Source organism: Bacillota bacterium, assembly GCA_013178045.1.
Lineage (GTDB): Bacteria > Bacillota > Ch66 > Ch66 > Ch66 > Ch66.
The window spans coordinates 1-57671 of the sequence record JABLXP010000005.1 but is presented as its reverse complement, the minus strand read 5'-3'; the positions used below and the strand labels follow the sequence as shown (position 1 = coordinate 57671).

Here is a 57671-nt window from a genome sequence, read left to right as displayed (position 1 = left end):
GGGGTTCGCTTTGGGGGTCTGCATGAACTTCTATCCCACCTTCGGATTTGGGCTCGCCCTTGCCGTGGTTTTAGCGGGTGTGATGCGAGCGAATATTGCGGCAAGTCTCCTCGGTGATACCCTGTTCAAGTGGTTATTCCCGGTTTTCTTCTATTTAAACTATGTGGTCGGCGAATTTCTGATCGACCACCCGGCCGGTGGCCTGGCTGGCACATCTTCTAGCGTTTGGGAGTGGTCCAGACACAATTTGACGCAGATCAGTCAGGCCTTTTTCCTGGGGATGGTGCTTAATACCCTGATCCTGGGGACAACCCTCTACTTTCTGACCCACTGGCTCATTCTCAACCACCGACGTCAATTACTCCGGTTCTTACTGCGCAGGCGAAGACCTGTTTAGCCCTCGATTTTGAGAGGAGGAAATTTGTTTGAATATCACTGACCTCGAGTCCAAAACTGTCGCGGAGCTCTATCAGATCGCCAAGGAACTCGACGTATCTGGCTATTCCAGGCTACGAAAGCGGGAATTGATTTTTGAAATCCTCAAGGCCCAGGCCGAAAAGGACGGCTTGCTTTTTGCGCAGGGTGTGCTGGAAATCCTGCCCGATGGATACGGGTTCTTACGCCCATTTGCTTATGTGCCAAGTCAGGACGATATTTACGTCTCGCCGTCCCAGATCCGCCGCTTTGATCTCCGAACGGGTGACAAGGTGGCTGGGCAGGTTCGTCCACCGAAAGAAAACGAGCGTTTCTTTGCTCTTTTAAGGGTGGAAACCGTTAATGGCCTCTCACCAGACCTCTCTCCTGAGCGACTTGGCTTCGAGGCCCTGACCCCGATCTTCCCCATTGAGCGAGTTAGCCTGGAAACTGTCTCAGAAGAATATTCCACCCGGGTGATTGACCTGATCGCGCCGGTCGGCAAGGGCCAGCGCGGGTTGATCGTGACCCCACCCAAGGCGGGAAAAACCATTCTGTTGAAAAAGATTGCCAACGCCATTACCGTGAATCACCCGGAAATCGAATTGATGGTCCTCCTGATTGACGAGCGCCCGGAAGAAGTAACCGACATGCAGCGTTCGGTGGAAGGAGAAGTGATCGCTTCCACCTTTGATGAACCGCCGGAAAACCACGTTAAGGTTTCGGATATAGTGCTAGAACGAGCGAAGCGCCTGGTCGAACATAAAAAAGATGTCGTTATCCTCTTGGATAGCATCACCCGACTGGCCCGGGCGCATAACCTGGTCGTACCGCCCAGCGGCCGCACCCTGTCCGGCGGTGTCGACCCGGCAGCCCTGCACAAGCCCAAGCGGTTTTTTGGGGCGGCCCGGAAAGTCGAGGAGGGCGGCAGCCTGACGATTCTGGCGACAGCCCTGGTCGAGACGGGAAGCCGCATGGATGACGTCATTTTTGAGGAATTCAAGGGCACGGGCAATATGGAACTGGTGCTGGACCGCCGGCTGGCAGAGCGCAGAATTTTTCCCGCTATCGACGTGAAGCGATCTGGCACCCGCCGGGAAGATTTGTTGATGACCAAGGAGGAATTAGAAGCCATCTGGCATTTCCGCAAGGTGTTCAATAATTATGGGACGGCGGAGGTCATGGAAACACTGCTTGATGCCTTGAGTAAGACGAAAGCCAATAAGGATCTGGTGCGGGCGATGCCCAAACTGTTTGAAGATTAATATTTGAAGATGAAAAAAAGGGGACAGGCTGCTTTTTTCAAAGAAAAAGCAGCCTGTCCCCTTTTTTCCCCGATGTATATAATGCACCGTTTATTGACAAAATAGATAGTGGATGGAAGTAAGTGTGAGAATTTTGAGGTTGAGGTGATAACAAAACAAAATGAATTCTGCTAAAAGGCAGAGCGTGCTGGTGGCCGTGTTCATGCTGGCCCTTCTCTGGGGGTTGGCGAATGTGAATGACACAGACGCACGCCTGTGGGAAGACAATTTTATCCCGGTGCAGCAGTTTGAGCCTTCGGCTATTGAATCAGATACCACCGGGCTTGAGTATGAGGTGAAGCGGGGTGACAGTCTGTGGCGAATCGCTCAAATATACAAGGTCGATATGCAGGCTCTCGCGGCAGCGAATAATCTCAATTTGAACAGCATCTTGAAGATCGGGCAGGTGCTCCAGATCCCGGTCGAAAGCGGACCGAGCCCGCCAGGCCCGTGCCTGCATTTGGTGCAACCCGGTCAAACCATCTGGCGGATTGCTCAACTTTACGGGGTAAGTATCGAGACGATTCTCCAGGCCAACGGGATGAACGATCCAAGCAGTATGCGGCTTGGTCAGCACCTGGTCATCCCCGGTGGGGGGAAGGCGACTAACCGGGTGGCGAGCAATGCTGTGGCGACGGAAAGCCGGCGACAGCTGGCTAGAATGAGCTGGCCGATCATGGGTGTCATCACCTCGCGCTACGGGAGTCGTCGTGGCCGAGATACGCACCACGGGATTGATATTGCCGCCAATCTAGGGGACCCGATCCGGGCCGCCCGGGGCGGGCGCGTTGTCTTCGCCGGCTGGCGGCCGGTCTATGGCCGCACCGTGATTATTGACCACGGGGATGGAATATGTACTCTATACGCCCACGCTTCCAAACTCCTGGTTACTCAGGATGACTGGGTCAAGGCGGGCGAAGTCATCGCCAATGTAGGTACATCGGGCTATACGACCGGTCCACACCTCCATTTTGAGGTGTATGAAGGAGAGCGAACCGTTAATCCATTAAGCTGGCTACAGAGATAGGAGGGGCAAAACCCCTCCTAAAAAATTGGCCCTGCGGAAATATTTCAGCTTGAGTCCAATACCGTCTAAGTGATACGATCCGGAGGGACAAGGGTAAAGAATTTAACGCCGGCAAGTTAGGAGTGAACTAATGTTTAACCTGGTATTCGCTGATGAAAAGGGACGAGTCTTTGACCATCCTGACCTGCAGCTGGTTGGCCGTCTGGGGAATCAGCTGGTTGAAGCAGTCAGCGAGGAGATGATACCTCTGCCTGACGGTGCCTCATTAACCCTGCTCCCGGACCGTTATCCTGTAGGATTTGCCGCTGATACGGGTGAATTCACCGTCCTGACCAGCAATCCTTTCAACAGGCAGACCAGTAAGGTCAGCGCAGTGGCCGCCCTCCTACCCCAGGGCTATACGCGAACATTGTTGCCGGGATTTGTCCGTCCCCGGGGCGCGGGTCCTCTTCCCTTATTTGGCTATGCCGCTGTGGGCTGGCGGGACGGTGGGTTCTATGTTGCCGCCCAACCTACCGATGAGGACCACCAGTGGAACCCTCGCCACTATAACGGTGCGGAACTTGCCCAACTGGTGGCGGCGAAGCGCGAGCAGCATCCCCATAACCGGATTTTGCGTCAGCTGTCCCGGTGTGCGCTTGAATACAGTTGCTACACCGCGCAGAACATCTTCTACGGCCGCTGGGAAGGGGGCATCCCGGTTTCCCCCGGCTGCAACGCCCAATGTCTCGGCTGTATTTCCGAGCAGCCCGCGGAGTGTTGTCCGGCCCCCCAGAGTCGCATCGACTTTACCCCGACGGTGGAAGAGATCGTGGAGGTCGCGGTGGATCATCTCATGTATGCACCCGCGGGGATCGTCAGCTTTGGCCAGGGTTGTGAAGGCGAGCCCGCCCTGCGGGCCAGAGATCTCGGGCCAGCGATCCGGCGGATCAGAGAGCTTGTCTCCCGTGGAACGATTAATATGAACACCAATGGCGGCTACACGGAGGGAATCCGGGCGATCTGCACGGCCGGGCTGGAGGCCATCCGGGTCAGTCTGATCAGCACTGACCCGCAAATATACGCCAGCTACTATCGGCCGCGCGGCTATACCCTGGAGAACGTGGTTGAATCCCTGCGGGTGGCGGTGGCAAATGGGGTCTACACCTCCCTGAATCTGCTGGTGTTTCCCGGTGTGACCGACCGTGAAGAAGAGGTTGAGGGGTTGATTAACCTGGTGGAGCAGACGGGCGTGCACCTGATCCAGCTGCGCAACCTGAACATTGACCCCGATGTCTACCTCGCTACCATCCCGCCGGCCCGTGGGGAAACGCTGGGGATCCCGGGCTTCCTGCAGGCCCTGCGGGAGAACCTGCCCCGGGTGGCCATTGGCAGTTTCAGCCGGCCGGTGCGCTAAAGTCGTGCGGTTACGTCGAACGGTGCAAAATTGCTTGCTGTCAGGTAAGCCATGTGCTATAATATCAACTGTTGACATATTCGCAGGAAACGCAAATGCCGATTCGGCACAGGATAACTGTTGTGGAAAGAGGTGAGCCGATTGAAACCGAATATTCATCCGAAATATGAGCAGACCACGATTACGTGTGCGTGCGGGAATAAGTTTACCACGGGTTCTACCCGGAAAGACATGCGGGTTGAGGTTTGTTCTCAATGCCACCCGTTCTATACCGGTAGCAAACAGCGGATCGTTGAAGCCGGCGGTCGGGTTGACAAGTTCAAGAAAAAATACGGGATTTCTTAAGATCATTGTCTGAAGCGAAATAAACTGAATTTTTCTTGCCCAAAATATCATCGGACCTTGTCCGATGCTATTTTTTAACCAAAGGATTCCAATTTGCCAGAGAGGGGGCGGAGGGTTGCCTACCAATTTTCAGTACGGCGGCCAGGCGGTGATCGAAGGTGTGCTGATGCGTGGTGCCCGGGATCTGGCCATCGCCGTCCGACGGCCGGACGAAACGGTGATTGTGGAGCGGCACCAGGTGAGCCCTCTTGGCGATCGGCTGTTTTTGTTGCGCTGGCCGCTGATTCGTGGTTCCGTGGTCTTGCTGGATTCCTTGCTCTGGGGCATTCGCGCCCTGACGTTTTCCGCTAATCTGGCGGCAGAAGCGGAGGACGAACAAATCAAGGGGAGTGAAATGGCGGCCGCGCTTCTGATTGCGCTCGTGGTCACGATCCTGATGTTCGTAGTGATTCCCACGGGAGCCGTGCATTTTTTACACAGCCATATCGAAAGTGTGTTTTGCCAGAATCTCGTCGAAGGGATCATCCGGATCGCGATTTTCCTGGGTTACGTGGTGGCCATCTCCCGCATTAACGATATTGCCCGTGTTTTTCAGTACCACGGAGCCGAGCACAAAGTGATCCATACCTATGAGGCCAATGAACCTTTGACCGTAGCGAACGCGCGGAAGTACTCGATCCTCCATCCCCGGTGTGGGACCAGTTTTTTACTGATCGTGATGGTGGTCAGTATCCTGGTCTTCTCGTTGCTCGGTGACTATAACCTGTTTTGGCGGATCACCTCACGAATTTTACTGCTTCCCGTGGTCGCCGGCCTGGGCTATGAACTGATTAAGTTCTCCGGCCGGCACAAAGAAGCGCGCTGGCTGCGGGGCTTAATTCTGCCCGGGCTCTGGTTGCAGAAACTGACGACGCGCGAGCCCGACGACCAGCAGATCGCCGTGGCCATCCGGGCCCTCGAGGCTGTCCTGGAGGCAGAGTCGTCTAGAAAAAAATAAATTTTGGTATAATTTAACTGGGGGTGAAGGGAAGACCATGTTTAGTAAACTCGATAGTTTGGAGCAGCGTTACGAAGAACTGGCTGGCCTGATGAGTGATCCCGCAGTTATTGCCAATCAGACTGAATTTCAAAAGTATGCCAAGGCTCACGCCGGGTTGACGGAGATTATTTCGACATATCGGGCCTATAAGGAAACGGTCAAGGGAATTAATGAGGCGAAGGCCTTGCTGGAAGATAAATTGGAACCCGACTTTCGGGAACTGGTAGAAACAGAGCTCGAGGAACTGAAGGAAAAAAAGGCGCAACTGGAACACCAGCTCAAAATCCTCCTGTTGCCGAAGGACCCGAATGATGAGAAGAACGTCTTCATGGAGATCCGGGCGGGCACCGGGGGAGAAGAGGCGGCTTTGTTCGCGGGCGATCTGTTCCGTATGTACTCCCGCTACGCGGAAAAACGCGGCTGGCGGATGGAACTCGTCAGCGCGAACTACACCGACATCGGGGGTTTCAAAGAGGTAATCTGCCTGATCGAAGGAAACGGAGTTTACAGCCGGCTCAAATATGAGAGCGGGGTGCACCGCGTCCAACGCATCCCGGTGACCGAGTCCGGGGGACGGATCCACACCTCGGCGGCCACGGTGGCGGTTTTGCCAGAGGCGGAGGAAGTGGAAGTGGAGATCAACCCTAATGATCTTCGGATTGATGTCTTCTGCTCGAGTGGGCCGGGTGGACAATCAGTGAACACCACCCAGTCGGCGGTACGGATCACCCATATTCCAACGGGGATTGTGGTGTCCTGCCAGGATGAGAAGTCGCAGCATAAAAACAAAGACAAGGCCATGCGCGTCCTCCGGGCCAGACTGAAGGAAAAATACGAGGAAGAACAGCGCGGCGAGTTAGCCAGTGCCCGGCGCAGCATGGTGGGCACCGGTGACCGCAGCGAGCGGATCAGGACGTATAACTTCCCGCAGGGGCGGGTGACTGACCACCGGATTGGGTTGACATTGCATAAGCTCGATCTGGTGCTGGAAGGCGAGTTGGATGAAATCATCGATGCCCTGATTACTACAGACCAGAGTGAGCAACTGAAAAAGGCGGAGTAGAGATGAAGAAAACCAACTGGACCGTCCGCGAAGTACTGGCGTGGACGGCTCAATATTTTTTCCAGCAGGGAGTCGAACACCCGCGGCTGGAGGCGGAGCTTCTGTTGGCGCATGTCCTGGGGCAGACGCGGGTTAAACTTTACATCAACTTTGACCAACCACTGCAGCCCAACGAACTCGCTGCGTATCGGGAACTGATCAAGCGCCGGGTCCAGGGCTATCCTTTGGCTTATTTGACCGGCCAGCGGGAATTCATGTCGCTGACTTTTGAGGTCAACCCGGCTGTTTTGATCCCGCGCCCCGAAACGGAGACTCTGGTGGAAACCGCGGTAGAACTGGTCAGAGATGCGGTGCGGCGGTACCTGGCGACAGACGGGCCGGTGGAACTGCCCCCGATCCGCATCGCCGAAGCGGGGACGGGCAGCGGGGCCATCGCGGTCAGCCTGGCCAGGTTTCTTCCCGCGGCGCAGGTTTGGGCGACCGATATTTCTCCGGCCGCGCTGGCGGTGGCCCAGCGCAACGCGGAACGGCACGGCGTGGCTGACCGGGTGCGGTTTTATGAAGGAGATTTGCTGGAGCCATTGCTTGAACCAACCAGCTGCGGCCAATTTGCGTTGGTAGTAGCTAACTTACCTTACATCCCGACGCCGGAAATTCCCAGATTGGCCAGGGAGGTCCGCTGTGAACCGGTGCTGGCTCTGGATGGGGGAGCGGACGGGTTGGACCTTTACCGCCGGCTGGTGCCGCAGGCGGCCCGCCTCTTGAAGTCCGGCGGTTATCTGGTGATGGAGATCGGCTTCGACCAGGGAAAAGCGGCGGCGGCCCTCCTGGCCGGGGAGGATTGGCACCCACCGCGCATCAAACCGGATCTGGCCGGCCGCGACCGCGTCGTGGTTGTTCAGAAGAAGTAGGGGATAAGCGTCTCACCCTGACGCGCCAAGAGCGAGCGGCCGACTGTCGTGAACCTATAAATGTGGTAGCGACCATGTTAATGCCTGGGATTTGTGGTATACTAATCGTATCTTAAGGAGGCAGTAAGGGTGACCACTGTGCACAATCACACAATTTCCACGCAATACCTGAAAGTTCATCCAGACCAACCAGAACCAGAATTAATCGCCATCGCGGCCGAGATCATCCACCGGGGAGGCTTGGTTGGCTTTCCGACCGAAACAGTTTACGGCCTGGGTGCGAACGCGTGGGATCAAGCGGCGGTAGCCAGAATTTTTCAGGCCAAGGGTCGCCCGGGCGACAATCCCCTGATTGTTCACGTGGCGGAGCCGGCCATGGTCAGGACTCTGGTCAGCGAACTTCCACCGCTGGCTGAACAGTTGATTACGCAGTTCTGGCCGGGGCCTTTGACCCTGGTTTTACCCAGGAGTGCGCAGGTGCCGGACGAAGTGACGGCTGGTCTGGAGACAGTGGCGGTGAGAATGCCGGCGCACCCGGTCGCGCTGGCTTTAATAAGTGCGGCCCAGGTACCCATCGCTGCCCCCAGCGCGAATCGCTCTGGGCGCCCCAGCCCGACGACGGCAGAACACGTCCTGGCTGACCTGGGCGGTAAAATTGAGGCCATCCTCGATGGGGGGCCGACCGGTATCGGGGTGGAATCAACCGTCTTGGACCTTACGGCTGGTGTGCCTACCATCCTGCGCCCGGGTGGAGTAACCCGGGAGGAACTGGCCGTTGTGCTTGGCCAGGTGGCAATAGATCCTCATGTGGAAGGAAAAGGGGTTTTGTCGGCAGGCGGAGGTCTGCTTGCAGCCCCCCGATCGCCGGGCATGAAATACACCCACTACGCACCCAATGCCCCATTAATTCTGGTGGAAGGAGAAGAATCCCGCGTCGTGGAGCATATCTTGACATTAAGGGCTCGCTACCGACAGTCGGGTAAACGGGTGGCGGTTCTGGCCCGGGCAGAAACAGCCGGTTATTACCGTCAGCACCACCCCCCTGAATTTCTGGCGGTGCTGGGGGGGCGGGACGAGCTGGCCGTAGTAGCGGCAAGGCTGTACCGGACGCTGCGGGCGTGTGATGAAGCCGGTGTGGATGTTATCCTGGCGGAAGGATTCCCGACGCAGGGACTGGGAGCGGCGGTGATGAATCGGCTCCGGCGCGCAGCCGGTCAGAACATTGTTCTGGTTTGAGGAGGCGCAAGACAATGAACTTAAGCACCCTCCTCCTAGTTGCCATAGCTTTGGGAACCGATGCCCTGTCGGTCGCGATTGGTATTGGGATAAGCGGAATCAGACGCCGGGACATTGCCCTTCTGTCGGGAGTTATTAGCTTTTTCCACGTTCTCATGCCCTTGATTGGCCTCTTCCTTGGTTCTGTCTTAGGAGTCATGATCGGCCAGTATGCTGCGCTGATCGGCGCAGGGGGCCTGGTGCTCATCGGCTTGCAGATGGTTTGGCACCACCTTCCCGAACAGGCCCCGACGGTTGTTTCGTGGCAAGAATGGCGGGAGCGGTCGGGGCGGGTGGCCGTAACGGCAACGCGCTGCTATGCCCCCACTTTAGGCGGGATGGTGGTATTGGCGGGAAGTGTCAGCCTGGATGCTCTCAGTGTTGGCTTCAGCCTGGGCACCATCCGGGTGAATTTACCATTCGCGGTCATGACGATGGGAGTGGTCGCGGGTTTAATGACGGTCGTCGGGTTGGTTTTTGGCCGCCGCCTGGGGGGTTGGCTGGGTGAGAAAGCGGGTGTTGTAGGAGGAGCAATTTTGGTGCTGATCGGAGTCAGGATGCTTTTACTGTAAAGGGGTGGTCAGATGCGCACAATCCTTTTTGTCTGCACGGGAAACACCTGCCGTAGCAGTATGGCCGAGGCACTGGCGCGGGAGATCTGGGTAAAAAAAGGCGGTTCACCAGAGGAACTGCGGATAATCTCGGCTGGTACCGCGGCTATCCCAGCAGCGCCGGCTTCACGGGAGGCCATCGCGGTGATGAAGGAGGAGGGGATCGACCTTGGCTCTCATCGGGCTCAGCAGCTTACCCCGGCTATGATCCACGAAGCGGACCTGATCCTGACCATGAGTGCCAGTCATCGACGGCAGGTGCTGGAGATGGTCCCCAGTGCCAGAGATAAGGTCTTTCTGCTCAAGGAATTTGCCTGTGGGCAGGAAGAATTGCCGCACCTGGAACAGCAAATGGCGGAATTACAGGAGAGAATCAGACAGAAAGAAGAGCGTTTTTACACCACTCATCGCCAGGAGATTGAGCAGCTGCGCCAGGAACGCACCCGGCTGATGGCGGAACTGCACCGTGTCGAGGATAGGCTGAATGAGTGGCAGGTGCGTTACCAGGAGGAGCTGGCCGATGAAATCAGGGAGATGCGCCAATTAGAAAGCCAAATGCGGGCGCTGGACATCCCCGATCCCTTTGGACAACCTTTGCCGGCTTACCAGGAATGTGCACGCGAACTGCGGGCGGCCATTGAGCGGGCGCTGGATCGGTTGCGGTGTTAATGTACTAAGTATCCCAGATCCAAAATAATCATGATATGTTTTTTTGCGCCCTAAAAGAGGAAAATTATCCTTGATGTAGAAATCTGTTATAACCTTTTTTATCATCAAGGCAGACGGACATCAGACAGTACAAGAGGTGGAACCAATGCGGATCGCGATCGGCAGCGACCATGGCGGCTTTGAATTGAAGGAAAATATCAAGCAGTGGCTGTCGGAAAAAGGGTATCAATTTGTGGACATGGGCTGTCACTCGCTGGAGGCAGTGGATTATCCTGACTACGCTCTGAAAGTCGCCGAAGTGGTGAGCCGGGGAGAATTTGAGCGGGGGATCTTGATCTGCGGCACGGGGATCGGTATTTCCATCGCCGCCAATAAAGTTCCCGGTATCCGGGCCGCTCTTTGCCACGAAACATTTTCGGCTGTTGCCTCGCGGGAGCATAATGACGCGAACATTCTGGTCATGGGCGGGCGAGTAATCGGGCCAGGTCTGGCGAGGCAAATCACTGAGTTCTGGCTGCAGACCGAATTCGCCGGCGGCCGGCACGCGTGCCGGGTGGCCAAGATCGCCGCGCTGGAGAAAAAATATTGTGGTAGATAAATTTTAAGAAAGGGACAAGCCATGGATTACATTAAACAGTATGTTATGCCGGTTGACCCGGAACTGGCCGAAGCCATCGAGCGGGAAGAGAAGCGCCAGTCGAGCAAACTTGAACTGATTGCGTCGGAGAACTTTGTCAGCCGGGCGGTGATGGCGGCCCAGGGCTGTGTGATGACCAATAAGTACGCCGAGGGGTATCCCGGCAAACGGTACTACGGTGGATGTGAATGTGTTGATATCGCCGAAGAACTGGCCCGCGAGCGGGTGAAAAAGATTTTTGGCGCGGAGCACGCCAACGTGCAGCCGCACTCGGGAGCCCAGGCAAACACCGCGGTCTACTTTGCGGTGCTGAAACCGGGTGACACCGTCCTGGGGATGAACCTCTCCCACGGCGGTCACTTGACCCACGGCAGCCCAGTCAACCTGTCCGGGATGTATTTCAATTTTGTGGCCTACGGGGTTGACCCGAAAACAGAGCAGATCGACTACGACGAACTGCGGCGGATTGCCCGCGCGAACAAACCGAAGCTGATCGTGGCCGGGGCAAGTGCCTATCCCCGGACGATTGATTTTGCCCGTTTTAAAGAAATTGCCGATGAGGTCGGGGCAATGCTGATGGTGGACATGGCCCACATCGCCGGCCTGGTGGCGGCTGGCCTGCACCCGAACCCGGTACCATACGCCGATATTGTCACCAGTACCACCCACAAAACCCTGCGGGGACCGCGTGGTGGTCTGATCCTGTGCAAGGAGGCCTACGCGGCCAGGATCGATAAGGCTGTTTTTCCCGGTATCCAGGGAGGGCCCCTGATGCACGTAATCGCGGCGAAGGCGGTCTGCTTTAAGGAAGCGATGACGGAGGAGTTCCGAGAGTACCAGCGGCAAATCATTCGCAACGCCAGCGCGCTGGCCCAAAAACTGCAAGAATTAAATTTCCGGCTGGTTTCGGGAGGGACCGACAACCACCTGATGCTGGTAGATGTGCGCGCCCAGCAGTTGACCGGCAAAGAAGCCGAAAAACTCCTTGACGAAGTGGGCATCACCGTCAACAAGAACACCATTCCCTACGACCCGCAGGGACCGATGGTTACCAGCGGGATCCGGATTGGTACCCCGGCGGTGACAACGCGGGGATTAAAGGAAGAGGATATGGCGCAGATCGCTTATGCCATTGCCCTGGTCCTCAACGACCCGCAAAGCGATGAAGCCCAAAACAAAGCCAGACAGATCGTGGCCGACCTGTGCGCCCGGTATCCGCTGTACCAGTCATAAGGTTGACGATGAAACATACCACATCCAGAGAATCCACGTTAGCTAAGAAAGCGTGATGCCTTTTGACGAGCGAAAAAAAATCTCAGCCAAAGCGCCAGCGCCCTGGCTGGGACGAATACTTCATGGATCTGGCTGAGCTGGTCGCCCGCCGTTCCACCTGTCTCCGCCGTCAGGTCGGCGCGGTCCTGGTGGATGGTGAGCATATCATCTCCACTGGCTATAACGGTGCGCCCACCGGCCTGCCCCATTGTTTTGATACCGGTTGTTTAAGAGAGCAACTGCAGGTTCCCCCGGGCGAGCGCCACGAACTCTGCGTCTCTGTCCATGCGGAGCAAAACGTGATTATTCAGGCGGCCCTGCACGGCAGTTCGACAAAGGGGGCAACCCTCTACTGCACCCACCAGCCCTGTAGTCTGTGCGCCAAGATGATCATTAACGCCCAAATCCGCAAAATCGTCTTTAAAGGAGATTATCCAGACACCCTGGCCCAACAGCTCCTGGAGGCGGCCGGTGTCGAACTGGTGAGAATGTCGCACCAAAATGGAGAGAAAGACCATGAAGACTAAAATCATTGCCCTGCCGCGGCTGAACAACCTGTCTCCCACCTTGGAATCAACCGCGCTCAAACTGATGGAGGAAACGGGCGAGCTGGCGCAGGCCATTGGCAAATTCCGGGGGCTGAACGGCGAGCGGGTTGAACGCGATGAGGCGGAGATCATGAAACTGATCAGCCGGGAATTGTTGGACGTGGCCCAAACGGCTGTTTCGATGATGTTTGTCTTAGAAGAACAGTACGGGGTCAACATAAAAGAAGCGATCAACGAGCACCTGGAAAAACTCTACCGGAAGGGTTACCTGTCCCACCAATAGACCCATCAAGCACTGCACTTTCTGTCATAACCACGCGAAAACTGTCTAAAAAAAGCTCCTGCCAAAAGGAGGATTTTTCAGGGGCTTGCCGAAAAATAAAATTAACTGTAAACCCTGTAAAATAATAGTAAAGCGTCATAATAAGTAAAAAATCATGGTAAATTAATAATTGTCTGAATAATTATTACTTAAGTGATAATTAGTACTTTCACCGTTCCGACGAAAAATCACAAAGAGGCTATTGTTTTTTGCTTTTTTTCTCGAATTAAGACGAAGGATGTGAGGAAGTGGCGAAGAAAGACCCGTGGGGTGGCAAAGCGCTGGGGATGGCGCTGTCGATGGCCACGAATATGGCGGCTGCCGTTGCGGTGGGATATTTCTTTGGCGTATTCCTCGATAAGACGTTTGGCACTAAACCGTGGCTGACCCTCCTCATGTTCCTGCTCGGGGTAGCGACCGGGCTTAAGATGATGTATGAAACCGCGTTTCCCCGGGGAAGCGACGAATCCAAGCCAGGAAAGGACAATGCTAAGAAGGATACAGATAGTAAATGAGTATAGCGATAATTGGCGGGCTTCTCTTTGGCTACCTGGTTTTTGACCTGAATGCTCGCCTGTTGCTGGTCACCCTTGAGCGGGCCAAAGACAAAGCACCAGGTCAAGCTGTGAAGTATATTGTCAGTCGTTATTACCTGCGGTTCGCGATTGAGGGGACCATTATTTGCCTGGCGGTTTGGTGGGCAGGACGGTTTTTTGGCATCGCTACCCTGGGTGGAATGCTGCTGGCTAAAGCGGTCTTTCTACTCCGGGTGAGAAAATTAAATATAAATTATAAAGATTAGAAAGACAAATTTTTGGGGGAAAGGGGGTATGAGGTTGCATTCAGATGTATTGTTTTACCTGGGATCAGTACCGGTCTACAGCCTGACAGTGACTTCCTGGGCGATTATCGCTTTGTTGGGATTACTGTTCTACTTCGGGACCAGAAACATGCAGCGTTTCCCGCGCGGTCTACAAAACGTGATGGAAGCGATTGTGGAGGGCCTGTTTAACTTCTTTGCCGGGATCATGGGTGAAGAGAGAGCCAGAAGATACATGCCCTTGCTGGGGACATTCTTTCTCTTTATTCTGGTGTCGAACTATTCGGGTTTATTACCCGGATCCGGTGAAATTCCCGGGTTCAAGGCGCCAACTAGTGATTGGAACGTAACTGGTGCGCTGGCCATTATCGTCTTCTTCTCTGTCCAGTACTTTGGTATTAAAGTCCACGGTCTCCATTATTTTAAGCACTTTGTTACTCCGCACTGGTTATTCTTGCCGCTGAACATTCTTGAACAATTTGCCCGGCCATTGTCTCTCACCCTCCGTCTATTCGGCAACATCTTTGGTGAGGAGATGATCATCGCCTTCCTGCTGGGGATGGCACCATTCCTGGTGCCGCTGCCGATGATGGCGCTGGGCCTGTTGACGGGATTAATCCAGGCTTTCGTGTTTACTATTCTGGCCACCAGCTACATCACTGAAGCCACAGAAGTTGAGCACCATTAACCTCAACTAAAATTAGAGAAAAACATTAACTGGCAACGAGTAGTTGCAGTGAAAGGGGGGAAAGAGAATAATGGAACAATCTGGACTGATCGCTCTGGGCGCTGCTCTAGCGGTAGGTATCGCGGCGACTGGCGCGGGTGTTGGTCAAGGTATTGCCTCTGGTAAAGCCTTTGAAAGTATCGCCCGTCAACCTGAAACCGTAGGCACAGTCAGAACACTGCTCTTTATTGCCTTAGCATTCATGGAAACCCTGACGATTTATGGTTTGCTCATCGCATTCATGCTAATCGGTAAAATGGCGTAACAGGTTTGCAGCAACCGAAAGGGCGATAGAGTTCAAGAGCAACATCTTGGCTCTTATCGCCCAAATAGCTATTATGCGTGAAGATTGGAGGTTACTGGCCGAATGAGGAATACAGTACGGTTGGCCCAAACGGGCTGGCTGATCGGCGGAATAGTTCTCACCGGAATGCTGATCCTGGTGACAGCCGGCTCGGCCGCGGCGTCAGCAGAGGGTGGTGTACCATCGCCGGCCCCATACAAGATGATGTGGGCAGCTATTAACTTTTTTATTCTCTTGGCAATTTTATACAAGTTTGCTTATAATCCCATTCTTCAGATGCTCGATGACCGGCGTAATACCATTGAGAGTTCATTACGACATGCGGAAGAAGTTCGGGCAGATGTGGAACGGATGATGAACGAAGCCGAGGCTAGTTTGATGAACGCCAGAAAAGAAGCGCAGGAAATTGTGGCTCGCGCCAGCAAGCTAGGGGAAGAAACCCGGGAAGAAATCGTAGCCAAAGCGAAGGAAGAAGCCAATGCTGAACGGGCTCGCGCGATCGCCGAGATCCAGAGCGAGAAAGAAAAAGCCCTGGCCGAATTGCGCGATACCGCTGCTACTCTGGCCATCATGGCTGCAGAGAAGGTTTTGGGTAAGGCCATTACCGTTGAGGATCATCAGAGGATGGTAAAAGAGTTTGTAAACGAGGTAGGGGATAGATTATGCTAAACGAAAGCGTCGCCCGCCGTTACGCCGCAGCGTTCTTTGCCATTGCTCAGGAGAGAAACGAGCTGGGACGGCTTGAGCACGAACTGGAGCTGGTCGTGGGAACGCTCAAGTCCGATCCGCAGTTGGTGCGGCTCTTTACCCATAAGCTGATCTCGCCGTCCGATAAAAAGGCAATGCTTAAGGAATTGTTTGCGGGCCAAGTGTCCCCGATCACGATGAATTTTCTTAACTTGTTGATCGATAAGAAGCGGGAAGGCCACCTGGAAAACATTTTGAAGCAGTTTGTGGAAATGGCGAACGAGGCCCGCAACATTACTGATGCCAGTGTGGTTTCCGCCATCGAACTGTCCTATGAGGACCAAAAAGATTTGCAAGAACGGTTATCGAAGCTCACGGGCAAGAATATTCGCTTGAAGACTTCCGTCGATCCGAAGCTGATCGGCGGGATCGTGATTCGTGTCGGTGACCGCGTCCTTGACGGTAGCCTTATTAAGCGGCTCCATGTATTGAAGAACAACCTGATGAAAGCCCAGTTAAAGTCAGTTTAAAAAGGTAGGGGTGAGCGACTAAATGAGTATTAGACCTGAAGAAATCAGTTCGATCCTGAAACAGCAGATCGAGCGCTACCAGGCCCAGGTTGATATCAGCAGCGTCGGCACCGTTATTCAGGTCGGTGATGGTATCGCCCGGGTTTACGGACTGCAGAATGCGATGGCCGGCGAACTCCTCGAGTTTCCCGGCGGCGTGATGGGCATGGTGCTAAACCTGGAAGAAGACAACATCGGGGCGGTGCTCCTTGGCCCATATCAACAGATCAAAGAAGGTGATACCGTTAAGTCAACCGGCCGGATCATGGAAGTGCCGGTCGGTAAAGCCCTGATCGGGCGGGTCGTGAACGCGATTGGCCAGCCGATTGACGGCAAGGGGCCAATTGTCACCGATAAATTCCGTCCCATCGAGAAAATTGCCTGGGGCGTGGTTTACCGGAAATCCGTGCATCAACCAATGCAGACTGGTCTGAAGGCCATTGACTCGATGGTGCCGATCGGCCGTGGTCAACGGGAACTGATCATCGGTGACCGGCAAACTGGTAAAACAGCCCTGGCGGTTGACGCGATCATCAACCAGAAGGGCCAGAACATGCTTTGTATTTATGTGGCCATCGGCCAAAAGCTGTCTACTGTTGCTGGCGTAGTGCAGAAGCTGGAAGAACACGGGGCCATGGATTATACAACGGTGGTCGCGGCGACCGCTTCTGAGCCCGCTCCGCTGCTGTACGTTGCGCCGTATGCCGGCGTGGCCATGGCCGAAGAGTTCATGGAAAACGACCACGCGCACGTCCTGATTATTTACGATGACCTGTCCAAACACGCGGTGGCGTACCGCGAACTGTCACTGCTCTTGCGCCGGCCGCCGGGACGCGAGGCTTACCCGGGCGACGTTTTCTACCTGCACTCGCGCCTGTTGGAGCGGGCTTGTAAGTTGAATGACGCTCTGGGAGCCGGTTCGATTACCGCCTTGCCGATCATCGAGACCCAGGCGGGCGACGTGTCGGCCTACATCCCCACGAACGTTATTTCCATTACTGACGGCCAGATCTACTTAGAGACTGACCTCTTCTTCGCCGGTCAGCGTCCGGCCATCAACGTTGGCTTGTCCGTATCCCGGGTTGGTGGTGCGGCGCAGATCAAGGCCATGAAGCAGGTCGCCGGCCGTCTCCGCCTTGACCTGGCCCAATACCGTGAGTTGGCCGCGTTTGCTCAGTTCGGCTCAGACCTGGATAAGGCCACCCAGGCGCGTCTGGCGCGTGGTGAGCGGACGATGGAAATCCTGAAGCAAGGCCAGTACGAACCGATGCCGGTTGAGGAGCAGGTGGTGGTGATTTACACCGCAGTCAACGGTTTCCTGGATGATATTGAAGTCGAGAAAGTCAAGGCCTTCGAAGCCGAGTTTCTGAAGTTCATGCGGGGCACTTACCCCGATATCCTGAAAGCGATCGCCACGGAAGGAGTTATTTCTGACGCGACAACCGCTAAGCTAAACAAGGCCATCCAAGAATTTAAGACAATCTTTGTCGCTTAGGTGGTGAAAATGAATGCCAGGAGTACGTGATATCAAGCGACGGATCCGTAGCGTTAACAACACCAAGCAGATCACCAAGGCGATGGAGATGGTTGCCGCGGCCAAGTTGCGTCGGGCGCAGGAAAAAGCGGTGATGTCCCGCCCGTTCGCCAACAAGATCACGGAGGTCTTGGAGCGGTTGATCACCTCGGAAACCGTGGCCGAGCACCCGTTTCTCCAGGTCCGGCCGGTGAAGTCGATCGGCTACGTGGTCATCGCTGGCGACCGCGGTCTCTGCGGAGCCTTCAACACGAATATTATCCGTAAAGCGGTCCAGAGTTTACCGAAAGGTGACACGGACGTTTCCTACGGGCTGGTGACGGTTGGCCGCAAGGTGCGTGACTTTTTCCGCAAGCGGCGCTACCCGGTTCAGGGTGAGTTTGTCAACATCGGCGACAGTCCCAGCTTTGTTCAAGCCAGGGAGATCGCCCGGTTCGTGGTTAACCTGTACCAGGACGGAATTTTCGACGAGGTGTATCTGGTCTACGGAGAGTTTGTCACTGCCTTGCAGCAGCGGCCGGTCGTCCAGAAGGTTTTGCCGGTGGAGAAGCCGGAAGTCAAACGGACCGAGACGGGGCTGCTCAGCGCGAACGATTACATCTACGAGCCATCGCCAGCAGAACTCTTATCGATTCTCCTGCCGAAATACGTGGAGACTCAGGTTTACCGGGCTCTCCTGGAGTCCAAAGCCAGTGAGCACGGAGCCCGGATGACGGCGATGGGGGCGGCGACCGACAACGCAAGCGAAATGATCGATAGACTCACCTTATCAATGAACAAGGCACGGCAAGCCGCGATCACCAAAGAATTGATTGATATTGTCAGCGGCGCGAATGCAGTCAAAAGGTAAAGGGGGATTAGAGGCATGAACATTGGGACGATTGTCCAGGTAATTGGCGCGGTCGTGGACATTGAGTTCCCACCGGGACAATTGCCGGATTTGCTGAACGCGATTAAGATTCGGAAGGAAGACCAACCACCGGGATTTAACAACGATAAATTTAAAGACGGTTTGACCCTGGAAGCCATGCAGCACCTGGGCAATAATACCGTCCGCTGCGTTGCTCTGTCGACCACTGACGGCCTGCAAAGGGGGATGAAGGCGTGGGATACGGGGCAAGCCATCGCGGTGCCGGTTGGCCGGCCAACCCTGGGCCGGATCCTGAACGTGCTGGGTGAACCCATCGACGAATTGGGCCCCGTTCAGGCCGATACCTATATGCCAATTCACCGGCAGCCGCCCGCCCTGGTTGACCAGGTGCCATCTACCGAGATGCTGGAGACCGGTATCAAGGTTATCGACCTGCTCTGCCCGTATGCCAAGGGTGGTAAGGTCGGTCTGTTCGGCGGCGCTGGCGTGGGTAAGACCGTTATCATCATGGAACTGATCCGGAACATCGCTTATGAGCACGGTGGGTTCTCCGTTTTCGCGGGTGTGGGCGAGCGGACCCGTGAAGGCAACGACCTCTGGAACGAAATGAAAGAGTCGGGTGTGCTCGAGAAGTGCTCCCTGGTTTACGGACAGATGAACGAGCCGCCGGGTGCCCGTCTGCGGGTGGGTCTGACTGGTCTGACCCTGGCCGAATACTTCCGGGACACCGAGGGACAGGACGTGCTGATCTTCATCGACAACATCTTCCGTTTCACCCAGGCCGGTTCTGAAGTGTCCGCTCTGCTCGGACGGATGCCGTCCGCGGTCGGTTATCAACCGACACTGGCGACGGACATGGGACAGTTACAGGAACGGATCACCTCGACCAAGAAGGGTTCGATCACCTCGGTGCAGGCCATCTACGTCCCGGCTGACGACCTGACCGACCCGGCGCCGGCGACCACGTTCGCGCACCTTGATGCGACGACGGTTCTGTCCCGGCAGATCGCCGAGCTCGGGATCTACCCGGCCGTGGACCCGCTGGATTCCACTTCACGGATTCTCGACCCGCTAATTCTGGGTAAAGAACACTACGAAGTGGCCCGCGGTGTCCAGCAGGTTCTGCAGCGGTACAAAGACCTCCAGGACATCATCGCCATCCTGGGTATGGATGAGTTGACTGATGAAGATAAACTGACGGTGGCCCGCGCGCGGAAGATCCAGCGCTTCCTGTCGCAGCCCTTCCACGTGGCCGAGCAATTCACCGGTACACCGGGTGTGTATGTTCCGATTAAAGAAACCATTCGTGGTTTCAAAGAAATTCTGGAAGGCAAACATGACGATCTACCGGAGGGCGCCTTCTACATGGTGGGGACCATTGACGAGGCGGTGGCCAAAGGCAGAGAGATGGAGGCGTAGCGCATGGAAGAAAGCAGCCTCAAACTGGAAGTGATAACCCCGGAACGTATTGTCTACAGCTCAGACATCGATTTTGTCGTGGTGCCGGCGGTAGAGGGCGAACTGGGTGTTTTAAAGAACCACGCGCCTCTTGTTGCTGGTCTGCAGATCGGGGTTCTCCGTTTGCACCGGGGGGGCCTGACCCGGCACATCGCACTCGGCGGCGGCTTCCTGGAGGTTACGGATAACCGGGCGATTGTCCTGGCGGAGTCAGCGGAACTGGGAACCGATATCGATGTTTCCCGCGCGTTGGCAGCGAAGGAACGGGCAGAGGCCCGCCTGGCGGCAAGATCGCCGGAAATCAATGAGGCGCGAGCCCAGGCTTCTCTGCAGCGTGCCCTGGCTCGATTAAAGGCGGCAGAAGCAGAGAAGAATCTCGGCTTGCAGTACCAGCAACCACAGCGCTTTGGGAACGAATAGGTTTTAAACGATTTGGGACGGTTATCCGGCCGGTGGAAGAGATCCACCGGCCATTGTTTTGTGCCGCATCGTTCAAGGAAGCGGTGATACAGGACATAGAGCTGGCTTGGTGGATTTCGTTTGGCGTGGATTCGCTGCGCGCGAGCACATTCATTGCGCGCGAACCTTGACAATGGGGCTGATTAAAGGGTAAGATAGGCGACAAAGCAGTATTTCCGGACAGGGGGTTAGACTTTGCTCAACCGCAACGAAATTAAGACTCTGCAAATAGTGGTCCTGGTGGCCGCGCTCGGCATGCTGGTATGGCAGGGGTACAGCTATTACCAGCAGTGGAGACTGCATCAACGGGATTTAGCCTACCTGGCAAGCCGGGCCGAATTCTACGCCACTTTACCGTCCGAAATCAGAAAACCGGACATTAACCGCGCCATCAGTGATGAAAATATCCGTTTCAAACGGACAACGCGGTCAACCGCGACCAAAGCGGGATTTACTGTTCTAGCAGCCGGTGTATTGGTCGGGGGGCTCGAGGTCTACAACCGGCGGCTGGCCCAGGCGAAGGCAGCTCAGAAGCGGTTAAACTTTAAGAAAAAGTAGTGCAAATGGCAAGTATCCTCGGTTTGGCAGTTCCCGGCCTCGTCGCCGGGATTTTTCTTTACCCAATTCCTAATCCTCCCGGGGGTCGTGACTAAACTGGAAAAATAACGGTAACACTACTTGTTAGGACAAAAATTAAAGTTTTCCTGAATCAGTCAATAACCTTAAGGAGGATAAGCATGAACAATCTACTTCGGATCAAGGAATTTTACCAGCGTACCGGGTGGTCTGCACCGGCCCGGTGGTTGAAACTGGCTGCCGTTCTGGCCATCGCGGCCGGGACCGTCGCCAGCCTGACTATACCGCCCAGCACCAGGACGGTGGGCAATATTCACCTGGCGCATAACCCGATCTACCAGGCCTTTCAGGCCTCCGGGGCGGAAGTGTACGCATCAAATTTAAGCGGCTGGGCACAAATAAATAATAAATACCTCAGCGTATCGGAACTCGACGACCTGGGGCAACAGGTTGTGCATGCCCTCGGGCTTGATCCGGCGACGGTCAAGTGTCAGCCGACTGAAGAGAAAGGTTTTCGTGGCTTACAGTATGGCGGGTTGATCGGTCGGCAGACCAGGGCCAACGTGATCATCCAGACCTGGGATCCGCCGGCCGAGGACATCAACCCGTATCCGGAGACGTATTTGATCGTGAACCTGGAAGAAACAGGTTCCCTTGAGCTGCTAAGCAGTGGCCCCAAGCGCATGAACGATGTATTTGCCCTGTTTGGAGCTGTTCCCAACATCAATACCGGCATCACAGGGACCATTGATGGCCTGATTCCAGAAGAGGAAAAAAGCAATTTGGCCAGAGTAATCTTTACCGCGGCAGGAGCCGAGGTTCTCGAAAGCCTGGTCGAGCCGGGGATTGTCAGCTTCACCGGGTATACGCCAGCGATCAAAGAAAGCCTGCTGGCCGGTGATAAGAAGATCAACTTCAACGTGGCCCTGCGTTACCACTCAATAGACGGGAAGACATATGTCCACATCGCCTCACCCATCATCATGAGTGAATACTAATGCCGACCGACTCTGAGTCAGGGAGGTGAGTCTTACCGCGACAAATTGAAGACGCGGTAGGTAAGCATATTGGAGAAGATTGTTGTGTCCGGCGGAAACCATCTGGAAGGAACGATCGCAGTGAGCGGCGCGAAAAATGCCAGTCTGCCGATTATCGCGGCCTCTCTTTTGGCAGAAGGCGAGAGCCGGCTGTTTGATATACCTGACCTGGCCGATGTGACCACGATCTGTGAAGTCATAACCCGGCTGGGCGCGCGGGTGAGGCGCGAAGGGCAAGGATTAATAATCAGCGCCGAAGGCTTTCGGGCTTACGAGGCGCCTTATGAATATGTCCGTAAAATGCGGGCTTCATTTTTAGTGATGGGTCCCCTGCTGGCCAGACTGGGGCAGGCCAGGATCCCGTTACCGGGTGGGTGTGCCATCGGAACCCGGCCGATTGACCTGCATATCAAGGGGTTTGAAGCCCTGGGGGCCAAAATTGTCCTGGGACAAGGCTTTATCGAAGCGGAGGCCGACCGTTTGACAGGAACGAAAATATACCTGGATTTCCCCAGTGTCGGGGCGACGGAAAACATCATGATGGCCGCCAGCCTGGCCAGGGGGCAGACCGTCATTGAAAACGCCGCCGCGGAACCGGAAATCGTCGACCTGGCCAACTACTTGAATGCGATGGGCGCGCGAATCAAAGGCGCCGGTACCAGGGTCATCCGCATTGAAGGAGTAGAAAAGCTGAGCGGTACCAGCCACGTGGTTATTCCAGACCGGATCGAAGCCGGCACCTACATGGTGGCCGCGGCGATCAGCTGTGGAGATGTGCGGGTTACCAACGTGATTGTCGAGCACTTAAAACCGGTGATCGCTAAACTGAGGGAGGCCGGGGTGGAAATATATGAAGAAGACCGCGGTGTGCGAGTCGTTGGCACTAGAAAACTCAAAGCGGTCGATATCAAGACCCTCCCCTACCCAGGTTTCCCCACCGATATGCAGGCCCAATTCATGGCCTTGCTGACGATTGCGGAAGGAACAAGTGTCATCACCGAAACCGTGTTTGAAAACCGGTTCATGCATGCTGATGAATTCAGACGGATGGGCGCCAACATCAAGCTGGAAGGACGCACCGCGGTGGTTAAGGGAGTACCTAAGCTTACGGCCGCGCCAGTGAAGGCTACGGACCTGAGGGCCGGTGCCGCTATGATCATTGCCGGCCTGGCGGCTCAGGGAGAAACAGAGGTCAGCGGAGTTGAACACATCCGGCGGGGTTACGAAGACATCGTGGGCAAACTCCAGGGACTCGGCGCCAACATCCGCTGGGCCGGGCAATAAAATATTTTCACGGCAGCAAAAATTTGGTAAAATAATCTAAACAACGATCGCTCAGTTGCTGGGTGAACACGATATCGCCATCAGAGTCTTACAGCGGCGGGCAGTTTAGGGATAGTGCTCTGGGTGCCTGAGCAAAATGTTGTAAGGAGAAGTATGAAAAAGCCCTGGAATATCTCCAGTGCTTTTTTCGTTCGGGTAGGCATATAGATGGGAGTAAACGGATGAACTCGGGAGAAATGTTCCGGCTTATCCCCAGGAGGGTCCAGGATGAAAAAAATACTGCGTATACTGTTTGTCCTATTCCTCTTAATTGTTTTGATCCCGACCCTGCTGGTCAGGGGCTGTTACTGGAGCAAAGCCAAAGTGCGGATCGAGGAAGGCGGCACCATGATCCGGGTCTGGCACCACGACACCCAGCAGGTGGAAAACATGCCATTAGAACAGTATTTGGTGGGTGTGGTCGCGGCAGAAATGCCAGCCAGCTTTGAGCTCGAGGCCCTGAAAGCACAAGCCATCGCCGCGAGGACGTATGCGCTCAAAAAAATGCAAGCTGCGGAAGGAGGGGCAAATGAAGTTCACCCAGCGGCTGACGTCTGCACCGACCCCGCGCACTGCCAGGCCTGGATAGATGATTCCCGCCAGCGGGAGAACTGGGGAGTCTTGCGGTACTACCAGTACCATACTAAAATCAAGCGGGCAGTGGAACAGACCAGGGGACTGGTTCTCGTGTACAATGGGCGTTTGATTGACCCGGTGTATCACTCGACCTGCGGGGGGCGCACGGAAAACGCCCGGGATGTCTGGAACTACGATGTCCCCTACCTCCGCAGTGTCGAATGCCCCTGGGACAAAGACTCACCCCGCTGGCAGGACCAGCTGAAACTGAGCCTGGACGACCTGGAAAACCGCCTGCAGGTCAAACTGGCTGTTCCCACCGCAAAGCTTAGCGCCAAAAAGAACCTCGTGCGGATCACCGAGCAAAGCCCAACTGGCCGGGCAAAAACGGTACAGGTTGGGGATAAAACCTTTGCCGCCACCGAATTTCGCAGCCGGCTGGGTTTAAGGTCAACCCGATTTACCGTTGAACAGCAGGGTAACGAAATAATCTTTAAAACCATCGGCAATGGTCACGGGGTGGGCATGTGCCAGTACGGCGCCAACGGTTTGGCGAAAGAAGGCAAAGATTGCTTGGAGATCCTCCAGTATTACTACCAGGGGGCGACCGTGGAAAGACTGAAATAGTTAAAAGAACGATACTTATCCGGTTGGGGATGGGAAAAAATGGGCATGCTAGGGGTGAGAGGTGATGTAAATCATGGGCCGAAAACTCTTGCCCTTAGCCAAACTTGGTCCGTTTTTGCCCAAATTAGCGAAAAACAAGCCTGCGCAGTTTAACCTGCTCAAACCGCGGCTGTCTGGACAAGCCGCACAGCCAAAACGCCTGGTATGGGTCCTCGAACGGTGCGGGTTTCCTCCGTGGCTGGCCCCGGCCCTTATCGTTCGGCTGGTGGCCATGGTCATCATCGTGGTGGCCCTCGTTAGCCTTGGGACACTGGAACCCCTGGGCGATTACCTGCACGGATTGTTGTCATTTACCCAGCGCCAGGACATAAACAATATTGAAACATCGGTGCCAGCCGTGACAAATCCAGATACAAAGACAACAACAGACGATGTAACTGGTTTAAACTCAACCGCAACAGCGGAAAACATTACAAAAAATGAACGAGCAAAAGCACCGGGCGCAGAGGCAGCTAAACCAACAGCAATGATTGAAGCAAAGACGCATGCGGTGAACCCGACCAAAGCGCAATCCCCGAAAACCTGTGTGGCGGCAACCGTGTTGCCCGTAACTGGGGAAATCATCCGTGAGTTTGGCCTGACCTACTCCCCGACCTTTGCGGATTACCGGTACCACCCGGGACTCGATTTTGCTGCTGGGCAAGGGACGCCGGTCAAGGCGACAGGCAGCGGTCAGGTCGTCAGCGTTATAGAAAACAAAGACGAAGGCGTGGTGCTGATTATCGATCACGGTCAAGGGTGGCGGAGTCGCTACGCCCACTGTGCTGAACCAAAGGTGAAAAAAGGACAAACCCTCAAAGCTGGCCAGACCATCGCCGTCATCGGGCCGCCGGGCCGCCTTGAGGCCGTCGAGGGACCGCACCTCCACTATGAACTAATCTACAATGGCCAACCCATTAACCCCAAACAATATTTAAAGTAATATTATCAGTGCCTGCATGGGCACTAATTTTTTGTTCCCAGATCTGTATAGACAATATTCTCCAGGGCTTGTTTATAGTCTTTTTCTCCTGACGCTTCATATATATTTAAATAAACTATTCCTGAGCGTCAAGGAGGATCGCCCATGCAAGACTATATCCGGGACAGAGTTCTGGAGGTGGGCCGGTATATTTTAGAGTCCGCGGCTACCGTCCGGCAGGCTGCCGAAGTTTTTAGGGTTAGTAAAAGCACCGTTCACAAGGATGTGACTGAGCGCCTCCCAAGGATCAATGCTAATCTGGCTATGCAAGTGCGGAATGTTCTGGAACTGAACAAGGCCGAACGCCATATTCGAGGAGGAGAGGCGACCAGGAGAAAATATCAGGAATTGTAAAATAATAACCGGTAAATGAAAAAATTTCCCGACGCATAAAGGATTTTTATAAATTTTGTAGAACATTACTTTTGTCTAGTTATGCCTTAATAATTCTGGGTTCTGCATAAAAACTATCATCCTTTGTTTTGGGGTTAGATTGGACAAGTTATAAAATACTACGGAGGGAACTTTTAAACATGTTTAAATTTGCTGAAGACATAGGGATTGATCTCGGAACAGCCAGTGTGCTGGTTTATCTTAAGGGTCGTGGTATTGTTTTACATGAACCTTCCGTAGTGGCCATTGATAAAAGCACAGGGAAGATTATCGCGGTTGGCGAAGAAGCGCGCCGTATGCTGGGACGGACGCCAGGGAATATCGTGGCCATTCGTCCACTGCGCGATGGGGTTATCGCGGATTATGATGTGACGGAACGAATGTTGCGCTACTTCATCCAGAAGGCTTGCGGCAAGCGATTTCTGTTCAAGCCACGGGTCATGGTCTGCATCCCGACAGGAGTCACCAGCGTCGAAGAACGGGCGGCCCTCCAGGCTACCTTGCAGGCCGGCGCAAGGCAAGCCTTCCTGATTGAAGAACCGCTGGCGGCAGCCCTGGGGGCGGGCTTGAACATCTCCGAAGCGACCGGCCACATGGTGGTGGACATCGGTGGTGGCACGACCGATATCGCTGTCCTTTCCCTGGGTGGGATTGTTTGCAACAACTCCCTGCGCGTGGGTGGCGATAAATTCGATGAGGCCATCGTCCGCTACATCCGGCGTGAATACAACCTCATGATCGGCGAACGTACTGCCGAAGAACTGAAAATAAAGATCGGCACGGCTTACCCGGCTAATCGGCGGGAGGACGAGACCATGGAAATTCGCGGCCGCGACCTGGTCACCGGCCTGCCGAAGACGATTACGGTTTCCGCCCGCGAAAGCTACTATGCGCTCCAGGAACCAGTGGAAGCCGTGGTGAACGCGGTGAAAGAAGTCTTGGAAAAGACGCCGCCCGAGCTGGCGGCGGACATCATTAACCAGGGCATCGTCATGACGGGCGGGGGCTCACTCCTGAACGGTCTGGATACCCTGCTTTCCAAGGAAACCGGCCTGGCGGTCCACGTGGCGGACGATGCCATTTCCTGCGTAGCGCTTGGGGCGGGCGTCGCCTTGACCTCCATGCACGTTTTACCGGCCGTAAAAACCGCGCGGAAAGGATTCTAACTGAACATTGGAGCGCGTGTGGACATCCCGGCTCCGAGAGAATTGGAAAGAGGAAAGGAGGGGCTATTTTGATCCGCGGCCTTTACACTGCTGCCTCGGGGCTCCTGGCCCAACTCGTCCAGAACGATCTAGCCGCCAACAACCTGGCTAATGTCAACACCGCCGGCTACAAGAAGGACCTCCCCACCTTTCGGACATTCCCGGAGGTCCTCATCGAACGACTCAACGACCCTGATGCGGGTACATCGTTCAACTCTGCGGCACAACCGCCGATCATCGGTCAATTAGGCACGGGGGTGGCCCTGGAGCGGGTCTACACGGTCCACCAGCCAGGTTCCCTGCGGGAAAACGACAATCCCCTGGACCTGGCCATTGACGGTGACGGGTATTTTGTCATCCAGACCCCCCAGGGGGAACGCTACACGCGGAATGGGGCTTTCCACCTGGACAGCAGCCACCAGTTGGTGACGTTGGACGGTTATCCAGTGCTGGGTGAAATGGGACCGGTCGTGATGCAGGGAGAGAATTTTGCCATCAACGAAGATGGCCAGGTAGTTGTCGATGGAACAATTGTTGACAACCTCCGCCTTGTCATGCCAGCTGACCCGACCCTGATGGAAAAGCAGGGCGACAACCTCTTTGCCGTCCGACAGAACCAGAACCTGCAGGGGGCCACTGCCAGAATCAGACCAGGCTTTCTGGAGATGTCGAACGTCAATCCGGTGGAGGAAATGGTCAATCTGATCACCGTCATGCGGGCCTATGAGGCCAACCAGAAGGTGATACAAGCCCACGACAACCTGCTGGATAAAGCGGTGAACGAAGTAGGGCGGGTATAAAGTAAGACGGGCTGGACTGCCTGGCAGAGGCCCAGCGGTATCGACTGACTGAGGTACCGCAGTTTATTGAATGACACTGGTGAATACATATCGAGCGTAAATGGCCAGGGTGAACCTCTGGCCGCCTTTTTTTGCGGGTTTTTGATCTATATTGACACACGAAAAGGGAAATGAAGGCAGTTGTAGAAATAATACCGATAATACACCTGAAGGAGACAGGCCAGATGTCAGACTATGATGATATACGCTTCAGAGTTGATGACTACCATGACGGGCATAATAATGGAGAAAACCGGGTGGCCCGCCGGGGCCGGCCCAATAAAAAGGGCACCCGCTGGCGCTTGATCGCTCTGCTCACCCTGGTCTTTCTGGCTTCCAGTTACCTGGGCTATGCGGCCATGGCCTGCTTCTTAGGTGACCGGCCAAATATTGAACTGCCGGCTCCCCTGCTTCCAGGTGCCAATAACAAAATCAATATTCTCCTGATGGGCGTCGACCAGCGCAAAAACGAACCCGCCCGGTCAGACACGATTATCCTGGCCAGCGTTGATTTGAAGACCCAGGAAGTCCACCTCTTATCGATTCCGCGGGATACCCGGGTGGCCATCCCGAACCACGGGGTGCAGAAGATCAACCACGCCCACGCCCTGGGCGGGCCAGCGCTGCTGATTAAGACCGTGGAAAATTTCCTCGGTTTACCGGTTAACTACTACGTCGAGACCAATTTCGCTGGTTTTAAAAACTGTATTGATCTCCTCGGCGGAGTAACGATTAACGTGGAAAAACGCATGTATTACCCCTGGGAGGAAATCGACTTAAGACCGGGTGTGCAGAAACTGAACGGCCATGACGCCCTGGCCTATGTCCGTTTCCGTAGTGATCAGCAGGGGGATATCGGCCGCATCCAGCGCCAGCAGAAATTCTTTCAGGCTTTGGCCAAAGAAGCGCTGTCCCTCAAGGCGGTTTGGAAAGCCCCCTGGTTGATCGGCGAATTGAAGAAAAATGTGCAGACCAACATGCCCACGAAAGAAATGCTGCGGGTCGCCTTTGCCCTCAAAGGGATGGACCAGTCGCACTTGCAAGCCCACACCCTGCCGGGCGATCCAGCGACCATCGATGGTCTGAGCTACTGGGTGCCCAGAGCGGGAGAAGTCAAGCAGATGGTGGCACTAATGAAGAACTAGGAGAAACGTATGAAAAAGATTGTGATCTCGGGCTATTACGGGTTTGACAACGCCGGAGATGAGGCGCTCCTTTCGGCCATCGCCACGACCCTGCGGGAGATGGCCCCCGACATCTCCATCACCGTCTTGTCCGCCAGCCCGCAAAAAACGAAAGCTTTGCACGGGGTCAATGCCGTCAGCCGCACCAATCCCCTGGTCCTGATCAAAACCCTGCGGCAGGCCGATCTGCTGATCAGCGGCGGCGGCAGCCTGCTCCAGGACGTGACCAGCGCGCGGAGCATCGTCTATTACCTGGGCGTGGTTGCCCTGGCTTTGCTGCTGGGGACCAGGGTCATGTTTTACGCGCAGGGGATCGGTCCGATTACCACCTGGGTGGGGAAAACCCTGACCAGGATCATTGGCAACCGGGTTGACCTGATCACCCTCAGGGATGAACAATCCAAAGAGGAACTGACGCGGTTGGGAGTAGTCAGGCCCCCGATCTACGTCACCGCCGACCCGGTTTTGGGCTTAAGGCCGGCGCAGTTGCCTGACTTTGGGCAACGGATCCTGAGTGAGCACGGCGTCATCAGCCGGAGCGTGGCTGACCAATCGGTAAACCAGCCGCTGGCCGGCATCGCCCTCCGCAACTGGAAGGGCTTAGCCGGCTTTAAGGTGGCGGCGGCGAAGGCAGCCGACTACCTGGCGGGCAAAGGCTGGGAGATTGTCCTGATTCCCTTGCATTATCCCGAAGATGTCGCGGCCGCCCGCGATGTTCAGCGGCTGATGCAATCTGAAGCCCATCTACTGGCCGTTAACCTGACCGCCCAGCAGGCCATGGCCGTGATCGGGGAAATGGACCTCTTAATCGGCATGCGCCTGCACTCCCTGATCTTCGCTGCGGTCATGGGCGTGCCGGTGGTGGGGATCACTTATGACCCCAAGGTGACCCAGTTTCTGCACAGCATCGGCCAGATGCCAGCGGGGAATGTGGATAACCTCACCGCTGATGCTCTGATTGCGGCTGTTGAAAAAGTAATCTCTCATCTGGATGAGACCAGAGAAATGATTACCAAATTAGCAGGGCCAATGTGCGAGCAGGCAAGAAACAGTGCGAGATTGGCTTTAAAATTATTAGAAAATAAGAAACCTTGAGGCTTGCGACCGGAAAAGATAATAAGCATAATTGCGGCAAATTACAGGCATATTGCGGTTGTACCTGTTGAACATGCCGGGCTGGTTTAAAAGGCAGTTTAAAAAAGGCAGTTTAAAAAGGATGTTTTAAAAATGAAGATCGAGATACTCGGGACCTTGATTGATCAAGTTGATATGGCATCTGCTTTGCAGAAAATCGAAACTTTTATCGCGGAAGGGATTCCCCACCACGTCATCACCCTCAACGCCGAAATCATCTACCGTGCCCAGTTTGAGCCGGAGCTGAAAGCCATCATCAACCGGGCGGCTTTGGTCACGCCGGACGGCGCGGGAGTGGTCTGGGCCAGCCGCTACCTGAAAAAACCTGTCCCCGAGCGGGTCACCGGCATCGACCTGCTGCAGGCCATTGCCGCCCGGGCCAGCACCACGGGCTGGCGCCTTTTTCTGCTCGGCGGTGCCCCGGGCGTGGCGGAGGAGGCCGCGGCCAACTTGAAGAAGCGCTTTACCAACCTGAACATTGTCGGCACCCACCACGGCTACTGGCCGCCGACCGAAGAAGAAGCAATCGTTGCCCTGATTCGCTCGGCGCGCCCCGATGTGCTCTTCGTCGCCCTTGGCGCTCCGCGGCAGGAGTACTGGATCAGCCGACATTTGTCCGTTCTGGGCGTCCCGGTGTGTATGGGTGTTGGCGGGAGCTTTGATGTCCTGGCTGGCCGGGTCAAACGTGCCCCGAAATGGATGCAGCAGCTCCAGTTGGAGTGGCTGGCCAGACTGGTCCAGGAGCCCTTCCGGTGGCGGCGGATGCTGGCCTTACCGAAGTTTATGTTCCGGGTGATTAGAAGCAAGCGTTAAGAAACCGGGAAAATTTCCGGATTTTTTTATTTTCCGGTGGAACAAAAAGCGGCTTGCCGGCGTCAAATAACCATGAACAAGGGATCTGCCAGAACGATAATTGACTAGCCAGTCAACCGTGATATATAATAGAGAGTGGCAAATCCGTCCATCATATCCTGTCAACTTCCAATCCTTCCAGTTGAATCAAGTTTCTAAAGGTACCCATACCTTTAGAGCTTAAGCTAACCGCCATATACCATCCTTTTTGAAGGGAGGGATCGCCAGCTACATAATCGCGAAGATTCACTCAAGCAGGTCACTCACAAGTATCCAACACTAAATCAAAACAAAGGGGGATTCACAAAGGATGTTGAAAAAGCACAACAAGCTTGTCGTCCTGGCTGTATTGCTGACCTTCCTGTTCAGCATCGTCGGGACCGCCAGCGCGGCTCCAATCCCGACCGACATCAAAGGCAAGAACTACGAACAAGCGGTTACCGAACTGGCTGCACTGGACATTCTTACTGGCTATCCGGATGGGACTTTCAAAGCGGACAACAAGATCACCCGCGCTGAGTTTGCGGCGGTTGCCGTGCGGCTGCTGGGACTGGAAAAGTCCGCTCAGTTCACCAAGGGGGACACCCCGTTTTCTGATGTTACCGCGGCTCACTGGGCTTCCGGTTACATCAATGTGGCAGTTGACCAGGGCTTGCTGAAAGGTTACCCGGATGGCACTTTCAAGCCTGAGGCCAACGTCACCTACGCTGAAGCGGTAGCGATCCTGGTGCGGGCGCTGGGCTATGAGCCAGCTATCAAAGGGGCCTGGCCGACCGGCTACCTGGCCAAAGGGAACGAAATCGGCGTGACCGATGACGTGACTGTGGTTGCCAATGCGCCGGCGAACCGCGGCGATGTAGCTATCATGACCGACAACTCGCTGGACATCCCGATGATGTATCAAGCCACCTATGGCACCGGCGATGTTGAGTACAGAAACGATGACCCGAACAAGACAATACTGACCGAAAAACTGGATCTGTATGTAGTTAAAGAAAAAGATGTAACCAAGGCGCCGAAGATTGCCCGTGGGGATATTAAGGCCAATGAAATCGTAATTAACGGCACTACCTATGAAGTTGCACCTGGCATCGATCCCAACAAGTATATCGGATTGAATGTCACTGCATGGGTTGATGACAGAAGCGGCGGCCAGAAAGACCTGGTCAAGTACATCAAGATCGAAACCGAAAGTGACCGGTATTTCACTGATAGAGCTAAGAATACAGATACGTATGATGGTGGCACTAACTATATCTATCTAAACGAAAAAGATAAGGCATATGAATTGTATGAAAAAGGTATATTTTATTTAAATGGTGAATCTGTAACACGTGCTGCATTTGAATCAAATATTAATAAAACGGCGGCGAGCGGTCGTTTCGTAATAAATGATGCTGACCAGATAATTTTCGCTGATGTCTGGCAGTATAGCCCAAGTAATGCTGTTGTTACCGAAGTCGGCGCAGATTACATCAAGTACTGGAACCCGGCCGATGCGACAACAGATGCTGAGGAGCCTACCATTAAGAAGCTGAGCTTCACTGATGAAGATTACACGTATGTTCTGATGCGCAGTGGTGCTACGGTGGATTTGAAGGCAGTACAAGTGGGCGATCTGGTCAGCATTTACGAAGACGAGGATGATGATTTCCTGTTTGCTACCTTTGGGCCGAAGAAAGTCACCGGCAAGCTTGATGAAGTATTTAAGGAAACATATAAATCCTATGGTGATACAAGCAACAAACGTCTTAAATTAACCATCAATGGGAAAGAGTACTTCCTCGCCAGCAATGCAGTAGCTAGCACCAACAGTGGTGAAGAAATTAAACTGATTAATAATAATGCAGAAAACCTGGAAGACCTGATCGGCGCAGATGTAACTGTCTACCTGACTACCTTTAATGAAGTTCAATACATTGTTGGTAAGGTGGAAAGCAAGGCCGACAATTATGCGCTGGTTCTGGGCGTAAGCACTGGTACCTTGGAAGATAAAGTCAAATTGTTCAAGCAGGATGGCACCATTGTTACGCTGGAGTGCACCAACGATACTGATTATATTAATGTTCCAGATGGACCAGATACAGAATCAACAGGACCAGAAATCGCAAATGAATTTGAAGATCTGCAGCCTGGTCAATTAGTGAAGTACAGCGTGGCTTCAGACGGTACCGTTGATGAAATTGAATATGTGGGCAATGTAGGAGCAGGTACTGCAATTGCTACCAGATTTGATGATGATGATGATTATATTGTTACAGGTAGCGGTAACTATTATGTAACAGATAGTACCATCATCTTCAACTGGAGCGATTATAATACCAGTAAAGACGAAGACGATTTAAGCATTGTTAAGTGGGAAGACCTGGAAGATAAGGATGGTAGTGCTACTGTACTGGTTTACTGTGAGGACGGTAATGAAGCTACTGTTGTAGTGCTGGTAAGCGGTTATAACGCTATTGCCGGCGATGACTATGTGGGCGTTGTCAAGAAGGTTAAGTACAATGGCGATGACTATGTGGTCACTGTCGATGTTGAAGGTACCGAAAAGACCTATGTGGTTGCCAATGATACCGAAGGCGCGAAACTGGCAGAAGCCGATGTTATTGCCTTCAGCGTTTCGGGCAGCGGCAAACTGACAGGTATTGATGGTAGAACTGCTATTGACACGTTTAATTTTGGTACAAGTAAAACAATATACGATAATGCCAATAACGCGGTATTCCAAGCTATTTACGATACAGTCTACGCAGTATCTGGCAAATCAATCCAGCTTAAATCGGGAGCTATGCCTTGGTATACTACTAATTCCGCGACCATTTACTATGACATCGAAGACGGCGATGCGGAAGAGCTGGGCTTCGGTGATGTAGATAAAGATGATCCGGTATTAGTAATCATTGACAGTGTCACTAAACTTGTTAAAGCGGTCATCTTCAAGGGCGATAAGTAAAGCAAAAATGTAATCGCCAGTAAGCTAAGGCATCCAACCCTCTGGGGTTGGATGCCTTTTTTATGTGCTGAACCGGCTAGATTATTAATGGCAGAGATTGAAGAAATGATAAATATTCCCGGGACTGCAAAAAACGTCCAGAAAATTTAACGAAAAAAAGTAGCGGAGGATTAAAAAACAGAAAATGTAACTGAACTAAAAGGAATTAGGCAATAATATGCGAATCCTAATTATGGAGAAAAAATCTACCATAAATATGGAGGGCGTATGAAAAAAACTAAAAAAAATGCTATGGCGCGGGTGTGGCTCCTCTTTTTATTCTGCTTATTCTGCCTCTGCTGCTTATTACTTTTGCAACGTCCAGCGGCTGCCTCAAATGAAATCACCCATTATACACTTAACAATCCTGATGTCTGTATGGCAATTAAAAAAGGTCTCATTGACGGCGAGCCGACGGGCTCATTAGAGCTTGACCGTAGCCCCACGCGGGCGGAGATGGTTAAAATGCTGCTCGCTGCCCTGGGATACAAAGAAATACCGCATTATACAGCGTTCGCATTTCAGGATCTGGACAATCATTGGAGCCGTGACCTGGTTCAGCTTGTCTGGGAACTGGGCCTCGTCAAAGGAGATGGCAGTGGCTGTTTTGCGCCCGACCGCCCGGTGTCTTCAAAGGAAGCCATCCTACTTTTCGACCGCGCCCGCATGCTGCTGGGTATACCGGCCGAGCGACAAACGCAGAATAGCGGGGCAAAATCTGATGCAGGAAGATTATCAGTATATACACGGTTAAATGCCGTGGCTGACCTTCTTGCTTTGCTTGAGGAAAGTGGGCAGAAGTATGATGTATTCGGCACAGTCGTTGACCTTAATTTTGAGCAGAGGGAAATCCAGTTAAGAATCGGTGATGTATCCCAGTATTTTCAACTGGCACCTGAGGTTGTGCTTGAAAAAGATCATGCTTTTATGCCGTTTGATAAATGGCTGGTTAATCATTCCGTGTATGTATTGCTGAATGATAAAGGCCAGATCACATATATTGAGGTGGCACGGTCCAGAGAGTTGCCACTCAAAATTGTGGAAGATGCGAAGATAAATTTGACCCTTAAAGATAATCAAAGTGAAAATGATCAAAACGCACAAAATAATGGCGTACAGGTTGTCCCGGTAGATGATCCGGAGCAGACGGAAGCGGAAGGGATGACTATAAAGGCTCTGGAGGGTAATTTCCCCCTTGGCGAGCCGCGGCCGCTGGCCGCCCCGGACAGGCAGCCGGCGCTGAGTCTGCAGGTGACCAGGCGTGAAATAAATCAGCCGGCTTTTACGGCTCTGACCGGGGCGGACGGCCAGGGGCAGGTAATCGCGATCATTGATTCAGGGGTTGACCCGGGCCATCCTGACCTGCAGTTTACCACCAGCGGGGAGAGAAAAATTGTTCAGTTTATTGATATTACCGATGAAGGATATGTGCCCACCCGGGGCAGAGCCATGGTCGAAAATGGTGTGATTAAAATTCATAATGATGCGTATAAAATAGATCTCGATAACGCTTATTCCGATGTCTTATATTATGGCTATGTCATGGAGAACCACAGCCGGGCCGATGATGTCAGCGGGATCGATTTCAACCTGGACGGTGATCAAAATGATGCGTTTCTGGCTGTTGTTGTGGCTAGGCGGAGTACTGGCTCCTATTATACCGTGATCATTGATACGGACGGCGACAGGGATCTGACCGATGAACAGCCGTTAATCTCGTTTAATGCGGGAGGAACCTATGCCAGCTTCAGCAGCAACCGGCCGGAGAAGAAATTCAATTTTGTTGTTACTGAAATTGACCGGGAAGGCCGCTGGTTCAAAATAGGATTCGATGCCAATGACCACGGCACCCATGTCGCCGGGATTGCCGCTGCCAATGGGCAAATTCAGGGGGTTGCACCTGGAGCCAGAATTATGGTGATAAAGGCTGTGCCGGCCAACGGACGGGCAAAATTGAGTGCCGTGACCAAGGCGATGTGGTATGCGGGAGAAAACGGTGCCGACATTGTCAGCCTGAGCCTCGGCATGTACACCATTAAAAAAGATACCGTGAGTGATCTGGCGCAGACGGTGAATGAAATAACCGCACAGCATGGGACAATCTTCACAATCGCGGTCGGCAACCGGGGGCCGGGCCTCGGGACGGTGGCAACACCTGCCGATGCAGATGCTGCCATTAGTGTTGGCGCTTATATTTCCCCGCGGATGTGGCGGACAGACTACGGATGGGAGACGGTTCAGGATAGCGTTTGGTTTTTCAGTTCGATGGGCCCCCGGTATGACGGATATTCTGTGCCCTATGTGGTGGCTCCCGGCAGTGCCATCTCGACGGTACCGCTCTGGAAAGGGCGTCCGTACGGATTGCTGGAAGGCACAAGCATGGCCGCACCACATGTGGCGGGAGGCGTTGCCCTGTTATTGGATGCGGCCGAACGGGCAGGGAAAAAAGTTACTCCCCCACAGATAAAAAGTGCCCTTGGTCAGGGGGCGCGGGAATTGCCAAATCTCGAGCCGGTAGAGCAGGGGCACGGCGTGATCGACTTGGCGAAGTCGTGGGATTGTCTCAATCTGCCGCCCGCCACAGATAAGATCGACTACAGTATCCATCTGCTGAACAATCCGGATGGCAAATCTATTTATGAACGTGGTTTGCTTCCCGGTCGTTTGACCATGACAGTTTCGAATCATACTGACACGAACATTCCCATCCAATGGAAAACTGACGAAGACTGGCTGGCGACAAATCTGGCCCAAAGTGCTGTTAGCGCGAATAGTTCAAGAAAAGTCGAACTGAAGCTAGATCATCTGGAACAGCCTGGCTTATACAGCGGATACTTGTTCGGAGAAAACGCGGCGACCGGAAACCGGGAAATTGAGTTTTTAACCACCGTGATTGTGCCACATAAACTGGATAAGAGCAATGACTGTACCTTTAGAACCTCGGAAACCCTGGGGGCGGGACAATTCAAGCGGTATTACTTCGTGGTGCCTCCCGGGACAGCCAAACTGAAGGCAACCCTGAGCGTGCCGCAAGATGATGACGGAAATTATCTAGGACGAGCCAGGCTGCACATCATTGACCCGGCAGGCAACCAGAAAATCATGACCGACTATGCCGGGTTTGGCCCGCCAGACACCGTGATCAGAAACCAGATCGGAGCGGAGATCAATCAACCGAAAGCGGGGATCTGGGAGGTGGTGGTGTACAGTTCGGCCACGCTCAGCCTTTATGGTAAGACAGAAAGCCAATACTATTTTGTTTGCAATCTGGTTGGAGCCGGCGAGTCAGGTGCAGCCCCGCCGCGGTCCAAAAGTGAGGACAAAAATGAGGAGAAGAGAGACTGGTATGTCAGCGTCGTACCCAGGGAGATTATCCCGGGTGAGCCGACAACGTTTACACTGCAGGTGCGGGACAAAAGCACGAACCTACCGGTTGCCGGTTTTGCAGTGATAAACGACCGGTTGTATGAACTCAATCAAGGTAAAGCTGAATTCAGGATAGTGCCGGATAGAGATAAGACGAAGATCCGTGTATCAGTATTAAGAGAAAATCTATAATTCCTGAATTCATGCTATTAGAGACCCTGTGCTGTCCGGGGTCTCTGGTTCATTTAAAGCAGTAAATGTGCAGTTAATTGATTGACACAAGTTTATGTTCAGGGCAATTTTTGAAGACCGTTCAGCAGAATTAACTTTGTTTCCAGAATTGTAATGAGTTTCTGTCATTCTCGGGAAGGAAATTCACGATTGTTATCGAAAGATAAAAAACTATGTACAGCATTAACATATCAAACTGGGGAGAACCTGTCGCATGTCAAAGCCAGCTTCTGAAAAAACCCAAATAAGCATGCCGGAAAAGAATATACTACCGCAAAATAAATCCCGTAATTTTATCGTATCTAATCTTGGAACAATCTTGATCGTTATCCTGATGGTGCTTCTATTCTATCCACCATATTTCCGCGGCCTGTTCTTTTCTTCGGAAATGCTGCCCAGCCAGATTATCACGGGGCTGCTTTTGGCTGTCGTTATGGCGGGTAAATTTCACCGACGGGAGTTTACTTTTCTGGTGCACCCGCTGGATTTTGCTGTCCTGGCGTATGCCATGGCCTACACCCTGTCGGTTACTGCGGCGGCCAGTCTTCCGGAGGCTATAAAAGGGATGCTGCGGGCAATAGATTACCTGGCGATCTACTGGTTGGTTGTCGAATTGATCAGAAACAGGTTCCTTGTGCGCCTTGCTCTCAATGTGCTTTATCTCAGCGCTGTTGGTGTGGCTTTGGTGGGAATCGGCGTGGCGATAGGTTACATCCACTACCCCGGTGCGGTAGTGAATGGCAGAATTTATTCAACTCTTCAATATCCCAATATTTCAGCTGCCTATCTGGCGGCGGTCAGCCTGCTGGGATTTACCTCATGGCAGGGACAAACGAAGGTATACTTCCGTATGGTGTATGCGGTTGGCAACCTGCTGCTGATCGCCGTAAGTTTGTCCGCCCTCTCCAAAGGGGGGTGGCTGGTCCTCCTGCTGGGTCTGGTTCTTCTGCTGGCCGGTTTGCCGATAAAGCATTGGCCGCGATTGTTATTTAATGTGGTTTTGGTAGTTGTGGCATCTATAATTGTTTCTAAGGGTCTTCTGACAGCGGCGCAGGGGACAAGCAGTGCTATTTGGCGGCCGCTCCTGGGAGGAGCGCTGATTGTAATATCAGGGGAACTGCTAGCCACGGGCATGGAAATCATGCTGGCCAGGTTTGCCCAGGATAAAGCCAATTATGTTAAGCCTGCCATAATATGCTTAATCCTGGTGATTATCGTTAGCGGCGGTATCATCGCGTCTGATCACAGTATGCGTCAACGGGTTTTACCGCAAGCGTTTGTTGACCGCTTGTCATCGTTCACAGCGGAGGACCAGAGCTTTGTCACCCGCCATGATTTTACCGCGATTGCCTGGGAGATCGTCAAGGATCACCCGGTACTGGGAACGGGAGCAGGCGGCTGGAATGCTCTTTACCACCGCTATCAGGACTACCTGTATTATACAACAGAAGTCCACAACCACTTCATGCAGGTCTGGGTCGAAGCGGGGACATTCGGATTTATTGCATTTCTGGCCATGTGGGCGACCCTGTTGTATACCCTCTGGCTCCTGAGACGTGTACTAGCAGCAGCGAGTGGCGATTGGCTTAGTGTGTGGGGAATGGGGGTGGCGGCGCTGGCCATCGGGGCCCACAGCGCGATTGACTTTACCCTGTCCCTGCCGGCTATGTGCCTTTTCCTTTGGAGTCTGCTTGGTCTTATCCGAGCCAGCCACTTAATGATTTTGGCAGAGTCAGCTGCCGGAGAACAGAGAAAAATAAGCGGCCTTTCCCTGAAGTTTCGGAACCGAATTATTAATGTAACATTAGGTTTAGTAGTGGCATTGTTTCTTCTCATCCCTTCAGCATCGCTTTACGCGGCTGAGCGCAGCGCCAAAGCCGGGGCTGAGGCATTTCAGGAAAAAGATTTTAAACAAGCGGCTGATAGCTTTGCCCGGGCAGTCCAATTCGACCCCTTTACCGCCAGCTATCGTCTGGATCTGGCCCAGATGACATACATTTTAAATGCTGGAAAGAAAGATAAAGCTAAGATTGACGAGATCGTAAAACAATTAGAAAAGGCTGAACAGTTAGAGCCAAACAATCTTAAGGTGCAATCAAAGCTCCTTAATCTTTATTCGGAGATTGGTCGTGGTGATAAGACCCTGATTGTCGCTGAGCGGTTGGTTCAGATTAATCCGCTGGATATTGGCGCATATGAGGCGCTGGGCAAAGTATATGTTTCTGCCGGACGGTATTTCCTGGAGCAGAAGGCGGAGAAAAAGGCCAGGCCCTATTTCGAACGGGCATACAATCTCCCAACCGAGATCAAGAAAAAAGCCGACGCCGTACCGCCAGACCGCTTGAAGTTCTGGGTTGGTCCGAAGCTTGAGGTTACGCCAGAGATCACGCTGCTGGCCGGTCAAGCGGCGTATTTAAAGGAAGATTTTCCAGCGGCAGTGGGACATCTGCAGGCAGCGCTGGCCAAACCTGAACTTAAGCAAGAAATTCTTCCCTGGCTAGCGGCAACGTACCAGGTGATGGGGGAAGAGGGGCAGGCCGCTGCTCTGCTTGGGGAAATGGGAAAAGCTGGCTCGGCAGCGGAAAAAGAGTACCGGAGATTGCTTAGCCTCAAAGGACGATGACAACTGGCGAGGGTAAAAAAATTGACTGAACGAAAAGTTTTACAGGTGATTACCCTGTCCGAAGTTGGCGGAGCGCAGAAAGTCGTTTACGAAATCGCCAAAGGGTTATGTGACGAGTTTGAGATGAGTGTCGCTTGTTCCCCGGGTGGAGAACTGATCAACTGGCTCACTGAACTTTACCCGAAGGTCAAAGTCTACCCGATTCCCCGGCTCCGACGGGAGATCGAGCCTATTAACGACCTGGCGGCCTTAATGCAGTTATATCGCTTGATGGCCCGAGAACGATTCGATGTGGTGCACTGCCACAGTTCAAAGGCGGGTGTGCTGGGTCGCTTGGCAGCCAGCATGTTTAGACAAGCCAAAGTTATCTATACCGTACACGGCTGGGGTGCCAATGCACCAGGCGCGACAACCCGACAGCGCGCGGTTGCGCAAATCGAATCCGCGATGAGCCGGCTGACCGACTATATGGTTTATGTCTGCCAGGCTGACCAGGTGAGGGCGCGGGAGTTGGGGATTGTGCCCCGACGCAGCGAACGGGTGATTTACAACGGAATTCAAGAATTTGTGCCGGTACGGGGAAAATTGCGGACTGAGCTTGGGCTGGATGAGCAGGAAACGATCATTGGAACAGTAAGCCGTTTAGCCCCGCCCAAGGATGTAATGATGTTTTTGCGGGTGGCGAAGGCTGTTCGTGATAAAATGGGGGCCGCACCGTGGCCGGCCCGTTTTGTGGTGGTTGGCGATGGCTCCATGCGCAGAGAAGGTGAGGAATTTGTTAATAGTACTAAATTAGATAATATCGTTAGTTTTCTTGGGAACAGACATGATGTGAACGAGATAATTGGCGATTTTGATATTTTTGCTCTCTTCTCCCGGTGGGAAGGTTTACCGATCAGTATCCTGGAAGCGATGATGGCGGGGAAACCAGTGGTGGCCTCCAATGTCGGGGGTATCCGAGAGTTGATTGTTGATGGAGAGAATGGCTATCTCGTAGATCGGCATGCGCCGGCGCAGGTGGCGGATCTGCTGTTTACCCTGGTGGCCGACCCATCCCGCCGCATGGCGATGGGAACGCGGGGCCGGGATCGAGCTATGACCAGGTTCACAGTCAGGCGGATGCTGGAGGAATACGCCTCGTTGTACAGGTCTGATTAAGTATAACCTGATTATATATTTGAGAAATAGGGTGAGCCGATGGAACCCCGTAAACGAATGTGGTTTTATATACCGATGCTCGTAATAGGTGACCAGATTGCCCTGCAAGGTTCATTTGTTCTGGCCTTTTTACTGCGTTTTTCCGGGGCCATACCTGAATATAATTTTGGGCCGTATCTTAATCTGGCTCCCTGGATTCTGGGGATATTTATTGCTTATGCGTTTGTGTATGAACTGTATTCCGTCAGGGTGCGCCGCTGGGCAGACGAGTTTTCCGCGATTATCTGTGTCGTTTTCTTAACAGTCTTGAGTTCGCTCGGGCTATCCTACATGTCGGGTCACTTTGCTTTCCCGCGGACGGTTTTTGCTATTGCCACGGTACTGCAATTGTTGACGCTCTCGTTTTGGCGCTATTTTATCCGTCGGTGGTATATCCGGCAGGTCGGACACCAGCGGATTCTGGTGGTGGGGACAGGCCGCAGTGCGCTTGAACTGGCGGAGAAACTGCGGATACACGGTCGCGGGTTGGGGAAGGTAATTGGTGTTGTAGTTGAAGAAGTACCTGGCAATGACCGGACGGCGGAAATTCATCTGGAAGCCGGGGCGGAGAGTCAAGATTCAGGGAAGCTGCCGGTACTTGGCTGCTGGAAAGATATCGAGACAATAGTCGAGGCCCAGCAGCCAGACGCCATTATGCTCTGCGCGGACCTGAATGAAGAAACCAGGGCGGACATCGTCTGTCGGTGTGTCCGATTTGAGGCGTCTATTCTAGTTATCCCCAGTGTTTATGACATCTTGCTCGCGAAATCGCGGCTGTCGCAGTTTGATGATACACCGTTGTGTGAAATCCAGGGACCGGTGATGGCCAGTAAGTGGGCCCCGGTGAAGCGGTTGTTTGACATCATCTGTTCTTTGGTTATTCTGATCGTTACCTTACCGCTTATGCTGATCGTCGCTTTCGCCATTAAGATTGATACGCCAGGACCAGTACTATACCAGCAGAAGAGGCTAACCGAAGGCGGGCGCGAGTTTATCCTGTACAAATTCCGCACGATGGTCCAGGGGGCAGAAGCGGAGACGGGACCGGTTTTAGCGCAGGAAGACGACCCGCGGATTACCCGGGTAGGCCGGCTCTTGCGGGCAACCCGACTTGATGAACTGCCGCAGATGATCAATGTCCTGCGGGGCGACATCAGCCTCATCGGACCGCGCCCCGAGCGGCCATACTTTGTGCGCCAGCACCTGGTGGAGATACCCGGCTACGCCCACCGCCTGCAGGTAAAAAGTGGGGTGACCGGTTTAGCGCAGATCGCGGGCCGCTATAGCACCTCCACGGAAAATAAGCTCCTGTTCGACCTGATTTATGCCCGTTCCTGCTCGCCAGCGTTGGACGTATATATTCTCCTGCACACGCTGAAGGTGATGATGCAAAGGGACCGGGCGGGTTGATTAAATGTTGATTAAAAAGGAAGGATGAGGGTAGTGCATGAAAACAATCCTGGTCACCGGGGGGGCTGGCTTCATCGGCAGCAACTTCGTACGCATGGTTATTGCCTCGCGCTGGGCGAGAATCGTAAATCTGGACAAGCTGACGTATGCGGGTAATTTAGATTCATTGGCCGAGGTCCTGCCAGACCCGAACCATATTTTTATACGTGGAAGTATTGATGATCAAAACCTGGTTAATGAAATATTTGCTAAATATCACCCCAGTGCCGTTGTCAATTTCGCCGCAGAATCCCACGTTGACCGTTCGATCGATGGTCCGGCAGAATTTATTCAGACCAATATTGTGGGTACGTTCGTACTACTTGAAGCCGCAAGAAGATATTGGAATAATTTAAACACCGAAGAACGTGAGGAGTTTCGATTTCTGCACGTTTCTACCGATGAAGTCTACGGTTCACTCGGTCCAACCGGGTACTTTACGGAAGAGACCCGGTATGCTCCGAATTCACCTTATTCGGCATCAAAGGCAGCCTCGGACCACCTTGTCCGAGCTTACCACCATACATATGGTTTGCCGACATTGACGACAAACTGTTCGAACAACTATGGCCCATACCAGTTTCCGGAGAAGCTGATTCCTTTAATGATCTTGAATGCTATCGAAGGGAAACAATTGCCAGTCTACGGAGATGGCAGAAACATTCGGGATTGGCTTTTTGTTGAAGACCATTGTCGGGCGATATTAACCGTCTTGACAAAAGGTTGTCCTGGTGAAGTCTACAATATTGGCGGCAATAATGAAAAAACAAATCTCGAAGTTGTCTATGCTATTTGTGACATTTTAGATGAAATAAACCCGCGCCAGGACGGCAGTTCTTACCGGGAACAGATTACCTTTGTTCAGGATCGTCCCGGGCATGATCGACGGTATGCTATTGATGCAAGTAAAATCAAGCGGGAATTGGGATGGGAACCATTAGAAGATTTTCATAGCGGTTTAAGAAAAACCGTTGAATGGTATCTGGGAAACCGGGTCTGGTGTCAGCGTGTATGTGATGGCAGTTATCATCGCGACCGCCTTGGTCTGGGAAGGAATGGAAAATAAAATAGGGGGAATGGGTTCGTGATCAAAAAGGGAATTATCTTGGCTGGTGGAGCAGGAACGCGCCTTTATCCATTAACCAAAGTGGTTAGCAAGCAACTTATGCCGATTTATGATAAGCCGATGATCTATTACCCGCTCTGCACATTGATGCTGGCCGGGATTACAGATATACTGATAATAACAACACCTGAGGATCAGCATTTGTTTAAGGGTTTGCTAGGTAATGGGACCCAATGGGGGATAAACATTCAATATGCGGTCCAGCCGAGCCCGGATGGATTGGCCCAAGCATTTATTATCGGAAGTGATTTTATCGGAACTGATCCTTGTGCTTTAATTTTGGGGGATAATATTTTTTACGGGCATAATCTGACAACACAATTACGCCAGGCGGTATGTTATGAGCATGGGGCGACAGTATTTGCCTATTGGGTTAAAGACCCGGAGCGTTATGGGGTAGTTGAGTTCGACGAGGCAGGTCGGGCGATCAGTATCGAAGAAAAGCCGGCGAATCCAAAATCGAATTATGCGGTGACCGGCCTGTATTTTTACGATAATCAAGTGGTTGAGCTGGCCAGAAGCCTGAAACCGTCAGCTCGCGGAGAACTGGAGATAACGGACCTTAACCGCCTATATTTAGAAAAAGGCCAGCTAAGGGTAGTTAAGCTAGGGCGGGGTTATGCCTGGCTGGATACGGGGACGCATGAAGCTTTATTGCAGGCAGCGGATTTTATTGCGACTATTGAACAACGCCAGGGATTAAAAGTGGCTTGTCCAGAAGAGATTGCTTACCGAATGGGACTTATCACGGCCGAGCAAGTATTGAAGTTGGCAGACCCGTTGAAGAAAAATGGCTATGGTGAATATTTAATTCGTTTAGTGTATGGAGGTAAAACCGTTGAAAATATATAAGACAAATCTGCCTGGTGTAGTTATTATCGAACCGCAAGTATTTACAGATCACCGGGGATTTTTTCTGGAGACCTGGAATCAGAAAAGATATGCAGAAGCTGGCTTGCCCGAAACCTTTGTACAAGATAATCTTTCATTCTCTATCAAAGGAGTTTTGCGCGGATTACATTTCCAGTACCCGCATGGTCAGGGTAAACTTGTCTATGTTTTACAGGGCGAGGTTTATGATGTCGCAGTCGATATCCGGGTAGGTTCGCCAACCTTTGGCCAGTGGGTGGGGGTTAACCTCTCGGCGCAAAACAATCGGCAGCTCTATATACCCGAGGGTTTTGCGCACGGCTTTTGCGTGCTCAGTGATTGGGCCATGTTTGCTTATAAATGTACGGATTTTTATAACCCCAGCACTGAGGGTGGGGTCCTCTGGAACGATCCGGAGATAGGCATCGAATGGCCGGTTAACGAGCCCATATTGTCAGAGAAGGATCGGCAGTATCCACGGCTGGAGGAAATCTCTCCAGACCGTTTACCTCAATATAGAGGAGAACGCGGATGAACAGCAACGAGCAGCGACCAATAATCTTGCTTATTGGCAATAAAGGGCAAATTGGGTGGGAATTACAGCGCACGCTAATCTTGCTGGGTAAAGTGGTGGCTATTGATTTTCCCCAACTTGATCTGGCTGACCCGGATCAGATTCGGTCACGGGTGCGTGAGATAAAGCCCCACGTGATCATTAATGCGGCTGCTTACGCCGCGGTGGACCAGGCTGAGAAAGAAGCAGACAAAGCCATGCAGGTCAATGGGATTGCCCCAGGGATCCTTGCCGAGGAAGCAAAGCGCCTGTCGGCTTCGTTTGTTCACTATTCGACGGATTATGTTTTTGATGGGAATAGAGCGCATCCATACACAGAAGAAGATGAACCGAATCCACTCAATGTGTATGGAAAGACCAAATTAGCCGGGGAACACGCGATCCAGGCAGTTGATGGCGCATATCTAATTTTGCGGACCAGTTGGGTTTATGGGAAGCGGGGCAATAATTTCTTATTAACCATATTGAGATTGGCTCGGGAACGTGACGAAATACGGGTTGTAAACGACCAGATTGGCGCTCCGACCTGGTGCCGATTGGTGGCCGAAGGTACAGCGCAGATCTTAGCCCAAACAAGGCTTAATCTTCACGATGTGAAAGGCGTGTACCACATCACTTCCCAGGGAGAAACAAGTTGGTACGGTTTCGCCAGTCAGATTGTGGAAAAAGCTTTTGACCCGGCTAACAGACGGCCCAGAGTAATACCGATCGCCTCCCGCGATTATCCCGCGCTGGCTACACGCCCTAAATATTCGGTGCTGTCCACCGCTAAGCTGCAGCGTATCTTCAATATACAATTACCAAACTGGTCGATAGGTCTTGAAATGGTTTTTGATGGCTAAAGTTTAAAAATTTTTCAGTAAGGATGACATAAATGAGCTTGATATGGCAGCGGTTTAAGGAAATATATCAATACCGGGAAATGTTAAGAAACCTGGTGGCCAAAGAATTACAGGCCCGTTATAAGGGCTCGGTCTTGGGGTTCTTGTGGACCTTCTTTAACCCACTATTGATGCTAATTGTTTACAGCCTGGTGTTCTCTTATGTCATGCGCATGAATATTGAGAACTACACTATGTTCCTGTTCGTGGCCCTTTTGCCATGGAACTATTTGGCAAACTCTGTGCTGCAAGGGGCCTCGAGCCTGGTGCAAAACGCCGGACTGGTCAAGAAGGTTTATTTTCCTCGGGAAGTGCTGCCCCTGGCGATCTTATGTACTAATCTGGTTAATTATGTTTTGAGCCTATTTATATTGATTCCGGCCTTGTTGGTTTTCAAAGTAAAAATTACCATGACAGTTATGGCTTTCCCAGCGGTCCTTATAGTGGAGACAGTTTTTGTCGCTGGTTTGGTGTTATTAGTTGCGGTCGCTAATGTTTACTTTCGCGATCTCGAGCACATCACGGGAGTGTTCATGAGTGCGTGGTTTTTTCTCACCCCCGTATTATACCCGACAAGTCTGGTGCCGGAAGAGGTAAGAAGTATTTTTACCTTGAACCCAGTGGCACCGTTGATGGAAGCATATCGGGATATTTTCTTTTATGGTAACTGGCCCGATTGGGCCAGTCTTGGGCGCTTGGGCATAGAAAGCTTGATTCTTTTTGTGATTAGCCTGGTTGTTTTTGATCGGCTTCAACGTTCAGTGGCAGAAGAAATATAGCATATGGGGGAGCAGACGTGGTAGCAGTTGAAATACATGGGGTGTGGAAGAAATTTCGTCTATATCACGATAAGGCCGTTAGCTTGAAAGAACGATTGATTTATTGGAACCGGCAGAAAAGCGAAGACTATTGGGCCTTAAAGGATGTTACTCTATCCATCCCGAAGGGGACAACCGTTGGTCTGATCGGGCGAAACGGCTCCGGCAAGAGTACATTGTTGAAAATAATTAGCCGCATACTTTATCCGACTATAGGCGAGGTCAGGGTCAATGGACGGGTCTCAACGCTGTTAGAACTGGGCGCGGGCTTTCACCCTGATTTTACTGGCCGGGAGAATATATTTTTAAACGCTTCAATCCTGGGATTGTCTCACCGAGAAACCAGAGAACGGATGAAAGACATTATTGATTTTGCGGAGCTGGGCGATTTTATAGACAACCCGGTCCGCAACTATTCTTCCGGCATGTACATGCGCTTGGGTTTTGCGGTGGCGGTTCATGTTGAGCCAGAGATTTTGTTAATTGACGAGGTGCTGGCCGTGGGGGATATGGCTTTTCAGGAGAAATGTCTGGCCAAAATTCGGGAGTTACAGAAGCGTGGGACAACCATTATTTTTGTAACCCATGTCCCTAAACAGGTAGAGGAACTTTGTGTTCAAGCCGTTTGGCTTGAACAGGGTAAGATCAGGATGCTGGGGCCGGCCAAAGAGGTGGCACAAGCGTATGGTAAATTTTTCGGAGCGGGGAATTAAAGGGGTTGTGATCCTGGCTGCGGTAGATTGGAATTTCTTGCGGCAACGGGTCCACCATTTTGCCACGAGCATGGCGCAGACGGGGTTAAAAGTTTTATTCATAGAGAATACCGCTGTAAGATCTCCGAAACTAGGCGACCTGCCACGCATTATACAACGGCTACGAATTATTTTCTCCTCCCAGATTGATTACGGTGGCGAACCAGTACCGAAAAATCTGACTATTTACTCACCATTAGCTGCACCATGGCCGTATAAAGATGCGGCTGTAGCTTGGAATCACTGGCTTTTATACCGTAAGGTGCGGAGATTTTTGATGGAGGAAAAACTGCGGCCAGAGGAAGTGTTGTTGTATACATACTTAGCAACGCCGTTGGTGTTACGCTTGATAGAGGATTATCCCTGGGCACGGGTTGTATATGATGTGGTGAGTGACCCGAAACAGGTGGAACCACGGCTTGCGCCTTTTGAGGAGCAGCTTTTGCGACGGGCTAACATAACGCTTTTCGCTTCTGCCACTCTTTTGGAACAATACCATGTTCATACTAAAAACCCGGTTCTGTTCCGTGACGGTTTCAGCACGGAACTCCTGGATGCCGAAATCGAAATACCTCCTGATGTAGCTAAGCTGCCACGACCACGTCTGCTGTATATAGGTGGAATTAATCGGAAGCTATGGGTGGAAGCCATCGAGGCGCTATGTGAGGCGGTTCCCCATGGTTCTATTATTTTGATGGGTCCAGTGGCTTATGATGAGGTAGAACTGCCAAAATTACCCAACCTGTACCTTCTACCGCCGCGCCAGCGGTACATTGAGCTAGCTGGGGTCCTGCGAGCTGCAGATGTTGGGCTCATTCCGTACAGACCTGACCCTTACGCGAGCGCTATGCACCCAGCTAAGCTTAATGAATACCTGGTCTTCGGCTTGCCGGTAGTGGCTACAGCTACGGTGGAGCTTAAGAGACTTGCTACAGAGATGCCGGATAGGATTCTTTATTTGGCAGATTCACCCGAAAAGTTTTCCAAAATAACACTTAATGTGTTGAGTAGTAATTTCGATGAAGTACGAAGAATATGTCGGGAAATAACACTTGAGAATACCTGGTTGCAACGCTTACACGAATTGATGAACATCATAGTTTAAGGATGGTGAACAGAAATTGTCCAACAGCGATCTTACGCATAGAATCAACTTGTCTCAATCCAATCAAAGGTCACTTATTGACTGGACAGGGGAACGTTATGTGCCATGGGTAGATCTTGGCACTCCAGAGATACATTATGAGCACTTGCACCGCTATTATTTTGCTTCTCAATTTATTGAGGGTAAAAAAGTTTTGGATCTGGCGTTTGGTGAGGGATATGGTTGCGCTATTATGGCGGAAAAGGCGGCCGATGTTACAGGAGTGGAGCTAGACGAAAAGGCTGTTAAACATGCATCTAGCAGGTATCCATTACCTAATGTCAAATTTATCAAGGGTTCAATTACCGAAGTTCCTATACGGGGAGAGAAAATTTTTGATGTCATAACCTGTTTCGAGGCCATCGAGCACATCGAGGAGCACGAAAAATTGTTGGCGGAAGTTAAACGGCTCCTGAAAGAAGATGGATTATTCATTATTAGCAGTCCCAACAAGTTAACGTATAGCGACGAGACTGCTTACAAAAATCCTTACCACGTGAAAGAACTATATTTTGATGAGTTTCGGGAATTACTCACAAAATACTTTCCTTATGTTTTTTTCCTCGGACAGAAAGTTTTCCCGGTTTCGAGCATCTGGCCGCTTGGAATAGGGGAAGGTTCTCTAGCAGAGGTTTGTGTACGCAAGGTTGATACTGGTTTTATCCGGGTCGGAGTTCAGGACAAAGTCCCGCTTTATTTGATTGCCATCGCCTCAGAACAACAGTTGCCTGAAGGGGTTAGGTTATCGACGCTTACCGACGTGTCTGAAGAATTATTTGGTCGGTTGCACCGAATGATTGACGAACGGGAGCACTTATTGGCTGAAAGGGAGCAAGAGTTTTTTATTGAAAGGGAAACATTGAGGGCTCAAATAGCTGAAAAAGAACAAAGCATTTTACAATTAGAAAAAAATCTCACAAATTTGAAAAACCTTCTGTCTATAAAGGAAAAAGAATTCATGCAGGAAAAGGAAAGTCAAGAAAATCAGATAGCAGAAAAGGAACGAACAATTGCACAGCTCGAAGAGAATCTCAGTCAATTGAGAAGACATCTTGCGGAAAGAGATATCGAAATACGCTTGATATACAGTTCCCTTGGGTGGCGTTTTATTCAACAATATCGCAGAATTATGGATGGGATTTTTCCTCCGCTCAGTAGTCGTCGTAGATTCTACGAGTTGGCTCAAAAAGCCTTAAAAATAGCCCTAACAGAGGGGCCATTTGCTTTGGGACGGAAAGCTACTCGTAAGGTGACTCGGTATTTCTCAGCTTGGCACGGTCGCTCACAATCGGTTTTAGCAAATCTTAAGATGGGTGATGCGATCCTGGTTGATATTGCCAATGTCAGTCCTTTCACAGGTATTCAACCTGGAAGAATAGCTGTTCATGCCCATATATTTTATCCAGATCTTATTGAGGAAATTGCAAAATATTTGAGCAACATCCCATTCACATATGATCTTTTCATTTCAGTTCCAGATGAATCTGCTAAATTTAGGTGTGAACGTATATTATCCTCTTTGCGGCGAATAAATCTACTCATAGTCCGCATCGTAGAAAATCGTGGCCGGGATATAGCACCGATGTTTTGTGAGTTTGGTTCTTTTTTGAGGTGCTATGATTTTATTGCCCACATTCATACAAAAAAATCTCTTTACAATTCAGGCGCCACAGAGGGGTGGCGAGAGTATCTGCTTGAGGGTCTTCTTGGCAATGAAGATAAGATTAAGCGGATTTTTTTCCTCTTAGCCAACTCGGAGAAAATAGGAATTGTTTACCCACAAAACTATTATCATGTTCCTTATGTTGCGAATACGTGGTTAGCCAATCGATCGCTAGGGTATGCAATGTGCCATCGCATTGGCTTAGTCAACATACCGGATGGATATTTTCATTTCCCAGTGGGTTCTATGTTTTGGGCGAGGGTTGAAGCTCTCCTCCCTCTATTTGATGCAGGAATAACCCTGTACGAATTTCCAGAAGAAACAGGACAAACAGACGGGACTTTGGCCCACTGTCTAGAACGCATGTTGGGGCTGAGCGTATGTAAGGCAGGATATCGTCTGGCAGTTCTGCTTGACCACCAATTTCCGAGTTGGTCACCATGGCGCTTTGAACAATATCTCTCCAGGACAATAGATGATGTTCAGGCTAAGATCGCTACGCCAGAGATTCGAGTCATAGCTTTTGATATCTTCGATACATTGTTGGTGCGCCCATTACTTAATCCGGAAAGTATAAAGAAGATTGTTGCTCATCGAATTGGAGGGGAAGTTGGGAAACTTTACATACATGTACGACATAAGTCAGAGGAGCGAGCACGTGAGCATGTTGGTAAGGATGTAGGCTTAGATTTAATATATAAGGAACTAGCCGATCTTACGGAACTTCCTGATCCAGAAGTCAAACGCATACTTGAGTTAGAAAAAACCATTGAACGAGCGGCTGTTGCTCCTCGCCCTGATATTATCTCGATATTTAATTTTGCAGTCTCTACTGGTAAATGTGTAGTATTAATAAGTGACATGTATTTATCAAAGTCTACAATAGAATCAATGTTATTAGCGCATGGAATAGCAGGATGGAATGATTTCTATCTTTCTTCAGAGATTGGACTGCGCAAAGATACAGGTGATCTCTATCGAGTTCTATTAAATAAGGAAGGAGTGTCGCCTAATGAAGTACTTGTGATTGGTGACAATGAACGCTCTGACTGGCAAATCCCCTTTGATTTGGGATTTCAGACCTTGCATGTTTTACGACCAGTTGAACTAGCTCGGTCATTACCACGATTAGGAACACTTGTCGAAGATACTCTAAGAACAAACGACTTAAACGGAGAAATTGCGCTTGGACTCATAGTAAAACGCAATTTCACACCCCTGTTCTACCCTAAGTTTGATCATACTAGTTTATTCTTACCGAATCCTGAGGCCATAGGTTATTCTGTTGTTGGACCGGTAGTGCTTTCTTTTGTTCAATGGCTAGCAGAGAAAGCCACACAGAGCAACATAGAGCGTCTTTTTTTCCTATCGCGAGAAGGAAAACTATTGAAGGAAGTCTATGATCGTTGGAGTCAGGTTATAACTCAACCAGTGCCATCAGAATATCTTGAAGTTTCTCGACGGGCCGTAACGGTTCCTGCTATTGAAAATCTTGATGATATTTATAACATAGCCAAAGTTACGTTCTTCCCCAATAAACTTGAATTGTTCCTTTTTGAACGCTATGGGCTAACTCTTAGCCAAGACGATCTTAGTACGCTTTATAATGAAAGGTTATGGTCACAAAATAGATTTGTAGAAGTTATTGATGGGGAAATTAATCATCTTAAACCACTCCTAAATGCACTTGCTGACAGGATCATCTCTATAGCAAACAAGGAACGTTTCGCAGCTCTAATGTATTTCGAACAAATGAGATTAGGACAAGAAAAATCAGCGGTTGTTGACATAGGGTACTCTGCCACAGTGCAAGGATGCCTTAATCGCTTGCTTACAAAACCAATTAATGGTTATTACTTAGTTACAGATGTTAAGTCTAAGAACGTATGTGACAGGTATGGTGTTTTTGCTGAGGGCTATTATGGGCACCAAATCGATCCTTTTAATAATTCTCTTCTTCTTTACCGACGGAGTTTTGAGCTTGAGAAATTATTAAGCTCAGATTCAGCGCAGGTGATTAATTATAAAGTTGATGAGATGGGTAGTCTTCAATTGAATTACAAATCATTAAGTACCCATGAACTTAAATCACGATCGATTCGTTCTGCAATTCAGGCTGGAGTTATGGCTTATGTTGAGGATGCAATTACTGTTCGTCGCAATTTACTACCTGATTTTTATGTTCCATCTGAATTAGCTGCTAAGATTTATTCAGCGTTTGTTACAAACATGTCTGATGAGGAAAGCAAGATCATAAATTCTCTGGCTCTCGATGACCATTATTGTGGTAGAGGGGTTCAATAGTTTCCATGAGTAAGGTTTCTTTCACAAAAAACTAACTACCTTAACAAAAAATTCAAAGGAAAGAGCAGTACTATGCCAAGTGATTCTCTCTTTACCAAAGCTATTTGGATAACTTATCACCAAGGTCCTGTGGAGTTGATAAAGAGGACCTGGCGTTACCTTAGAAAGCATGGCATGAGGGGCGTCTGGAGCTATCGTTCCCGAGGACACAACTATAACCTGTGGCTCTGTATGGAGGCTAAGAGAATTGAAAATCTTCTTCAAGCTGCCTCAGAAGATATTGCAAGGTTTTCATATAAGCCCACGATTAGCATTATTATGCCTGTTAGAAATACCGATTTAAATTACCTCATACGTTCTATTAGCTCAGTCTGCAACCAAGTGTATCCTTACTGGGAACTATGTATAGCTAATGATGGTTCTGACAAACGGGAAATAAAAGAAATCTTAGAAAGTTTCCATGCAAAAGATAAGCGGATAAAAGTGGTTGATTTACCACAACACATAGGAATCGTTGGGGCAACCAATATAGCTTTTTCTATGGCTACTGGTCAATTCATCGGATTTTTGGACCATGATGATGAGTTGGCGCCGCATGCATTATTGCAGGTAGTTCGCTGGTTAAATAAACAACCAGAGTTGGACGTACTCTATTCTGATGAAGACCGTATAATTGGTGAAACGCGATGTGAACCGTTTTTCAAGCCGGATTGGTCACCAGATTTATTGCTTTCGATGAATTATATCGGGCACTTTTTGGTAATTAGACGTGAATTGATTCAAGAATTGGGAGGACTGCGGCCAGAAACGGAAGGAAGTCAGGACTACGATCTTGTTCTGAGAGTTACTGAGAGAACGAATCGGATAGCGCATATTCCGGAAATTCTCTATCACTGGCGTGTCACTCCCGGTTCAATAACAAACCGAGCTGCAAGCAGGACACGCGCTCTTGATGTAGCACAGAAGGCGCTTGCATCTGCTATCGAAAGACGAGGGCTGCAAGGAGAAGTCGTACAAATCGACGAAGGACGTTACCGGATAAAGTACAGAGTGCAAGGAACCCCCCGGATTAGTATCATCATTCCGACCAAAGACAAGCTACATTTGCTGCGGCGTTGTGTGGGCACAATTCAGGAACGGAGCAGTTATAAGAACTACGAATTGATAATTATCAATAACGAAAGCGAAGACCCGGCTACGCTGGATTACCTCGCTTTTGTTCAGCAAACGGGTATTTGTAAGGTGATTCCCTTCGCCGGACAATTCAATTACGCAAAGATAAATAACTTTGCCGTGGAACGAGTCGAGGGAGAATACCTCGTGTTCCTCAATAACGATACTGAAGTAATTTCGCCCGATTGGTTGGAAGAACTGTTAAGCTATGCGCAACAAAAGCGGATAGGCGCCGTAGGTGCCAAGTTGCTTTTCCCCGACAACACGATACAACACGCTGGGGTTATCGTAGGTTTGGGCGGGGTAGCGGGGCACGCCTTTTACGGACTTCCAGCATCGGAACCCGGTTATATGGGTCTTGCTACTGTGACACGTAATTGTGCTGCGGTCACTGGGGCGTGCATGATGCTGCGGCGTGCCGTATTTGAAGAGGTCGGGGGGTTTGATGAGAATTTAGATATTGCCTATAATGACGTAGATCTATGCTTACGAATCATTCATCAGTGTGGCTACTACACAGTCTGGACGCCGCACGCGGTGCTATACCACTACGAATCAGCCTCTCGTGGGCATTACCAGCCGGAACATAATATTCGATATTTCTGCGAGAAATGGCGTGATTTTCTCGACCGAGGTGATCCTTTCTACAATCCAAACCTGGCGCTAGACAGAATTGACTTTATGATAAAGGTTTAGACTTTGAGTCTGCCTTTGAAGTAAGTTCTTATATGGATGAAGGAGGTCAGCAATTTTTATGGACCTTATACTTACTGGTTTGCATGTTAAAAATTTCCGCTCTCTTAGAGATGTTAATATTGATTTTCCTTTCAAAAAACCTTATCTCCGGCTTTTTATAGGGAAAAATGACACCGGTAAATCTAACCTTCTTCGCGCAATAAAGCTCGTATTATCGAGAGAAAAGGCCGAGCAGGAGGATTTCCATGGTCGGGAGCAACCAATTGAAATCACTGCCACATTCGTAAATGCAGAAGATCCTGGAGGCACTAAATATACCTGCTACTATTCATATTCTCTCGATGCGGGCCGTAGAGGGCCCTCCATAAGCTGGGAACCAACATCACCTGATGTCCAGTTTGAGCCTGTATATATCCCTTCGCTGAGAGATATTACTGCTGAACTGAAATATACTGACCGGAGCAGGAATGTATTTAGCCAACTAATTACACCATTACTCGTGGATGAAAATTTAGAACGGATAAAGGAGGAGCTTCGCAACAAAGTCAGCGAGGTAGTGCAAGGCCTTTCACAGCACATAAGCAATAAGACCAAAGATATATTGGGGCGAGAAGATATTTTTTTGTCTTTTTCTCCCGTGGTTAAGACCTCATACGACTTTTCAAACGTCCAAACAGGGTTTGGGCACCTTAGTTGCCACGGTCATGGAACGCAGAGTTGTGTAGTAATGGCGATCTTTGACGTGTATGCGGAGCAGGCCAGAAACGAAGGAAAGAAAGTAAAAAACTTATATTTTCTAATCGAAGAGCCTGAAAACCATTTGCATCCTGAACTTCAGCGAGCTATAGCTGGGAGGCTTAGACAATTATCCGAAGGATACCAGGTATTTGTTAGCACTCATTCTCCCTTTATTCTAGACAGAAGTTTGAGTGTTGCATGTTACATGATTTCCTTTACCTCAGAAAACAGAACACAGGTCTCATTTATCGATACAAGTAGGGAATTCTACGATCTTATTACTGAGATAGGTGCACGACCGAGTGACCTTCTCCAACACGATGCAATTTTGCTTGTAGAAGGCCCTTCAGATGCTGCCATTTTGCGCGAATGGCTCCAGTTGTATTCCATAACTTCAGGACGGAATTTAGCCGATAGAGTCCTGGTTCTTCACTTGGGCGGGTCATCATTATACAGCGAGGAAAACCAAATTCTATTGTCCGGATTGAAAAAGAATGTGGGGATATGGGTGTTAATAGATAGCGATCGGGAGGAAGAAGGACAGAATTTTGGACCTAAAAATGCTAATGTAAAAAAGGAATTCAAAAAATTGTGCGAGAATTTGAACGTACCTCTAACGGTGACATGCCGGAGAGAAATTGAGAATTATTTTAACATAGAAGCAATCAAAGCCGTTTTTAAAGGGGAAATTAACCTTGACCAAGTTGGCCCGTTCGCAAACATAAAAGAATTAGTGTTGAAACCGCTAGGATACAATCAAACACGTGATGGTCCCAAAATTGCATCACAAATGAAACCTGAGGATCTAAGAGACACAGACCTTTGGGAACTCTTTGATGCTATCTCTAAAAAGCTATATGGATAAGGGAGGTGTGTTTATTTGGCTGAAGTTTATGTAAGCCCCCTCCCACCTGCTTGTATACGCTAAATCCAATAGTAAACAGTAGGATGCGGCTAGATCCACGAAAAGATTCCTCATTAATTAATTTTGAAAATTGTCCATATTTAGATTAAACAAGACCACCTCCGTATTCCAACGAAATCGATCACCGATTCCCGATTGCTCGCGACCAGCAAATCGAGATGAGTGACGCTGTTACTTCTGATATAACATGTATAGTTCCACCCCGAAAAGGAAAGCATATTTCCATAGTTAACTTGAGGAGGATCACTATGGAAAAAGTAAAAAGCTTTCCTGGATTTCAAAGAATACCTCGGCACATCGGGATCATTCCTGACGGGAACAGAAGATGGGCGGAACGAAATGGATACCCGAAAGAAGCTGGCTACGCTTATGGTATCGACCCCGGCTTTGAGCTTTATCGACACTGCCTGGAAATTGGCGTCAAGGAGATGACTTTTTATGGTTTCACGCAGGATAACACCAAGCGTCCTCTGGCACAAAGATTAGCCTTTCAGCGGGCTTGTGTGGAAGCGGTGATGAAACTGGCCAATCACGATGCCGATTTACTTGTTGTTGGTAATACTGACTCGCCGATGTTTCCCAAAGATCTACTTCCGTTTACAAAAAGAGTGAAGTTTGGCAAAGGCTTGATGCGGATCAATTTTCTCGTTAATTACAGCTGGCAATGGGATATTGGCAAAGCCCTTCAGCAAGTCCAAAAAGGGATGCCATTGAAAAATGCCCTGGTTAAACATCTGGGTTCGGCCGAAATCTCGCGCATTGATTTGTTAATTCGCTGGGGCAATAGGCGAAGATTAAGTGGCTTTCTCCCCGTGCAAACGGTTTATGCTGATTTTTACGTTGTTGAAGAATTATGGCCTGATTACGAAGCCGAACATTTATTCCAGGCACTGCGCTGGTATGAGGAACAGGATATAACTTTAGGCGGATAAGATTTCTTCTCTCCCATCTCGAAAGGGGCGTTCATTTATGAACATCTTAGTTGCAGGGGGGTGCTAATGTCAATCAAATAGTTGACCACCACGATAATCAAAAATTTGACCACCCCAAGGCAAAAATTTTTGTTGTTTAGTTAGCTTGGGTGATGTCTTGTTGTTTTTTGCTCTCCTTAAATCGGTAT

52 protein-coding genes (1 of these 52 running past the window's edge) are annotated in these 57671 nt (G+C 51.3%); all 52 read left to right on the top strand.

Annotation, left to right across the window (positions count from 1 at the left end; all coding sequences use genetic code 11):
• Positions 1–397, top strand: partial view of a DUF2062 domain-containing protein gene (locus HPY81_04500; protein NPV26721.1) — the 3' portion only. It extends 77 nt beyond the left edge of the window; the window shows 397 of its 474 coding nt (coding positions 78–474); the start codon falls outside the window, past its left edge; it ends in the stop codon at positions 395–397.
• Positions 398–425: 28 nt separating this feature from the next.
• Entirely contained in the window at positions 426–1679 is a 1254-nt protein-coding gene (gene rho / locus HPY81_04495) for a transcription termination factor Rho (protein ID NPV26720.1), read from the top strand.
• Positions 1680–1839: 160 nt separating this feature from the next.
• Positions 1840–2745 carry a peptidoglycan DD-metalloendopeptidase family protein gene (locus tag HPY81_04490; GenBank protein NPV26719.1) on the top strand — a complete coding sequence of 302 codons (906 nt, stop codon included), beginning with the start codon at positions 1840–1842 and terminating at the stop codon, positions 2743–2745.
• Positions 2746–2875: 130 nt separating this feature from the next.
• Positions 2876–4141, top strand: a complete 1266-nt coding sequence (locus tag HPY81_04485; protein NPV26718.1) for a radical SAM protein — start codon at positions 2876–2878, stop codon at positions 4139–4141.
• A gap of 141 nt (positions 4142–4282) precedes the next feature.
• Positions 4283–4486: a 50S ribosomal protein L31 gene (gene rpmE, locus HPY81_04480; protein ID NPV26717.1), complete on the top strand. Its 204-nt coding sequence runs from the start codon at positions 4283–4285 to the stop codon at positions 4484–4486.
• Between the two features lie 64 nt (positions 4487–4550).
• The gene (locus HPY81_04475; protein NPV26716.1) at positions 4551–5483 is read left to right on the top strand and encodes a DUF1385 domain-containing protein; all 933 of its coding nucleotides are present in this window, start codon (positions 4551–4553) and stop codon (positions 5481–5483) included.
• Between the two features lie 37 nt (positions 5484–5520).
• Positions 5521–6588, top strand: a complete 1068-nt coding sequence (gene prfA / locus HPY81_04470; GenBank protein ID NPV26715.1) for a peptide chain release factor 1 — start codon at positions 5521–5523, stop codon at positions 6586–6588.
• Positions 6589–6590: 2 nt separating this feature from the next.
• On the top strand, positions 6591–7499 hold the full coding sequence (gene prmC, locus HPY81_04465) for a peptide chain release factor N(5)-glutamine methyltransferase (protein NPV26714.1): 909 nt from the start codon (positions 6591–6593) through the stop codon (positions 7497–7499).
• A gap of 153 nt (positions 7500–7652) precedes the next feature.
• The gene (locus tag HPY81_04460) at positions 7653–8735 is read left to right on the top strand and encodes a threonylcarbamoyl-AMP synthase (protein ID NPV26713.1); all 1083 of its coding nucleotides are present in this window, start codon (positions 7653–7655) and stop codon (positions 8733–8735) included.
• A 14-nt stretch (positions 8736–8749) separates the two neighbouring features.
• The gene (locus tag HPY81_04455) at positions 8750–9346 is read left to right on the top strand and encodes a manganese efflux pump (protein NPV26712.1); all 597 of its coding nucleotides are present in this window, start codon (positions 8750–8752) and stop codon (positions 9344–9346) included.
• 12 nt (positions 9347–9358) lie between these two features.
• Entirely contained in the window at positions 9359–10054 is a 696-nt protein-coding gene (locus tag HPY81_04450) for a hypothetical protein (protein ID NPV26711.1), read from the top strand.
• Between the two features lie 145 nt (positions 10055–10199).
• Positions 10200–10652: a ribose 5-phosphate isomerase B gene (gene rpiB / locus HPY81_04445; protein NPV26710.1), complete on the top strand. Its 453-nt coding sequence runs from the start codon at positions 10200–10202 to the stop codon at positions 10650–10652.
• Between the two features lie 21 nt (positions 10653–10673).
• Positions 10674–11924, top strand: a complete 1251-nt coding sequence (locus HPY81_04440; GenBank protein NPV26709.1) for a serine hydroxymethyltransferase — start codon at positions 10674–10676, stop codon at positions 11922–11924.
• A 122-nt stretch (positions 11925–12046) separates the two neighbouring features.
• The gene (locus HPY81_04435; protein NPV26708.1) at positions 12047–12490 is read left to right on the top strand and encodes a dCMP deaminase family protein; all 444 of its coding nucleotides are present in this window, start codon (positions 12047–12049) and stop codon (positions 12488–12490) included.
• Entirely contained in the window at positions 12480–12794 is a 315-nt protein-coding gene (locus tag HPY81_04430) for a nucleotide pyrophosphohydrolase (GenBank protein ID NPV26707.1), read from the top strand. The genes HPY81_04435 and HPY81_04430 overlap by 11 nt, the downstream gene beginning before the upstream one ends.
• Before the next feature lie 326 nt (positions 12795–13120).
• Positions 13121–13348, top strand: coding sequence for an AtpZ/AtpI family protein (locus HPY81_04425; protein ID NPV26706.1), 228 nt, complete (start codon positions 13121–13123; stop codon positions 13346–13348).
• Positions 13345–13635, top strand: coding sequence for a hypothetical protein (locus tag HPY81_04420; protein ID NPV26705.1), 291 nt, complete (start codon positions 13345–13347; stop codon positions 13633–13635). The genes HPY81_04425 and HPY81_04420 overlap by 4 nt, the downstream gene beginning before the upstream one ends.
• A 28-nt stretch (positions 13636–13663) precedes the next feature.
• Positions 13664–14341 carry a F0F1 ATP synthase subunit A gene (gene atpB, locus HPY81_04415; GenBank protein NPV26704.1) on the top strand — a complete coding sequence of 226 codons (678 nt, stop codon included), beginning with the start codon at positions 13664–13666 and terminating at the stop codon, positions 14339–14341.
• A gap of 70 nt (positions 14342–14411) precedes the next feature.
• Complete coding sequence (gene atpE / locus HPY81_04410; GenBank protein ID NPV26703.1) at positions 14412–14645, top strand: ATP synthase F0 subunit C; 234 nt, start codon at positions 14412–14414, stop codon at positions 14643–14645.
• Between the two features lie 165 nt (positions 14646–14810).
• Positions 14811–15353 (top strand): F0F1 ATP synthase subunit B, encoded by a 543-nt coding sequence (atpF, locus tag HPY81_04405; GenBank protein NPV26702.1) that lies wholly within the window; start codon positions 14811–14813, stop codon positions 15351–15353.
• Positions 15347–15901, top strand: coding sequence for a F0F1 ATP synthase subunit delta (locus HPY81_04400; GenBank protein ID NPV26701.1), 555 nt, complete (start codon positions 15347–15349; stop codon positions 15899–15901). Before atpF ends, HPY81_04400 begins: the two co-directional genes overlap by 7 nt.
• A gap of 22 nt (positions 15902–15923) precedes the next feature.
• A complete protein-coding gene (locus HPY81_04395) occupies positions 15924–17435 on the top strand; it encodes a F0F1 ATP synthase subunit alpha (GenBank protein ID NPV26700.1) in 1512 nt (503 codons plus the stop codon).
• Positions 17436–17448: 13 nt separating this feature from the next.
• On the top strand, positions 17449–18324 hold the full coding sequence (locus HPY81_04390) for a F0F1 ATP synthase subunit gamma (protein ID NPV26699.1): 876 nt from the start codon (positions 17449–17451) through the stop codon (positions 18322–18324).
• A gap of 15 nt (positions 18325–18339) precedes the next feature.
• Complete coding sequence (gene atpD, locus HPY81_04385; GenBank protein NPV26698.1) at positions 18340–19764, top strand: F0F1 ATP synthase subunit beta; 1425 nt, start codon at positions 18340–18342, stop codon at positions 19762–19764.
• A 3-nt stretch (positions 19765–19767) separates the two neighbouring features.
• A complete protein-coding gene (locus HPY81_04380; protein ID NPV26697.1) occupies positions 19768–20223 on the top strand; it encodes a F0F1 ATP synthase subunit epsilon in 456 nt (151 codons plus the stop codon).
• A 234-nt stretch (positions 20224–20457) separates the two neighbouring features.
• Positions 20458–20820 carry a hypothetical protein gene (locus HPY81_04375; protein NPV26696.1) on the top strand — a complete coding sequence of 121 codons (363 nt, stop codon included), beginning with the start codon at positions 20458–20460 and terminating at the stop codon, positions 20818–20820.
• Positions 20821–20999: 179 nt separating this feature from the next.
• A complete protein-coding gene (locus HPY81_04370; protein NPV26695.1) occupies positions 21000–21836 on the top strand; it encodes a YwmB family TATA-box binding protein in 837 nt (278 codons plus the stop codon).
• A gap of 69 nt (positions 21837–21905) precedes the next feature.
• Entirely contained in the window at positions 21906–23159 is a 1254-nt protein-coding gene (gene murA / locus HPY81_04365; protein ID NPV26694.1) for a UDP-N-acetylglucosamine 1-carboxyvinyltransferase, read from the top strand.
• A gap of 267 nt (positions 23160–23426) precedes the next feature.
• Positions 23427–24401, top strand: coding sequence for a stage II sporulation protein D (gene spoIID, locus HPY81_04360; GenBank protein ID NPV26693.1), 975 nt, complete (start codon positions 23427–23429; stop codon positions 24399–24401).
• Between the two features lie 73 nt (positions 24402–24474).
• Positions 24475–25383, top strand: coding sequence for a M23 family metallopeptidase (locus HPY81_04355; GenBank protein NPV26692.1), 909 nt, complete (start codon positions 24475–24477; stop codon positions 25381–25383).
• 144 nt (positions 25384–25527) lie between these two features.
• Positions 25528–25776 carry a sporulation transcriptional regulator SpoIIID gene (spoIIID, locus tag HPY81_04350; protein NPV26691.1) on the top strand — a complete coding sequence of 83 codons (249 nt, stop codon included), beginning with the start codon at positions 25528–25530 and terminating at the stop codon, positions 25774–25776.
• 179 nt (positions 25777–25955) lie between these two features.
• Positions 25956–26981, top strand: coding sequence for a rod shape-determining protein (locus HPY81_04345; protein NPV26690.1), 1026 nt, complete (start codon positions 25956–25958; stop codon positions 26979–26981).
• A gap of 68 nt (positions 26982–27049) precedes the next feature.
• Positions 27050–27820: a flagellar basal-body rod protein FlgF gene (flgF, locus tag HPY81_04340; protein NPV26689.1), complete on the top strand. Its 771-nt coding sequence runs from the start codon at positions 27050–27052 to the stop codon at positions 27818–27820.
• Positions 27821–28044: 224 nt separating this feature from the next.
• Positions 28045–29004, top strand: a complete 960-nt coding sequence (locus HPY81_04335; protein ID NPV26688.1) for an LCP family protein — start codon at positions 28045–28047, stop codon at positions 29002–29004.
• A gap of 9 nt (positions 29005–29013) precedes the next feature.
• Complete coding sequence (csaB, locus tag HPY81_04330) at positions 29014–30138, top strand: polysaccharide pyruvyl transferase CsaB (GenBank protein ID NPV26687.1); 1125 nt, start codon at positions 29014–29016, stop codon at positions 30136–30138.
• Between the two features lie 132 nt (positions 30139–30270).
• Positions 30271–30990 carry a WecB/TagA/CpsF family glycosyltransferase gene (locus HPY81_04325; GenBank protein NPV26686.1) on the top strand — a complete coding sequence of 240 codons (720 nt, stop codon included), beginning with the start codon at positions 30271–30273 and terminating at the stop codon, positions 30988–30990.
• 349 nt (positions 30991–31339) lie between these two features.
• On the top strand, positions 31340–33982 hold the full coding sequence (locus HPY81_04320) for an S-layer homology domain-containing protein (protein ID NPV26685.1): 2643 nt from the start codon (positions 31340–31342) through the stop codon (positions 33980–33982).
• Positions 33983–34249: 267 nt separating this feature from the next.
• Positions 34250–37579: a S8 family serine peptidase gene (locus HPY81_04315; GenBank protein NPV26684.1), complete on the top strand. Its 3330-nt coding sequence runs from the start codon at positions 34250–34252 to the stop codon at positions 37577–37579.
• Between the two features lie 289 nt (positions 37580–37868).
• Complete coding sequence (locus HPY81_04310) at positions 37869–40241, top strand: hypothetical protein (protein ID NPV26683.1); 2373 nt, start codon at positions 37869–37871, stop codon at positions 40239–40241.
• Between the two features lie 21 nt (positions 40242–40262).
• Entirely contained in the window at positions 40263–41399 is a 1137-nt protein-coding gene (locus HPY81_04305) for a glycosyltransferase family 4 protein (GenBank protein ID NPV26682.1), read from the top strand.
• Positions 41400–41438: 39 nt separating this feature from the next.
• Complete coding sequence (locus tag HPY81_04300) at positions 41439–42848, top strand: sugar transferase (GenBank protein ID NPV26681.1); 1410 nt, start codon at positions 41439–41441, stop codon at positions 42846–42848.
• Positions 42849–42885: 37 nt separating this feature from the next.
• Positions 42886–43953 (top strand): dTDP-glucose 4,6-dehydratase, encoded by a 1068-nt coding sequence (gene rfbB / locus HPY81_04295; GenBank protein ID NPV26680.1) that lies wholly within the window; start codon positions 42886–42888, stop codon positions 43951–43953.
• A gap of 18 nt (positions 43954–43971) precedes the next feature.
• Complete coding sequence (rfbA, locus tag HPY81_04290) at positions 43972–44865, top strand: glucose-1-phosphate thymidylyltransferase RfbA (protein ID NPV26679.1); 894 nt, start codon at positions 43972–43974, stop codon at positions 44863–44865.
• Positions 44852–45418, top strand: a complete 567-nt coding sequence (rfbC, locus tag HPY81_04285) for a dTDP-4-dehydrorhamnose 3,5-epimerase (GenBank protein NPV26678.1) — start codon at positions 44852–44854, stop codon at positions 45416–45418. Before rfbA ends, rfbC begins: the two co-directional genes overlap by 14 nt.
• Entirely contained in the window at positions 45415–46299 is an 885-nt protein-coding gene (rfbD, locus tag HPY81_04280) for a dTDP-4-dehydrorhamnose reductase (protein NPV26677.1), read from the top strand. Before rfbC ends, rfbD begins: the two co-directional genes overlap by 4 nt.
• A 41-nt stretch (positions 46300–46340) precedes the next feature.
• Positions 46341–47117: an ABC transporter permease gene (locus tag HPY81_04275; protein NPV26676.1), complete on the top strand. Its 777-nt coding sequence runs from the start codon at positions 46341–46343 to the stop codon at positions 47115–47117.
• The gene (locus HPY81_04270) at positions 47114–47869 is read left to right on the top strand and encodes an ABC transporter ATP-binding protein (GenBank protein NPV26675.1); all 756 of its coding nucleotides are present in this window, start codon (positions 47114–47116) and stop codon (positions 47867–47869) included. The genes HPY81_04275 and HPY81_04270 overlap by 4 nt, the downstream gene beginning before the upstream one ends.
• Positions 47841–49013, top strand: a complete 1173-nt coding sequence (locus HPY81_04265) for a glycosyltransferase (GenBank protein NPV26674.1) — start codon at positions 47841–47843, stop codon at positions 49011–49013. Before HPY81_04270 ends, HPY81_04265 begins: the two co-directional genes overlap by 29 nt.
• 100 nt (positions 49014–49113) lie before the next feature.
• Positions 49114–53019, top strand: a complete 3906-nt coding sequence (locus HPY81_04260) for a methyltransferase domain-containing protein (protein NPV26673.1) — start codon at positions 49114–49116, stop codon at positions 53017–53019.
• Between the two features lie 231 nt (positions 53020–53250).
• On the top strand, positions 53251–54888 hold the full coding sequence (locus HPY81_04255) for a glycosyltransferase family 2 protein (GenBank protein ID NPV26672.1): 1638 nt from the start codon (positions 53251–53253) through the stop codon (positions 54886–54888).
• 58 nt (positions 54889–54946) lie between these two features.
• Positions 54947–56491 carry an AAA family ATPase gene (locus HPY81_04250; GenBank protein ID NPV26671.1) on the top strand — a complete coding sequence of 515 codons (1545 nt, stop codon included), beginning with the start codon at positions 54947–54949 and terminating at the stop codon, positions 56489–56491.
• A 308-nt stretch (positions 56492–56799) separates the two neighbouring features.
• Positions 56800–57483 (top strand): undecaprenyl diphosphate synthase family protein, encoded by a 684-nt coding sequence (locus HPY81_04245; GenBank protein ID NPV26670.1) that lies wholly within the window; start codon positions 56800–56802, stop codon positions 57481–57483.
• The last annotated feature ends 188 nt before the right edge of the window (positions 57484–57671 follow it).

What these genes read in the sequence shown, in the direction of transcription:
- atpF (NPV26702.1), top strand. Translation starts at nt 14,811, where the DNA reads ATGCTGATCCTGGTGACAGCCGGCTCGGCCGCGGCGTCAGCAGAGGGT.
- HPY81_04420 (NPV26705.1), top strand. Translation starts at nt 13,345, where the DNA reads ATGAGTATAGCGATAATTGGCGGGCTTCTCTTTGGCTACCTGGTTTTT.
- HPY81_04430 (NPV26707.1), top strand. Translation starts at nt 12,480, where the DNA reads ATGAAGACTAAAATCATTGCCCTGCCGCGGCTGAACAACCTGTCTCCC.
- HPY81_04335 (NPV26688.1), top strand. Translation starts at nt 28,045, where the DNA reads ATGTCAGACTATGATGATATACGCTTCAGAGTTGATGACTACCATGAC.
- atpD (NPV26698.1), top strand. Translation starts at nt 18,340, where the DNA reads ATGAACATTGGGACGATTGTCCAGGTAATTGGCGCGGTCGTGGACATT.
- HPY81_04250 (NPV26671.1), top strand. Translation starts at nt 54,947, where the DNA reads ATGGACCTTATACTTACTGGTTTGCATGTTAAAAATTTCCGCTCTCTT.
- HPY81_04300 (NPV26681.1), top strand. Translation starts at nt 41,439, where the DNA reads ATGGAACCCCGTAAACGAATGTGGTTTTATATACCGATGCTCGTAATA.
- HPY81_04485 (NPV26718.1), top strand. Translation starts at nt 2,876, where the DNA reads ATGTTTAACCTGGTATTCGCTGATGAAAAGGGACGAGTCTTTGACCAT.
- spoIIID (NPV26691.1), top strand. Translation starts at nt 25,528, where the DNA reads ATGCAAGACTATATCCGGGACAGAGTTCTGGAGGTGGGCCGGTATATT.
- HPY81_04325 (NPV26686.1), top strand. Translation starts at nt 30,271, where the DNA reads ATGAAGATCGAGATACTCGGGACCTTGATTGATCAAGTTGATATGGCA.
- atpE (NPV26703.1), top strand. Translation starts at nt 14,412, where the DNA reads ATGGAACAATCTGGACTGATCGCTCTGGGCGCTGCTCTAGCGGTAGGT.
- HPY81_04310 (NPV26683.1), top strand. Translation starts at nt 37,869, where the DNA reads ATGCCGGAAAAGAATATACTACCGCAAAATAAATCCCGTAATTTTATC.
- HPY81_04435 (NPV26708.1), top strand. Translation starts at nt 12,047, where the DNA reads ATGGATCTGGCTGAGCTGGTCGCCCGCCGTTCCACCTGTCTCCGCCGT.
- rfbD (NPV26677.1), top strand. Translation starts at nt 45,415, where the DNA reads ATGAACAGCAACGAGCAGCGACCAATAATCTTGCTTATTGGCAATAAA.
- HPY81_04400 (NPV26701.1), top strand. Translation starts at nt 15,347, where the DNA reads ATGCTAAACGAAAGCGTCGCCCGCCGTTACGCCGCAGCGTTCTTTGCC.
- HPY81_04265 (NPV26674.1), top strand. Translation starts at nt 47,841, where the DNA reads ATGGTAAATTTTTCGGAGCGGGGAATTAAAGGGGTTGTGATCCTGGCT.
- HPY81_04355 (NPV26692.1), top strand. Translation starts at nt 24,475, where the DNA reads ATGGGCCGAAAACTCTTGCCCTTAGCCAAACTTGGTCCGTTTTTGCCC.
- HPY81_04440 (NPV26709.1), top strand. Translation starts at nt 10,674, where the DNA reads ATGGATTACATTAAACAGTATGTTATGCCGGTTGACCCGGAACTGGCC.
- atpB (NPV26704.1), top strand. Translation starts at nt 13,664, where the DNA reads ATGAGGTTGCATTCAGATGTATTGTTTTACCTGGGATCAGTACCGGTC.
- HPY81_04455 (NPV26712.1), top strand. Translation starts at nt 8,750, where the DNA reads ATGAACTTAAGCACCCTCCTCCTAGTTGCCATAGCTTTGGGAACCGAT.
- rfbB (NPV26680.1), top strand. Translation starts at nt 42,886, where the DNA reads ATGAAAACAATCCTGGTCACCGGGGGGGCTGGCTTCATCGGCAGCAAC.
- HPY81_04395 (NPV26700.1), top strand. Translation starts at nt 15,924, where the DNA reads ATGAGTATTAGACCTGAAGAAATCAGTTCGATCCTGAAACAGCAGATC.
- prfA (NPV26715.1), top strand. Translation starts at nt 5,521, where the DNA reads ATGTTTAGTAAACTCGATAGTTTGGAGCAGCGTTACGAAGAACTGGCT.
- rpiB (NPV26710.1), top strand. Translation starts at nt 10,200, where the DNA reads ATGCGGATCGCGATCGGCAGCGACCATGGCGGCTTTGAATTGAAGGAA.
- HPY81_04320 (NPV26685.1), top strand. Translation starts at nt 31,340, where the DNA reads ATGTTGAAAAAGCACAACAAGCTTGTCGTCCTGGCTGTATTGCTGACC.
- HPY81_04245 (NPV26670.1), top strand. Translation starts at nt 56,800, where the DNA reads ATGGAAAAAGTAAAAAGCTTTCCTGGATTTCAAAGAATACCTCGGCAC.
- HPY81_04380 (NPV26697.1), top strand. Translation starts at nt 19,768, where the DNA reads ATGGAAGAAAGCAGCCTCAAACTGGAAGTGATAACCCCGGAACGTATT.
- HPY81_04425 (NPV26706.1), top strand. Translation starts at nt 13,121, where the DNA reads ATGGCGCTGTCGATGGCCACGAATATGGCGGCTGCCGTTGCGGTGGGA.
- HPY81_04450 (NPV26711.1), top strand. Translation starts at nt 9,359, where the DNA reads ATGCGCACAATCCTTTTTGTCTGCACGGGAAACACCTGCCGTAGCAGT.
- HPY81_04475 (NPV26716.1), top strand. Translation starts at nt 4,551, where the DNA reads ATGCTATTTTTTAACCAAAGGATTCCAATTTGCCAGAGAGGGGGCGGA.
- HPY81_04315 (NPV26684.1), top strand. Translation starts at nt 34,250, where the DNA reads ATGAAAAAAACTAAAAAAAATGCTATGGCGCGGGTGTGGCTCCTCTTT.
- HPY81_04370 (NPV26695.1), top strand. Translation starts at nt 21,000, where the DNA reads ATGAACAATCTACTTCGGATCAAGGAATTTTACCAGCGTACCGGGTGG.
- prmC (NPV26714.1), top strand. Translation starts at nt 6,591, where the DNA reads ATGAAGAAAACCAACTGGACCGTCCGCGAAGTACTGGCGTGGACGGCT.
- spoIID (NPV26693.1), top strand. Translation starts at nt 23,427, where the DNA reads ATGAAAAAAATACTGCGTATACTGTTTGTCCTATTCCTCTTAATTGTT.
- HPY81_04345 (NPV26690.1), top strand. Translation starts at nt 25,956, where the DNA reads ATGTTTAAATTTGCTGAAGACATAGGGATTGATCTCGGAACAGCCAGT.
- HPY81_04255 (NPV26672.1), top strand. Translation starts at nt 53,251, where the DNA reads ATGGAGGCTAAGAGAATTGAAAATCTTCTTCAAGCTGCCTCAGAAGAT.
- csaB (NPV26687.1), top strand. Translation starts at nt 29,014, where the DNA reads ATGAAAAAGATTGTGATCTCGGGCTATTACGGGTTTGACAACGCCGGA.
- HPY81_04490 (NPV26719.1), top strand. Translation starts at nt 1,840, where the DNA reads ATGAATTCTGCTAAAAGGCAGAGCGTGCTGGTGGCCGTGTTCATGCTG.
- HPY81_04390 (NPV26699.1), top strand. Translation starts at nt 17,449, where the DNA reads ATGCCAGGAGTACGTGATATCAAGCGACGGATCCGTAGCGTTAACAAC.